Origin of the sequence: uncultured Corynebacterium sp. (assembly GCF_902489365.1) — a bacterium.
Lineage (GTDB): Bacteria > Actinomycetota > Actinomycetes > Mycobacteriales > Mycobacteriaceae > Corynebacterium.
Genome location: NZ_CABTZR010000003.1, coordinates 1 through 54,838, shown reverse-complemented (window position 1 = coordinate 54,838; position 54,838 = coordinate 1). Strand labels below are relative to the sequence as shown.

Here is a 54,838-nt window from a genome sequence, read left to right as displayed (position 1 = left end):
ACTGGCGTCATCGTCGGAATCGTCCACGCACTGCGCACCAGCCGCGATGGTTTGTCGATGTTCCTCGCAGCCGTTGCCGGCCTCGTGCTTACCTTCGGCCCGCTGCTCGTTGTGATGTAAGAACCAGCTCCACAGGGCACCTTCTCATAAGGCATCTGTCAGAAGGCGGTTTCAGAGCAGAAAACGCCTTCTGACAGATGCCTTTTGCATGCGTGAGGTCAGCGTGTGGACGACGCTGGTTCCTGGTGGCCGCATTCCAGCCTTTCTGGCACCCTGGGATGCATGACAAAAATTGCAGTACTTGGTGGAGGACAAATCGGCGAAGCCCTAGTTTCCGGGCTGGTGAACGCAGGCTACGAGGCCGCGGACATTGTGGTGACCAACCGCCGCTCCGAGCGCGGTGAGGAGCTGAAGAACGCTTACGGCGTAAGTGTTACCAGCGATAACGCCGCGGCGATCGACGGTGCCGACTATATCTTTGCGTGTGTGAAGCCCTATGCCATCGTCGAGCTTCTAGAGGGCCTTGACATCCCCAAGACAGCGGTGGTTACCTCCATGGCGGCTGGTCTGACCCTCGACACCCTGGAGAAGGCCGCAGGCGAGGGCGTCCCCGTCGTCCGCGTCATGCCGAACACTCCCATGCTGGTGGGCAAGGGCATGTGCACCTGTGCGGGTGGTTCCCACGTCACGAAGGAGCAGCTCCACGGCGTGGTCACACTGCTGGAGGCCGTCGGTGAGGTTGCCGTCATCGAAGAAAAGCACATTGATGCCGCTACCGCCCTGGCGGGCTCTGCGCCTGCCTACTACTTCCTGGTTACCGAAGCGCTCATTGATGCTGGCGTGCAACTCGGCCTCACCCGCGACGTTGCCGAGAAGCTGGCCACCCGCACTGCACAGGGCGCGGGTGAAATGTTGGCTGAATCCGGTAAGGATCCGGTCGCTTTGCGCGCAGGGGTAACCTCCCCGGGGGGAACCACTGCCGCTGCCCTTCGCGAGCTTGAGGAGTCCGGACTTCGAGGAGCCTTTTTCCGCGCCGCTGAGGCATGTTCCCAGCGTGCGCAGGAACTTGCCTAGAATTCTCCACCGCCCTGGGAGCGATGTGACACCTGTTGTCATTCGGGCTTGATGGGGAACAACGGTGCGAAAGAGGAAAAAATTAGAACTTGGGTCGCATTAGTCACAGGTTTCACGCTAAGCTGGCAGGAGCGCGTGCGTGATAGTCCTGTGGGAGGGGAAGCCTACAGCGCGTCACGTGCTGAAGGGTTAAATAAACTATGACGAATGAAGATAAGGGAGCTTTCCTGACCATCGCCGAAGTTGCGGAGATTATGCGTGTCTCCAAGATGACGGTGTACAGGTTGGTTCATGCAGGTGACATGCCGGCAGTGCGCGTGGGACGCTCGTTCCGCGTTCACGAATCCGCCGTCAAGGAATACCTTGAGGCGTCCGTGTACGGAGCCTAGCGCACACCTCTCTCTGGCAGCGCCCACCACTGCGGACCCTTGCGGTCCACGGCGGTGGGCGCTGCCGTTAGTTTTGGTGCTGGGCAGGCCACTAGGTAAGATGGTGAACATTCGTTTCGGCACTGGTATGCCTGTGTCTCCCCGTTTCGCGGGGCCGCCTCGAGTGCACCGTGGGTGGTTTTATTCCAGGCGTTGCCGGCCGGGTTACGTACGTACTGATACCGAAAGTGAGGAAACCTGCTATGGGTTCTGTCATCAAGAAGCGCCGCAAGCGCATGTCCAAGAAGAAGCACCGCAAGATGCTGCGCCGCACCCGCGTTCAGCGCCGTAAGCTGGGCAAGTAAAGCTTCGCCTGCAACTCCCCGCATGGTCCTTTTTGGGATCGTGGCGGGGAGTTTCTGTTATCTTTTCTCCTTCCCGTCATTTCAGATGACCGCGCCGTCGTTTCAGACGACGAAGCTGCTTAGAACGGAATGTCTTCCTGCGGGGAGGTCGGGGTGCGGGGGTCCTCGGCAGAGGCTTGTGCTTTCTCAGCTTCCTGCTGGGCGTGCTCGCGGGTAGCCGAAATCTTTTGGGCTACCGTCTGTGCCCAACGCTTGCTCTTCTTAGCCAGCGGACCGGTCGGCTCCGTCATGGCCCACGTTCCGTCCTCGTAGAGCCACACGATGTCCCCAGTATGTGGATCCATGATGTAGTGCGCGCGCCCATCAGTCTTCATGTTGTGATGGTGCTGGCACAGACTGGCCAAGTTGCGCGGATGTGTGGCACCGCCATCGGCGTAGTTAATGCGATGGTCCATTTGGCACAGGTACGCCGGCCGGTTGCATCCTGGAGCGCGGCAGGTGCCGTCCCGGCCCTCCACGTATGCGCGGATGAGCTCCGAACAAACGTAGCTGGCTGACTCCGGCGGCGGCGAGGAAAGGTTGCGCGTGCGTGTTGCGGGAATGTCTTGTGATGTCCAACCATGCCCTTGGACGAAGGTGGGGGCGTTGTCAATGTCGGTGGCCTGGTAGGTGTGCAGAATGACGGTCACGGGCGGAGAGATACTGCCGGCGATGAGCTTTTTCAGGGCATCAGCCTGTGAAAGGTCGTTTTCCTTTGCTGCCTGCTTGATGTAGCCATCCAGAATCATGCCCGTGGCGCTATCGGTATTGAGCTCGAGGATGCCGCGTGCGCCAGTATCGGTAAAAGTATATGAGTCCTTCTTCGGGGAATCGCGGAAGGAAAAAGACTTGTTGATGCTCTTGCAGATATCGCGCACCTTTCGCCCAATCTGCGCTGGGGTGGGAAAGACCTGGTTCGGGGAGGTAGGGGTGAAGAAGGTGACAAGAGCGTCGTCGATAAGCGCGAGTGTTTCCGCAGGCAGCGCGCCCAGCTTGGTCAAGGTGCGGTCGATGGTGATGAGCGCTTTCATATCGAGCAGGAACTGGCTGTCTTGTAGGGCCTTGACCTGCGGTAGCTCCGTGAGGCGGTGCACGGCTAGGCAGCATTCACTAACGGTGTAGTCCCCGACGCCAAGCTTGGCGACGAGCCTCTGGCACGCGATATCGAAATCCTCATCGAGGTCTGGCATGGCAGTTACCCACGAGCGGTAGTCTGCGCGGCGAGCGGCGCTGCGCTCCACGGCGAGGGCGCAGTCAGGGTTCATATGGGAAAAGTAGGCGGTTTGGGTGGCGGTGTTCACGGTATCCCCCGGGTTTGATGTGTCGATATTATGTTCTAAATGCACTATAAAACATGCCCCTGACATCTATTCTGACCTGGTATTATGGGGATATCTGGATGAAGGTTATAGAGCATGTATTTGCTGCTAAAACCGCGTGGGGAGTGTCATCCTTCTCACCCCACAGAGTTCATCGCGTACGTAAAATGGCGAACTATGTTGCCTCGACTCCTCACACTTAACAGCCTGGTTATTTCGCAGACCAAGTCCTTCATGCAGGATGAATTCCTGATCGCCGATGACGACGGCGTGCCCGTCGGGACGATTCTGCAGTCGACGAGCCTGAAGGATATGTTCTTCAACGCCTCCCGCAGCCTCCAAGTTGCCTTCACGGATGAGCAAGGAAACCCGCAACAGCCGCTCATGGTGATCAAGGATCCGCCCAACTTCGTGCGGGATACCTATGAGGTGTATCTGCCGGGCGTCGAGAAGCCCATGGCGATCGTGACCAAGCAATTTGCCATGTTTAAGACGCGCCTGAGCTTGGAGATGGAGGGCTTCCCGGAGATCGAGATTGAAGGCGATGTCTGGGATTGGAATATCACGATTACCAGCCAGGGCCAGCCGCTGGCAGAGGTGCGCAACGAGTGGGGAGGCGTGGGCAGATTCCTAACCGGGAAGAACACCTACCGCCTCAGCATCGCGCCCGGGCTCGACCCGCAACAGCATGCGGGGCTGATTGGTGCGGTCATGTGCATGGACATGCTGCGCACCAAGGCTCAAAGTAGCGACTAGCGGCGCACGAAGCGCCAGCTGCCATAGGAGAAGAGCGCGGTGGCGAGTGCTGGGAGGCCGTAGGTGCGCACGGCCTTGCGTACCGAGCGGTAGTCGCGGATGAGCCAGCCTTTTTCCTCAGCGATATCGCGCAACGTGGAATCCGGATTAATGGCCACTGGGGTCCCCACCATGGAAAGCATCGGGACATCGTTGGCGCTGTCGGAGTAGGCGGTACAGCGCTCAAGATCGAGGTTCTCCAATGTGGCGAGCGCCGCCACGGCGTGCTTCTTACCCGGCCCGTGGAGGATATCGCCCACGAGGCGGCCGGTGAAGCGGCCGTCTTTGACCTCCGCCACGGTGCCGAGCGCGCCGGTGAAACCGAAACGCTGCGCCAGAATCTGCGCCAGCTGCACGGGGGTGGCCGTGACCAGCCATACCTGCTGGCCAGCATCGAGGTGCATTTGCGCCAGCTGCTTCGTGCCCGGGTAGGCCTTGCGGGCCATGGATTGGTCCACGATGCTCTCGCACAAGGCCACCATCTCCTCCACTGAGCGGCCCTTGACAAACTCGAGCGCTTGCACGCGCCCCGCGGCCACGTCAGCGGCGTTCTCCGAACCGGAGATGCGGAACTTGAGCTGCTTCCAGGCGATGGACAGGATCTCTGAGAGCTTGAAGTAGCGACGCCGCGCGAGGCCCAAGGCAAAAGACACGAGCGAGGACCCTTGGACCAAGGTGTTGTCCACGTCGAAGAAGGCGGCAGCGCCGGCGTCCTGGGGGATGTCCGGGTCGGGCTCGGTTATGGAGCGTGACCCCGCCGATTCGAAGGACCCCTGGACGGAATCGATGCCGGAGGAGAAGGCGTCCAGATCGATGCCAAAGAGGTGCTCTACGGCGGCGGCTGCCGACGCCTCACCGGCCGCGCGCTGGTGCTCTTCGCCGAGTGGGGCGAAAGCCTGCTGCTCCAGGAAATTGCGCAAGTTTCCCCTGCTTGCGGTCCAATTGGCAAGGAACTCGCGGGGAGAATCGGGCATACCAGGCGGGAGCGGGAGGGGCACGCGTTCAGCTTTCATAGGGTGGGCGGACTAACGTGTCCATAGTAAACCGCGAAACGTTCTACGTCCTACCGAGGAGAGCTTTATGTCCCACGTCGTCGAGCTGATGGTGCGTACCACGTGCGGCTCCTGCGCGCGCGTTCTGGAGCAGATTACCCCGGTGGTCCGTCGCTCTGGGGCGGAGCTTAAGGTACGCAACGTCGATGAGGATGCGGAGCTGGCCATGGAATATGGTGATCGCGTTCCTGTTGTGGTTATTGATGGAGAGGAATTCTCCTGCTGGGAAGTGGACAATGAAGAGCTAGCACAGGCGTTGGCAGACTAGCTTTCTGTGGGCGCTTCCGTGAGTTTCGGAAACGAGATGAAAACTAGTAGTCTTTTGGATGATCTATGTCATCCAAAGGGATGATGCAAAACTGGAGGGTTGTGCATGAGTGTGCTCGTCGTGGGCATGTCGCATCAGTCGGCGCCGGTGGCGCTGCTGGAAAAGCTGAGCATGGACGAGACCGTGCAGAATGACACGTGCCGGGCCATGGTGTCGGCGGGCTCGTTGAGCGAGGCGATGATTATCTCCACCTGCAACCGCCTCGAGGTCTACACCGTCACCAACTCTTTCCACACTGGAGTTCAGGATGTCGTGCGCAACCTCGCTGACGTCTCCGGGGTGGAGGAGGAGAAGCTGCGCTCCTATCTCTATGTGCGCTATGCCGACGCCGCCGCCGAGCACCTCATGATGGTGGCCTCCGGCTTGGACTCGATGGTGGTGGGTGAGCAGCAAATCATCGGCCAGGTGCGCACCGCCTACCAGTTTGCTTCGGAGCAAGGAACCGTCGGCCCGCGCATCCACGCGCTGGCACAGTTCGCGCTGCGCACCGGCAAGCGGGTGCATTCCGAAACCGAGATCGATGAGGCGGGCTCCTCCATGGTCTCCTTTGCTTTTGATCAGGCGCTAAGCCGCATGGGCAGGGAAGATCTCGCGGGCAAGCGCGTGCTCATCTTGGGCGCAGGAGCGATGGCTTCGCTGGCGGCAACGCACGCAGGACGCCTGGGGGCGCAGCTGATTATCGCGAACCGCACCATTGCCCGTGCGGAGCGCGTGGCGCAGCATGCTCACGAGGCGGGCGTGTACGCGGACGTTATCGACTTCTCGGAGCGCGCCCAGGCCCTGCGGGATGTGGATGTGGCAATTTCCGCCACGGGAGCCCAAGGCTTCACTATTACGGCGGCCGACGTCGAGCGCTATCACGTGGCCGACCGCGAACTGATGCTCGTGGATCTCTCCCTGCCACGCGATATCGATGACGCCGTGGCAGAGGTCGAGGGAGTCGACCTGGTCAACATCGAGAGGTTGAGCAACTCTCTGCAAGCAGCCGACACCGACCTGGCAGCCGGCACCAGCCCGCACGCGCAGGCGCGGCGCATCGTTAGCGAAGAACTGGAAGCCTATGCTTCCGAACAGCGCGTCCGCGACGTCGTCCCGGCGGTATCAGCACTGCGCAAGCGGGCAGCAAACCTGGTCCAGTGCGAGGTGGCGCGGATGGAGCAGAAGCACCCCGAGCTGGACGAGCGCCAGATGGGAGATATCAATCGCGCGCTCAAGCGCGTTGCGGATAAGCTGCTCCACGAGCCTACGGTCCGCGCGAAGCAACTCGCGGCCAACTCTGGAACCGTGAGCCATGAGACCGCGCTCCAGGAACTCTTTGGACTCCATTTGGAGGGCAGCGGCGTAGCGGTAGACATGGCAGAACTGCCGGATGCCGCGCAGATGGAAGCCGCGGAAAGCACTAAGGAAGAAAAGGACGCATAGATGTTGAAGATCGGTACCCGAGGATCCCTCCTAGCCACGACTCAGTCGGGCCACGTGCAAGAGTGGCTGCAAGAGGAAGGCTATGAGGCCGAGCTGCACATCGTTACCACGCAGGGTGACGTCAACATGGCTCCTGTCGAGCGCATCGGCGTGGGTGTGTTTACGCAGGCCCTGCGTGAGGCCGTCGACCGCGGCGAGTGCGAGATCGCAGTGCACTCTTTTAAGGACCTGCCCACGGCTGCCGATGACCGTTTCGACCTCGTGGTGCCGCAGCGCCAGGACGTCCGTGAGGCGCTCATTGCCCGCGATGGTCTGACCCTCAAGGAGCTGCCGGAGGGCGCACGCGTGGGTACCTCCGCGCCGCGCCGCATCAGTCAGCTGCGGGCGATGCGCCCGGACCTGGACATCCGTCCGCTGCGCGGCAACATCGATACCCGCATGGGCAAGGTCACCAGCGGCGAGCTTGACGCCGTCCTCCTGGCCTACGCCGGCCTCGTGCGCGCGGGTTACGCGGATCGCGCCACCGAGGTCTTCGATTCGGAGGTCTTCATGCCTGCTCCTGCGCAGGGCGCGCTGGCCATCGAGGCTGTCAAGGGAACTGAGGCAGCGAAGGCCATTGCTCTGCTTGCCGACGCCCCCGCCACCGCCGCCACCCGCGCCGAGCGCACCGTACTTTCCCAACTGGAGGCCGGTTGCACCGCGCCGGTCGCCGCCACTTCCCACTGGGAGGGCGAGCAGCTGGTCGTTCGTGGCGGTGTCTTCGCCCTCGACGGCTCCCGCCAGCTCATCGCTCAGGCTCAAGGAGCAGCGGACGAGGCTGAAGAATTGGGGCGCGCGGTCTCCAAGGAGCTCTTCGCGCAGGGAGCCGCAGACGTACTGGCAGCGGAGTAATCGCACGTAATTTTTGCTTTGGGGCCTTTTCCTTTAGTGTGTATCTAGCACACGATCATTGAGAGCAATGATTTAGGCCCCCTTAACTCGCGAGTGAGGGGCTTTCTTGTCTCCATTTCCCGCGCCTGCCACAGCGGTGGCGCCGGGGCACTCGGAATCCACAAACTAGAAAAGAACCTTATGAGCAATGCCGTTCCGGATACCCAGCCTGAGCTGGGTAAGTCTGATCTGGGCAAAGTCGTCTTCGTCGGTGCCGGACCAGGTAATCCCGACCTGCTGACCGTCCGCGCCCGCGAGGTTCTGGAGACGACCGCCAACGTTGTCACCGACGCCGCTGTGTCACAGGGAGTGCGCGACATGGTAGCGCAGCAGGTGCCGGTTCCGCAGGAGCTTCTCGACGCCGCCGAGGAAGAGTACGAGCGCATCTGCGCCGCCGCCAAGGAAGCGGGCGCGCGCCGCAAGCCGCCGCGCCCGGCACCGCCGACGGCGGCGGTCTTTGAGGAGGTCGAGGGGGACGTCGTCAAGCAACTGCGTGACGCGCTCGAGCGCGCCGAGGGCCACGACGTGATCCGTCTGGTTACCGGTAACCCGCTCAACCGTGAGTCCATCAAGGCGGAGATCACCGCCGTAGCCGCCGCAGGCATGGAATTCCAGGTGGTCCCGGGCATGTCTCTGCCTTCGACGGTCCCCTCCTTCGCGGGCATTGCTCTCGGTGCGACCTATACCGAGGCCGACATCACGGAAGGCGCGGACTGGGATGCGCTGGCCACCGCGACGCAGCCGCTGGTTTTGCAGGCTACGGCAGATGACCTGCCGGTTATTTCCGCCGAGCTGGTGGAGCGCGGGATGCCCGCGGAGACGGAAGCATACGTCACCGTTCACGGCACCACGCGCCTGCAGCGCACCCACGAGACCACGCTGGGCACACTCGGCAAGCTCGATGCTGAGCTGCCGGGCGAACTCGTGGTGACGCTGGGCCGCAGCTTTGATGATCGCTCGAAGTATTCCTGGTGGGAGAACCGTTCGCTCTATGGTTGGCGCGTGCTGGTGCCGCGCACGAAGGAGCAAGCCGCGGCGATGAGCGCTCGCTTGGCCGGCCACGGCGCCATCCCGCAGTCGGTGCCCACCATCTCCGTGGAGCCGCCGCGCAACCCGGCGCAAATGGATCGCGCCATCAAGGGCATTGTCGAAGGCCGCTACAAGTGGGTCGTGTTCACTTCCGTGAATGCGGTGAGCGCGGTGTGGAAGAAGATCGCGGAGCTCGGCCTCGATGCCCGCGACTTCGCCGGCGTGCACCTCGCTGCGGTGGGGCAGAAGACCGCCGATGCGATTCGCGCCAAGGGTATGGTCCCGGAGCTTCTGCCACCGGCAACGAAGCAGAACGCCGAGGGGCTCGTTGAAGTGTTCCCCACCTACGTTGAAGACATCGACGCCGTGGGGCGTGTACTGCTGCCGCGCGCCGATATCGCCGGCGAGGCGCTGGTGACTGGCCTGCTGGACTTGGGTTGGGAGGTCGATGATGTCGTGGCCTACCGCACGGTGCGCGCGGCCCCGCCGGCCGCGGAGATCCGCGACATGATCAAGACCGGCGGCTTCGACGCCGTTGCCTTTACCTCGCCGTCGACGGTGCGCAACCTCGTCGGCATTGCGGGCAAGCCGCATGCTCGCACCATTATCGCCTGCATCGGCCCCTCCACCAAGGCCGCGGCCGAGGAGGTGGGCCTGCGCGTGGACGTGGTCCCAGAGGTCGCGGACGTGCCGATGCTTGTCGACGCCCTCGCTGACCACGTCGCGGCCCTGCGTGCTGCCGGCAACCTTCCTGCTCCGCGCAAGAAGCGCCGCTCGCGCAAGAAGACGGCGTAGGCCGCTTCGGGGCGGGCAGGTAAGGGGCGACTAGAGTCGAGAAGGTAGTTCAATTTTCTCGTAGCTCAAAGGAGAGTTTTTACTCATGAGCATTGCTCGCCGCCCCCGCCGCCTACGTCAGAACCCGGCTTTTCGGGATTTGGTTGCGGAAACGTCGCTGCGCCCCTCCGACCTCATCCTCCCGATGTTCGTGGTCGACGGTCTGAATGAACCCCGTGATATCCCCTCCATGCCGGGCGTGCAGCAGCACAGCCTGGATTCTCTCAAGCGTGCCGCGCACGAGGCCCTCGATGCGGGCGTGACTTGCGTTGATCTCTTCGGCGTGCCGCGCGAAGAGGATAAGGACGCGACCGGCTCCGTGGCTTGGGACCCGCAGGGCATCCTCAACGTGGCGATTGCGGAGTTGCGCCAGGAATTCGGCGATGACCTCATCGTCATGGCGGATACCTGCCTCGATGAATTCACCTCCCACGGCCACTGCGGCGTGGTCGATGACCAAGGCCGCGTGCTCAACGATGAAACCGTGGAGCTCTACCAGGACATGGCCCGCTCCCAGGCCCGCGCTGGTGCGCACATGGTCAGCCCCTCCGGCATGATGGACGGACAGATTGCCGCCATCCGCGAGGCGCTCGACGAGGCCGGCCACGAGGATGTGGCGATCATGGCCTACTCGGCCAAGTATGCCTCGGCCTTCTTCGGCCCCTTCCGCGATGCCGTGGGGTCCTCCCTGGAGGGGGACCGCCGTACCTACCAGCAGGACCCGCGCAACTTCCGCGAGTCCATGCTGGAAGTGGACCTGGACATCGAGGAAGGCGCGGACATCGTCATGGTTAAGCCTGGCCTGCCGTACCTCGATGTGCTGGCCGGTGCTGTCGAGCGCTCCTCCGTTCCGGTGGCTGTTTACCAGGTCTCCGGCGAGTACGCGATGATTCAGGCCGCCTCCCAGAACGGGTGGATCGATGGCGAGGCCGTTATGCTGGAGTCCTTGACCGCGTTCAAGCGCGCGGGCGCGGATCAGATCCTGACCTACTTCGCCACGGACGCCGCCCGCTTACTCAAGTAAAAGGAGAATCGTGACGTTCAGCCCGAACACTACGCCGTCGGCACAAAAGCCGGCGAAGCAGGATACGGAGCCGGATAAGGAGCAGGCCAAGCGCACCGAAGCCGTCTCTCTCATGCTCAAGGTGTGGACCGTTGCTTTGGTACTCGAGGTGGTGCACCTGGTCTTGAGTATCGTACTGACCTTGCTGAATAGGGAGGAGCTCTTTGCCCAGGCCCGCACTACGGCGGAGTCCGCAGCGGAGAAGTCCGGGCAGGACGTCAGCGATGCCTTCGTGCAGATCGTGGGCTATGGCTCGGTGGCCCTCAGTTCGCTGATTTCACTCGCCATCGTGGTGCTGTTGGGCATCATGCTGGGCTTTATCCACAAGAACTCCAAGGCAGCCGGTACTGGCCGGCGCCTGTGGTTCGCCTTTTCCCTCTACTTTGCTCTCCGCGTGCTCATCGTCTTCATCAGCAGCCCCGCCGGGGCGAACGTGCCGGACTGGCTCTTCCTACTCGATGGTGCCGTGCAGATCCTCGTCGGCGTGGCGGCCGTGATGGGCTTGATGTTCTCCACCAAGGAAGAGGTACTTGAGTACACCGGCGAGATGGAGCAGCTGCGCCAGATGCGCAAGGAGATGGAGGAGCAGCGCCGCCAGGAAAACCTGGAGGAGCGCGAGAAGAAGAACAAGGACAATAAAGAAAAGGACAGGGAGAAAGAAGACAACAAGGACGGCAAGCGATGAGTGAGCGCCCCGGCCCCGCGGACTATAACCGCCGCCCACGCCGCCCTAAGAAGCAGGGCGAGCAAGACTTTTCCACCTGGCCCTCGCAGCTGCGCATTGCCTACTGGGTCTGCGTGATTGCCGCAATTGTCATGCTCACCGCCGGAATGGTGGGGATCTTTGGTTCCTATACATCGGTGGCGAACACTCAGCTCAGCCCGGAGCAGGTGGACTATATCCGCTTCAACACGCGTTTTGCGGCCATCTCCAACGTGGTGGGTGCCGTCATCATCGCGGCCTGCTCCGCACAGCTAGCAAGCGGTTCGATATGGGCGCGCCGCATTATCACCGCGGTGTCTGCCTACACCATGTTTGTCAGCATTGCGGCGCTGATTGCGGGCGTGGGCGGGCTGCTCTTGTTGCTTATCCCGATGGCGCTCATGGTGGCCATCTACTTCCTCTTTCACCCGGATTCGACGGCGTTCATCAAGGCCCGTCGGGCACAAAATTCCTGATTGGCGCCCACTCCAACTTTTGATTCATAATGGACGGTATGTCTCGTCTGTCTGATGCGCCGCTGATTGCTGCCGCTACTGGTCATACGCCCTCCCGTCCGCCCGTCTGGTTCATGCGCCAGGCGGGGCGTTCTTTGCCGGAATACCGCAAGGTCCGTGAGGGAATCAGCATGCTGGATTCCTGCTTCATGCCGGAGCTGCTAGCGGAGATTACCCTGCAGCCGGTGCGCCGCCACGACGTCGACGCGGCCATCTTGTTCAGCGATATCGTCGTCCCGCTCAAGGCCGCGGGCGTCGGCGTGGAAATCGTCCCCGGGCGCGGCCCAGTCATGGATGCGCCCGTGCGCAGCAAGGAGGACGTGGCTAATTTGCCGGTTCTCGACGTCGACGTGCCCGAGGTACGCCAGGGCATCGAGATCATCCTGAACGAGCTCACCGACAAGCAGGCTCTCATCGGCTTTGTCGGCGCGCCTTTCACTTTGGCCAGCTATCTCATTGAGGGCGGCCCCTCCAAGAATCATGAGCGCACTAAGGCCCTGATGCATTCCGAGCCGGACACCTGGCACCACCTCATGGAGCGCCTGACCCCGACGATCATCTCCTTCCTTGAGCTTCAGCTGGATGCCGGTATCGACGCCATGCAGCTCTTCGATTCCTGGGCAGGCTACCTCAACGAGCGTGACTACCGCGAGTTTGTGCTGCCCTATTCAACGCAGATCCTTAAAGCCGCGGAGGGCCGCGTGCCGCGCATCCACTTTGGCGTGGGTACTGGCGAGCTGCTCGGCGCGATGTCGGAGGCCGGTTCTGAGGTCATGGGCGTGGACTACCGCGTGAGCATGGATGCCGCGGCGGCCCGCGTCAACGCCGATATCCTGCAGGGCAACCTGGATCCTGCCCTGCTTTTTGCTGGCGACGATGCCGTGCGCCAAGCCGTGCGTACCATCAAGTCTGAAGTCAACTCCGCACGCGCTCGCGGCGACGTGAAGGGACACATCTGGAACCTCGGCCACGGGGTTCTGCCGACTACCGACGCCGACGCCATCACCCGCGCCGTCGCCATCATCCACGAGGAGGGCTAAATGAAAATCGCGATCATCGGTGCTGGACTGGCGGGACTCACCGCGGCATGGGAGCTCAAGCAGAACACTGAGGGCTCCCATGAGGTTTATGTTTTCGAGGCGGCCGGCCGCATCGGCGGCAAGCTGCACACCGTGCCGTTTAATGGCGGGCCAACAGACATGGGCGCGGAGGCCTTCATCCGCCGCCGCCAAGATGCCGTGGATTTCTTCGCGGAGCTGGGCCTGGAGGATTCCTTCGTGGAACCCAACGCCGATCTGCGACCGCGCGTGTACACCGGCGGCGAGCTGCACTTCCTGCCGCAGGGTGGTGTCATGGGCATTCCGTCCCAGCCGCAGGACTTCTTCTCCGCTGCCACAAATGAGCGCATCACCAACGAGAAGCCCTTCGAGTGGGAAGTCGGCGGGGATGTCTCCGTCGGAAAGCTCGTGCGCCAGCAGTACGGCGATGACGTGGTGGATCACGTGGTGTCCGCGCTGCTCGGTGGCGTTTACTCCTGTACTGCCGACGACCTAGGCCTGCGCGCCACGGTTCCGCACCTAGCGGCCACGCTGGACTCACTGGCGAAGGAAGGCCCCGTCACGCTGTCGGCAGCAATCAAGCAGATTGAGTCCGGCCGCAGCCCGGCCGAAGGCTCCGTCTTTGGCACCTTCAAGGGCGGCTATGCCGAGCTCTACGAGGCCCTGGCGGAGAAGTCCGGCGCGCAGATTCACCTGGACACCTTTGTCTCCGGAGTGACGCGCAAGGGCGATGCCTTTGAGGTCAAGGGCGCGCCGGGGGATATCGGCCTCTTCGACCGCGTGCTCTTTGCCACCCCGGCACCTACGACCGCGCGCCTGCTCAAGGCCGTTGCCCCTGAGGCTGCCCAGGAACTGTCCACCGTCCAGCTGGCTTCCTCGGTGGTCGTCGGCTTCAACTTCGCCTCCGCCATGGATCCGGAGGGCAACTCCCTTCCGGAGGCCACCGGCATCCTCGTCGCCTCGGACGAGCCCGGCGTGCGCGCCAAGGCCTTCACGCTCTCCTCTAACAAGTGGCCGCACTTGGGCGAGCGCGAGGGCTTCCTCGTGCGCGCCTCCTTCGGCCGCTTCGGCGATGACGCCCTCGTGCGTGCGGAGGAGGATGACCTAGTGGACTACGCCCTCGATGATCTGCAGAAGATCACCGGCTTCGATGGCCGCGCCGCAGGCGTGGAAGAGATCTACACGCAGCGCTGGTTCGGCGGCATCCCCCGCTACGACGAGAAGCACCTGGCCACCGTTGCTGCTGTGCGTGCCGCGCTTGCCGACGTCCCCGGTATCGCCACCGCCGGCGCCTGGGCCGATGGCGTCGGGGTGCCCGCTGTTATTGCCGGTGCACGCGCTGCCGCGCAGGCACTCGTCAGCTAGCTAGTAGTGGTATCTGCACCCAGCAATCTCGATGGTCGCATCCTTCATGCGATAGATCAGTCGGTGCTCTTCGGTAATTCGCCGAGACCAGAACCCGGACAACTCGAATTTGAGAGATTCGGGTTTTCCTATTCCATCGTTGCCGTTTCGCGCAATGTCCTTAATGAGGTTATTGATTCTCTTGAGGATCTTCTTGTCGTGAGACTGCCACCAGAGGTAGTCCTCCCATGCTTCCTCTGTCCACGAAAGAGCCATGAAGCTTAGTCTTCCTCAATGAGCTCGTGCTCCGTTGCTTTCCCCGTATTGAGGCTCTCAATGGAGTCAAGTAGGCGCTGGGCATTGCGAGGGGAACGCAGAAGGTAAGCAGTTTCGCGAAGAGAGTTGTAGTCATCTAAGGAAACGATGACTGCAGACTCATGACCATTGCGAGTGATGATGACTTCCTCGCGGTCATCAACGACTGACTGTAGGACCTCGGCATATCTTGCTCGCGATTCCGAGTAGGACATGGTTTTCATAAGCTATCTCCCTCCTTGTACAAGAAACTGTACAACGAAAAGAGGGTGGGCGCTAGAGAGGTTTCAGTTTATGGGGGCCACGTGAACGGTGCGCGTTAGATCGAGCTGTTCGCACACGTGCTCGTCGTGGCTGACCAGGATGAATGCCCCGCGGTAGCTCGTGAGCACCTCAATCAGCCAATCGGTGGTGGGGATATCGAGGTTGTTCGTCGGTTCGTCGAGAAGCAAAAAGCGCGGGGCCGGATCGCTGAGCAGGACGCGGGCGATTTCGACGCGGAAGCGCTCGCCACCAGAAAGCTGGCCCACGGGCTGGTGGATCTTGTCGTTGATAAAGAGCATTTGCGCCAGCTGGTCGCGCAGGAACTGCGGGTCCGCGCCGGGGTTGGCCTCCCGCACGATGTCGAACACCGACTTCTCCTCGGGCAAGACGATGCGTTGGCGGATGTATCCGCAGGGCAGCGCGTACTCGACGTCGCCGCGAGCAACGCGGTTGAGGAAAGTGGTTTTGCCGCTGCCGTTGGGCCCGGCGAGGCGAACGCGCTCGGGGCCAGTAATGCTGAGCAGATCGCTCACGAGCACGCGGGTTCCCGTGGGCAGCTCTGTGCCGGGGAGGTCGATGTGGACATGGGTGTCGTCGCGAAGCGCGCGCTGCGCCTTGTCATGTGCCGACTGGGCGGCAACGACTGCATCGTTGGCCTGTTGAGAACGCCCAGCGGCGGAGCGCTCAGAGCGGTTCTTGTCCAAGCCCATGGCCATGCCGGGTTTGCGCTTCGAGGCTGCGAAATTCTTGCCGCGGCGGGCATCGCGGGCAAGCCGGGTCTGCATGGCGGCGCGCTCACGGATTTGCTTGCGGTGCTCGGCCTTGGTTTCCCGGACCTTGGCCTGCGCGGAATCCTGCTCGGCATCAATCGCTGCGCGGTAGGAGGAATAGTTTCCCTCGAACTCGCGCAGAGTTCCGTGGTAGAGCTCAGCGATGCTATCCGCGTGCTCGAGGAGTTCGCGGTCGTGCGAGACGACGAGAACCGGCATCGGTGCGGTGCGAATGAGCTCGAGTAAGCGCTGGCGAGATTCGGAGTCCAGGTTATTGGTGGGCTCGTCGAGGAACAGGAAATCCGGCTTGTGGAAGAAGGCTGCGGTCAGCGCCACGGTCACCGCCTCACCGCCAGACAAAGTCCCGATAGTGCGATCCAGCGGGAAGGGGATACCCGCGGCGTCGAGAGTCGCCTCGATGCGCTCTGCCAAGTCCCACTGCTCACCAACAGTGGTGGCGAGGTCGTCCGAGTATTCGCCAGCCTCAATGCGGGCAATGGCGTTGAGGACATCCGTTGCGCCAAAGACATCGGCGATGCTGTCAGACGTATGGAGGCCTAAATCCTGGTCGACATAGATGACTGAGCCCGCGGATACCGTTCCCGAAGTCGGAGAAATGAGGCCAGCAAGCACCTTGGCCAGCGTTGATTTCCCGGAGCCATTCGCACCAACCAAGCCCGTGAAGTGGGAGGAAAACGAGCCGGTGAGATCCGTGAAACAGGGGGTGCCGTCGGGCCAAACGACGGTGAGATGAGAAAAAGAAATAGGCATGAAGAAATCCACCTTCGAGTAAGTCGCGCAAAAAGAGTGACGTCGAATTAGGAAAAAATCTTCATGCCCGAAAGACTAGCCCGGCTAATACCCCAGCGCAAGGGCCGCCACGCCAAGGCCGAGAGCACCGCGGGCAATGTAGTGCAGTACCTCGGGGGAGAAGGAGACGCCGAAGCCGCCGCTATCCAGCATGGACATGCTGTCTACCTGTGCCGGGCGGGAACGCTTAAACGACGCCCAGCTAAGACCGGCGATGATGAGCGCCACTGCGATGGCGGAGAGTTTCCACACCAAGAGGAGGGCTCCGGCACCAAGGAGTGCCGTGCCCACAGAAGCTATAAGGGGAAGGCCCCAGTCGGGCCATGCATCGTCGTTGACGCGGCCAAAGGAGGCGGCGCGCCCAACCGCTGCGCCGACGATGCTCCACGCAGACATGAAGCCGACGATGGCCAGCGCCCCGAGCTGTGGGGCGAGCCCCAACGTCAGGCCGAGGGCCGCGAGCGCACCGACGCCGATGTACCACCGTCGTCCCAAACGACGGAAGAAGAGACTCACTAACGTCGATGGCGCATGGGCGCGACGAGGAATCCAGGCGGATTGGCTCGCAATGGCATCAGAGGTGACCTCCGAATCGAGAAGGCTTAGGCCAGAACCGCCGACCAGGCGCGTGCGCCCAGCGCTGAGTAGCGAAGCCAACGTGAACGACCGCCACCCCACGACGAAACGTAGGGCCGGGACTACCAGCGCGAACCACGGGGATAGCCCGGTGGACACGCAGATGCCGAGTCCCAAGACTCCGAACCCGATCAGCTGCGTCCATGTGATCCAGTCCGTGCCGCGGAGCCGGCCGCGCGGCCGGTCAACGTAGACCCAGCGTTCCCGCGACAGTGCGCGCAGGGGATAGAGAACTCCGGTGAGCACCATGAGCGCGAGCAGTCCCACGATGCCGGCAATCGGAGCGATACCAGTCAGCGTGATGCGCGCCGGGATGGCAGGCACGACGGCGCCGACTTCTTGCCAGACTGTATAACCGAAGCCGAAGACGATGCCGGCGAGGATGAGGTACCAAATGCCATCACCTAGCCGGGACAGCACGCGCATCACAGCTGTACCACCTCGTCGCAGGCCTGGGTGATGGTGTCGGAATGTGAGGCCACGACGATGCAGCGATTCTCCTCGTCGGCTAGGTAGCGCAATTCGCTGGCGAGGAACTCGGTCCAGGCGGCGTCGAGGTGGCGCTCGGGCTCGTCGATAAGCAAAGCGCGCGCCGGCTGGTACAGTTGCGCGGCCAGGAACACGCGCTGGCGTTGGCCCGAGGATAGGCGCGAGGCGGGGTGAGGAAGGAGAGACTCAAGTGCCCAGAGCTCGCAGAGCTTGGCGACGTCCACCCCTGTCGCCTTTCCCATCAAGTCCAAGTGCTCGCCCACGGTGAGGTCGGGGAGGAAAACCGGCTCGGCCACCGTAACCACTGCACCCGGCTGTTCCTTCGTGCCGATGGGATGACCGTCACACTTCACTGATCCATCAAGAGACGCAAGCTCCCCGCCGAGCGTTGCGAGCAACGTGGATTTACCTGAACCATTAGGTCCGGCAAGGCCATAAATGTGGCCGGGGACGAAGTCCTTCTCAAGGTGTCCAAGGGGCGTGGAATGCCCATAATCGGCGTCGATGGAAAGCATTACTGGGCGGCGAGCTCCTTAGATTGGGCGGCTAGAAAATAGTTAAAACTTATTGATTGAGTGTAGCAAAATGCACGCCCTGAACGTTCTTCTAGAGGCGGGAAACGCCCTTGGGATTGGTGTTATGAGCTGCTAAAATGAGAGAAAATGTAGTTGAAAACTCGGGAGGATGCCCACATGACAAGCGCAGTAGGAACAGGGAAGAGCGTTGAAGATAGTGTGACGTTCGCCAAGGGGGTTTCGCTGTTGGCTGGGCACGATATGGATGCGGAGCAGGAAGTGCTTGTCCGTGCCGTCGCTTCAGGAGAGATGACAGTCGACGAAGCTATCGCGAAGGCTAAGTCCCAGCTCAACTAAAATATGGGAGGAATCGGGGGATGAGACAAAAGAAATGGGATGACTACTACATCCCAGGTACGCGGACTCTACGAAATCTATTCTTAAGCGAGGAACACCCCTTTGGGGAGCCAGACTTTGAACGACTAAATTATCTTGAAACCGTTGCCGTCAACGCTCGGATTGCCCAGCTTTACATAGTGCCTGTGGAAGGTGCTTTTGACTACGCGCATTTCAAGGCGATACATCGACATCTTTTTCAGGATGTGTACGAGTGGGCGGGGGAAGAACGGACTGCGCCGGTAGGCCAGTTCATGATTAAGGCTGGGCATGCCTACTATCCGGCGGGGCCGGAAATGACGAAGGCAGCAGAGAAGCTGTTTGCGGGGCTGGCGAAGGATGACTTTCTGCGTGGCCTAGAGATTGATGAGTTTGTGGCCAAGCTGGCTGAGCTGTGGGGTGAGCTCAATGTGGTCCACAGTTTTAGAGAAGGCAACACCCGCACACAGACGGTGTTCTTTGACGCGTTGGTTACGGCGGCAGGATACCAACTTAATGTGGAGCGGCTAGCGAGTGATAGCCGCGTGCGCGCGGAGTTTATTGCCGCGCGCTTTCACAGTCAGGACACGGGAGATAACGCGCAGCTGGAGGAGGTGCTGTGCGGGCTCGTCGCCAAGCAGGGCGCCTAAACGCTCGGCCTATCCCTTGTTGCGGAAGACGAAGATGGAGGAGAAGTCCTGGTCGCCGTGGCCCATGGCCTGCTGCTCCTCAAAGCGCTCGATGGCGGCGGCCACCGCAGGCAGCGGCTTGTTGGCGGTCATCTCCATGAGCTTGGCGTCCTTGCACAGGGCATCCACGGTGAAGTCACCCGGAGTGGTGTTGCGCTCGCCGGTGATGAATGGCCCCTTCATGTTCTTCATGAAGGCCAGGCCGGTGATGTCGAGCATCTCGAGGATGACCTCGGAATCGAGGCCCTCAGACTCACCGAGGTGCAGTGCCTCCAGCACTCCCTCCGCAGTAACGGCGAGGGCTAGGTTGGCCAGGAGTTTGCCAATCGCCGCGGTGGCGGCGGATTCTACGCCGATGAGCTTGTTCTCGTCGGCCCAGGACTCGGCGATGGTCATGGCGAGCTCACGGCGGTCGTCGTCAGGCGTGCCCACATAGACACCGAGCTTGCCTTCGCGCGCCGGGCCCAGCGAGCCGACGACGGGTGCGTGGACATAAGAGTCGACCGCGGCGGCGAACTCGCGGGCGGCCTCAGGGGAAACGGTCGTGGTATCGATCCAGGTCACGCCCTTCGGGATGAGGTTGGCGTCAATGACCTGTTCACGGATGTCATCGGGCCCAAAGAGCGAGGTGATGATGATCTCTGCACCCTCCACGGCGGCGGTGGGGGAATCGGCGAGGGTAGCGCCGGCGTCGACCAGCGGCTGCGCGCGCTCGGCGGTGCGGTTCCACACGGTGAGCTCATGGTTCTTGAGGAGATGTCGGGCGAGCTCCGTGCCCATGCGGCCAGTACCAAGGAATGCAATCTTCATGCCGCCCAGTGTGCCATCATTGTGGGCAGGCTCGCCGCGATTCATGCGAGCCCCGGAGGAGGGAGGCTGAGAAATGGCGTGGTTCGTGTTGATTTTCTCCGGTGCCTTTGAGGCTGTGTGGGCAGCAGCGCTGGATAAGTCGGAGGGCTTTAGCCGCCTGTGGCCCTCGGTGATCTTTTTCGTTGCCTGCGCCATTTCCATGGGCGGGTTGGGCTGGGCCATGAAGTCCATCCCCGTGGGCACGGCCTACGCGGTGTGGGCCGGAGTGGGCGCGATGGTCACCGTCATCTACTCCTTCGCCGCTGGGCACGAGGCGGCAACCGTCTGGAAGGTTCTGTTCCTCGCCATGATCATTGGCGGAATCGTGGGCCTGAAGGTGGTGCATTAGGAGGCGTCGTCGTTTCACACGACGACGAGGAACCCCAAGAATGTCAGGTGAGTAAGGTGACTTTGAAAAAACTAGGTCTTTTCTGGCTAGCTGTATCGGCTGCGTGCACGGTTCTTGTGGGGTGTACGAGTGACGAGCATTCTTCTGATGACAGTGCGGCATGGGCTTCCCCTGGAAACTTCATCGTTTCCTATGGGCCCGTGATGGAGCCGTATTCTTCAGATATCCCGAACTCGTATTATGTGTACTCCCCGACTGGTCAGCTTTTGGCATCAACACAGGGACAAGGAAGCTGGACTCCAGTAGCTCTATCCGCCCATGGAAGGAGTTACGGCTATTTTTCTGATTCGTTAGATGATCTTGCAACAGGAGAAGAAAAAGCTTCTTTTCTGGAGCACAGTCCCGTTTCATTCTATGGCGGTTCTCCTGAAGGAAACTTATCCGTGGCTATCATCAACGAATCCGCTTCAGTGGAGTTCCATCACTCTGTTGTAGTGTTTTCCGGACAATCAACGTTTAAAGAACCAGTTCCAACCGTTCCCCACTCCCTTGCGGTGGGGGAGGAAGCAGCGCTTGTCGTTGGTGACTCCTTTGAAGGCGAACACCATAAGAAGGATCTTGTGTTGGTTAGCAGCGATGGCTCAGTTAAGACCATTGATTTTCCTCGTGGCTATGACACCGCTGTTCCAGATTTCAAGTACCCCCATGTCAATTACTTAGGTGATGGGTTATTTGAAGTTTTAGAGGGGAGGACTGAAGGGGAAGTCACTAACTTTAAGTCATTCGAGGTTCGGGTTAGCAATGATGAAGTAGTAACGCAGAAAGTTAGGCAGTTTTCAATGGAGCTCCCTAAAGACTTTGCTGTTGCACGTAGCTTGCCTTTTGGCGAGAATGGCTTTATCGATACAAGCGGAAATGTGTTTATCAATCATCGCGATGGTCAGTCGCCAGAACGAACTGGAACAATTCCAGATTTTCATGAGGACGGATTTATACCAGTTAGTTTTTCAGCAGAGCCATTCTTTGGCATCCTCCGCAGGAATTTCATTGAAATCCGCCGATGGGAAGCTCCGGAAAAAGTCGTAGCCCAACTTAGCTATGAAAAGAGTGCGTGCCGAGACGATGCATGTGGGATCTCCTCCATATCACGCACTTCATAAGATGGAGCGGAAGTAATTGCCAGACCGGAGGCTTAATGGCTTCTATATGAGTTTCAACAGTGCCTCTTACGGTGAAAGTACAGGAAAAGGGATCATTCGTAGCGCAGCGCCTCAATCGGGTCCAGCTTCGCGGCCTTCCCTGCGGGGTAGTAGCCAAAGAAGAGGCCAATAGCCAGCGAGAAGAGCAGCGAGAGGGTAACCGCCCACAGCGGCGGCGCCACGAGCGAGCCGATGGCGGCCGCACCCGCCATGCCGGCGGCGGTGCCGATGGCGATGCCGATGAGTCCACCGATGAGGCAGACCACGATGGCCTCCGTGATGAACTGGATGCGGATATCACGGCGGCGTGCGCCAAGCGCCTTGCGGATGCCAATCTCGCGGGTGCGCTCGGTGACGGTGATGAGCATAATGTTCATCACGCCGATGCCGCCGACGAGCAGTGAGATACCGCCGATGGCCGCGAGCACTAGGCTCATCGTGGTGAAGATCTGGTTCAAGGACGCGAGGTCATCGCTGAAGTCGGTCACTTTGACCATGTAGTCCGGGTTGTCCTTGTAATAGCTATCGAAGACACGCTGCAGGTTGCTGGCCACCGCGGACTTATCCAAGTCTGGGTTGCCGCGAACGGTGACCTCGCTGAAGGCGGTGCCGGCACCGGGGGAATCGGAAAGTTCGGCTTCCAGCGGGTAAGGAACGAAGGCGGATTGGCTGGGACCACCGCCCACAAGAGGGCCGGTTTGCGGTTCTTCAAAGACGCCGACGACGGCGAGCTCAATCGGGGAGGCCTCTTGGGTTTCGAAGCTTACGTATTGGCCAATGGCGTCTTCAGGAGCACCGAAAAGTTTGGTGGCGGTCTCCTTATCCAGCATGGCTACTGCCCGGCTGGAATCGATATCGTCTTCATTGAGGAAGCGACCGGCCACGATGGAATAGGAGGAGCCTGAGACATAGTCCGGGTTGGTCGGGCGGATGAGGAGGTTGGCGGTCTCCTCCCCGGATTCGCCCTCGACCACGAGGGCGCCGGAATAGGAGCTGTACTCGCCGATATTGATGCCGGCGATCTGGTCCCCCATGACCTCCTTGGCGCGGTCCAGCATGTCCGGGGTGAGCATCGAGGACTCGTCCTCGACATAGCCGCCGCCCATGAAGGGATCGTCGGCTTCTTCCTCTTCGCCCTCCTCAGGGCGCTCCTTGACCTGAACGGTGAAGTTATTGGCGCCGACCTTGTCCAAGTCTTTTTGAACCGAGGCCTGCAAGGAGTGGCCGAGTGTGACGATGGCGATCACCGCGGCGATGCCGATGATGACGCCTAAGAGTGTTAGCGCCGAGCGCATCTTGTTGGTGCGCAGGCTCGTCAGCGCCATCTTGGTGGATTCAGCGAAATTCATGACAGCACACCGTCCTTCATCGTGACGGTGCGGCTGCATTCATCAGCCAATTCCGGGTTGTGGGTAATGAACAAAATGGTCTTTCCATGCGTGCGGTGCAGTTCGTGGAATAAGTCCATGACCATGCGGCCGGTCTGCGAATCCAGCGCACCGGTGGGCTCGTCCGCCAACAGAATCTCCGGCTGATTGGCCAAGGCGCGGGCTACAGCCACGCGCTGCTTTTGGCCACCAGAAAGCTCGTTGGGCAAGTGGTTCATGCGGTCGCTCATGCCGACCATCTCCAAGAGATTTTCTGCACGCTGGGTGCGCTCGTGGGCAGAAACACCTGCATAAACCATGGGCATCTCCACGTTCTTCAGCGCGGACATACGGCCAATCAGGTTGAAATTCTGGAAGATGAAACCGATTTTTTGGCCGCGGAAGGAGGCCAGTTTGTCGTCGCCAAGCGCCAGCGCATCCACGCCAGCCAGCTGGTACTCGCCGGCGGTGGGGCGGTCGAGCAAGCCAATGATGTTCATGAGCGTGGACTTGCCGGAGCCGGACTGGCCCACGACTGCCACAAATTCGCCTTCGTCCACGCTGAAATCGAGGCCCGGGATGACGGTTAGCTCGCTGTCGAGGCCCTCGTTGAAACGTTTGACGATTCCCCGCATCTCAATGAGGCGGCTCATGCGTTCTCTTCCGCATCATCGGAGCCATCGACGGAGGCGGACATGCCGACCATGTCCTTGTGCGTATCCGCCTGGCTGATGACGGTTTCGCCCTCCTTGAGGCCGGAGGAGATGGCGGCAGAGAAATCAGATTCGCTGGCGACCTTCACTTCGCGCGCCTGGATCGTGCCGTTGTCGATGACGAGAACGTTCTTCTTGCCGCTGTCGTCATAGATGGCGGAGAGCGGCACGGTGATGACGTTCTTATCCTTCTTCGTAATGATCTTCACCTTCGTGGTGGAACCGAGGCGCAGGCCTTCGCGGTTGCCATCGACGCGGATGTGCACGGGGAATTCGGGCTTGGAGGAACCAGTTGGGTTGCCGGATCCGCCGCCTGCACCGGCCTCGACGTCGGGCTGTTCAGCGGTGGGGGAGATGAAGGCGACCTTGCCTTTGTACTCCTTGCCGGGGCTCGACGGCGAGGTGAAGGAGACTTCATCGCCGACCTTGATGCGGGCGATATCGCCCTCCTTGACCGTGGATTTCACCAACAGGGAGGAGTCATCCGCCACGGTGAGGATAGGGCCTTCGGCGGGCATGCCGGCTTTGCCATTGACGGCGGTGATGACTCCCGCCAGTGGGGAGCGCAGGTCGGCCTGGGAGAGCCGGTACTCCAGCGGCCCATTTTCCTTGGCGTTATTCGCGCTTGCCGACGCCGCCGATTCCACCGCATGGTTCACCGCTTGGGACTGGGAGGAAATCTGCTGCTCGATGGCGAGGTTGCTGGCTTGCAGTGCGCGTTCGGCATCGGCAACCGCTTGGTAGGAGGCGGCGGTCGCGCGCTGTTGTTCGCCCAGTTCGCGGTCGATACCGCGGAGGACGCGGCCATAGGATTCCTCGGACTGCTTGAGCTGACGCTCGGAGTCCTGCACTGCCTCATCGGAGTCCAGATAGCTCAAGAAAGCGCTGGCGGTGTTGAGGCCGGAGGGATCCTCGGTGGCGGTGCCGAGGGAGGCCAGTGCGGACTGGAAAGACTTGGACTCAGCATCGCGCACGCCGGAGCGTGCTTGTTCGACGGCGGCGCGTGCCTCTGCAATCTCGGGGCGGTCGCCCTTGGCGGCGAGGGCATCATCGAGCTTGCGCTGCGCCTCGGCGTACTCGGTCTGTGCCGAGTTCACGGCGGATTGGGCGCTGTTGACCTCGGGGTTGAGGCCTTGGTCGAGGGAATCCTGGAGCTGGCGCAGCTGCAGCTGGGCGTCCTCGATCTGATGGACGGCCTCGAGCTTGCCTGCCTCCTGGGAGGTGCGCTGGGCCTCGAGTTCACGCTCGGTTTCGGTGGTGTCCATGCGGCCGAGCAGCTGTTGGGCCTCGACGCGATCGCCCACCTTCGCGTCCAAGGACTGGATGGGGCCGGTCAGTGAGGTGGTCAGCGAGAGTTCGCGCTCGGCAGAAACCGTTCCGGAGGCGGAGACGGAGCTGATGAGGTCTTCTTTGGCGGTTTTCGTGACATCGGTTGCGGTGAGCTGAATATCGGAAGACCCACTGGTTAGTGCGTACATTCCACCGCCGCCTGCGAGGAGAACCGCAGCGATAGCGCCAGCAGTGATGCCGAGAGCTTTCTTATTCATGAATCCCTTACTGTCAGGTTAACGCCGTCATTGAAATCGGGTTCAGATTAACTCTCGGGCATGTGTCTTGTCATGCGCAGTGGGGGAATATAGGAGGTAGATCAGGGTCTACCCCTAGAGGACGTTGGGCTGTGCAGTCTGGTGACGTTTCGATCAAATAAGGGCCCCAAAATCGGCGATTTTCTGCCGCTATTTGATCGAAACGTACTTGGTAGCCCCATCTAGAAGGGCACATCGATGCGGATTTCTTCCGCCTTCGGCAAAGGCGGCAGTTTGGGTAGCTGATCGAGACCCTCCTGAACTTCCGGCGGGAGGGGGATCTGCGGGGGCTCGGGAAGCTCAAACTTGGGTTTGGGCCGCTGCGGTGGGGCCGGACGGGGCGCTGGTGCGGGCGCTGGCGCGCGGACGGTGACGGTTTCTACTTCGACGCGCGGCGTGGGTGTTTCGGCTACTGCGGGTGCGGGAGCTGGTGCTTCGGCTTCAGGTTCTGGTTCGACCGGGACTGGTGCGATGGAGGTGGTGTCGCCCAAGCGGTTGACCGGCTGAGGTAGGGCATTCGGCTCCCAGGACGTCGGTTGGGCCGAGGTGGTGGGACTGGGCTCGGCTCGCGGAGCGGGTTCAGCCTGCGTGGCAGCGCAGGCAGAAAGCGGAAGGCAAGCAAAAATGACAAGAATACGGCACGATGCCATGGGAGTCCCCCTTAAGTAGTGCCTCCCCACAGCGCACCCCAGCGCTTAATAAAGGAAGGCAGAATCAACGGTGTGCTGCCAGCATAGCGTTCCCATGGCGGGTGCGCAGCGCGAGCGCGCTGAGGGTACTCGCGAGGTGGTGGAGAGGAGGCTGCAAGACACGAGGGGACTCCAACTTTTGTATAGGGCTAAAACCGATACAATGTGGGCTATGCCTAACTCCAGCCAGCTAAACCAGCAGAACACGTCCCAGTCCGCCGAGTGGTTCGAGCGCGCCACCAAGGTCACCCCGGGCGGTGTGAATTCCCCGGTCCGCGCCTTCGGGTCCGTGGGCGGTCAAGCCCGCGTTATCGCTCGCGGTAAGGGCTCTCGCCTCTGGGATATCGACGGTAATGAGTACGTCGACCTGGTCAGCTCCTATGGCCCGATGATCCACGGCAATGCCCACCCGGCCATCGTGGAGGCGGTGCAGAAGGCGGCTGCCGACGGCCTCTCCTTCGGCGCCCCGACCGAGGGCGAGACGCTGCTGGCGGAGCACATCGTCAAGCGCACCGCCGTGGAGCAGGTGCGCCTGGTCAACTCCGGCACGGAGGCTACCATGTCCGCCGTGCGCCTGGCCCGCGGTTTTACCGGCCGCGCCAAGGTCCTGAAGTTTGAAGGCTGCTACCACGGCCACGTGGATGCGCTGTTGGCATCGGCTGGCTCCGGCGTGGCCACCTTCGCGCTCCCGGATTCCCCGGGCGTGACCGGCGCTTCGGCCGCAGATACCATCGTTGTCCCGTACAACGATCTCGACGCTGTCCGCGAGGCCTTTGCCGCGCACCCGGGAGAGATCGCCTGCATTATCGCGGAAGCAGCCGCCGGCAACATGGGCACCGTGGCCCCGGAGGAGGGCTTCAATGCGGCGCTCAAGGAGATCGCGCATGCCGACGGCGCCCTGCTCATCCTCGACGAGGTCATGACCGGTTTCCGTACCTCCTTCAAGGGCTGGTTCGGCGTCGATGGGGTAGCGGGTGACCTGGTGACCTTCGGCAAGGTGGTCTCTGGTGGCCTGCCGGCCGCTGCCTTCGGTGGTCGCGCCGACGTCATGGCTTCCCTCGCCCCGGCTGGCCCCGTCTACCAGGCGGGCACGCTGTCCGGAAACCCGGTGGCGATGGCCTCCGGCCTGGCTTCCCTGGAGCTGGCCAACGAAGAGCTGTACCCGCGCCTGCAGGCCAACGCGGACCGCCTGACCGGCCTCATTACGGCGGCACTTGATGCCGCCGGCGTGGCACACCACATTCAGCGCGCGGAGACGATGTTCTCCATCCGTTTCGCCGAGGGGCAAGGCCGCAACTTTGCCGATATGCAGGCCGCCGATACCTGGCGCTTCGCACCCTTCTTCCACGCTCTGCTGGAAGGCGGCGTCTACGTCCCGCCGTCAGCCTTCGAGACTTGGTTTGTGTCTGATGCGCTCACGGACAATGATTTTGAGGTAATCGAGGCAGCTCTCAAGCCTGCCGCCCAGGCCGCTGCCAGCGCGCAGCGCCCGCAGTAAACCAACCATTTGAGGGGATAGACACAGGTATATGTCCACTACCATCGTCCACTTTGTCCGCCACGGAGAGGTTTATAACCCGGATAAGATCCTCTACGGGCGCATCCCGGGCTATCACTTGTCCTCCCGTGGGCATTCCATGGCCGCACGCACGGCGAAAGCCTTCGAAGGCCATGACGTGACCTACTTGGCGGCCTCGCCGTTGCAGCGCGCGCAGGAAACCGCGATGCCGATTGCGAAGGTGACGGGCTTGGAGGTGGACGTCGATAAGGGCGTCATCGAGTCCGGTAACCGCTTCGAGGGCCTGCGCACCAAGGGCTGGAACTCGCAGCTGTGGAACCCGCAGCGCTGGCCGCTCATGGTCAACCCGCTCAAGCCCTCGTGGGGCGAGCCTTTCGAGGAGATCGCCGCGCGCATGATGGACGCCGCTGAGCGCGCCCGGGCTAAGGCCGAGGGGCACGAGGCCATCGTGGTGTCCCACCAGCTGCCCATCGTCATGGTGCAACGCACCGTGCTGGGCAAGCGCCTGGCCCACGCGCCGTGGAACCGCGAATGCGACTTGGCCTCGGTGACCTCGCTGGTCTACCGCGACCGCGAAATCATCGATATCTTCTACTCCGAACCGGCGCAGGACATCTAATGGGACGCAGAACTATCCGCGCCACGGTGGCCAGCGCTGTCGCTGTGTTGGCATTGGCTGGCTGTGCGCAAAGCGAGGAGAACGCGCAGAACGCCGTGGCTTCCGGCGGCACCTTCCAGTTCATCTCGCCCGGCGGGCAGACCACCATCCGCTATGCGGAGGAGGACCGCAAGCCGCTCAAGGATTTCTCCGGCGAGGACCTGCGGGATGAGTCCACGACGATCAAGCTCTCGGATTTTCAGGACCAGATCGTCGTCCTCAACTCTTGGGGCCAGTGGTGCGCGCCGTGCCGCTCCGAATCAGATGACCTCCAGGCCATCCACGCGGAGCTGCAAAAGCGCAAGGTCGGCACCGTGCTAGGCATCAACGTCAAGGACTTCAACCCGGAGATCTCCCGGGACTTTATGGCCGATAATGGCCTGGAGTACCCCTCCATCTACGATCCGCCCTTCAAGACGGCCGCGGCCCTCGGCGGCGTGCCCACCTCCGTGGTACCCACCACCATCGTGCTGGATAAGCAGCACCGCCCCGCCGCAGTCTTCCTGACCGAGATCACGGAGAAGGATGTCCTCGAGGTCGTCGACGAGCTGGAGAAAGAACAGTGATCCTTGCCGATGACGGCGTGGGACAAAGCTTTGCTGATGCCGCAGTGTCCGGCCCGCTCCTGATTGGAGTACTCGCCGCCGCTGTGGCCGGGTTAGTCTCCTTCGCCTCGCCATGTGTGGTTCCACTGGTTCCGGGTTATATCTCCTACCTCGCCTCCGTGGTGGGCGGTGAGGTGAGTTATGACGAGGAGCTGGGGGTGGGCGTCGGCAAGCGCCGGCGTTGGGCCGTCGTCGGTGCCGCAGCACTCTTCGTGCTGGGCTTTACCGTCGTCTTCGTCCTGGCCACCGTGTCGGTCTTCGGCGCCATTTCGGCGCTGACTCTCAACGCGGATACCCTCATGCGCGCCGGTGGCATCATCACCATCCTCATGGGTGTGGTGTTCATGGGCGTGGTGCCGGTGTTGCAGAAGGACACCCGCATGGCGCCGCGGCGCTGGACCACGTGGCTGGGCGCGCCCCTGCTCGGCGGGGTTTTCGCCCTGGGCTGGACCCCGTGCCTGGGCCCCACGCTGGCCGCCATCCTGTCCGTATCCGCCGGCACCGAAGGAACCACCGCGCTGCGCGGCACGATCCTGATCATCGGCTACTGCCTGGGCCTCGGCCTGCCCTTCCTGCTCGTGGCACTGGGCTCCGCCAAAGCGATGCGCACCGTGACCTGGATGCGCAAACACTCCCGCGCCATCCAGATCGTTGGCGGCATCGCCATGATCCTCGTCGGTCTGGCACTGCTGACCGGGCTCTGGGGAGATTTCATCAACGCCATCCGCCAGTGGACTGTGTCCTATGGCGCGACGCTGATTTAAAGGAGAATTTTCGTGAGATATATCCGCAAGGCCTGGCACTGGCTGACCAGCATGCGCACCGCACTGGCGCTGCTCTTCCTGCTGGCCATTGCCGCCATCCCCGGATCGCTTCTGCCCCAGCGCTCGCTCAATGAGTCCAACGTCAACGACTTCATTGAGACCAACGGTAAGGTTGCGGAGATCTACGACAAGCTGCAGCTTTTCGACGTTTTCTCCTCCGTCTGGTTCCAGGCCATCTACGTCCTGCTCATGATTTCCCTGGTGGGTTGCATCATCCCGCGCTCCTGGGATCACTACAAGGCCTACCGCACCCCGCCGACGCGCGCGCCGAAGTACCTGGAAAAGATGCCGCTGAACGCCACCGGGCACTCAGAGAAGTCCCCGGAGGAGATCGCCGCGGCCACCAAGACCATGCTGGAGAAGTGGCGAGTCTCCGAGGTCTCGCCCGAGAAGGACCGCGCGGGTGCGCAATCCTTCTCCGCGGAGCGCGGCTATGCCCGCGAGCTGTGCAACCTCATCTTCCACATCGCGCTCGTAGCCATCCTGCTGACCATGGCAGCTGGGCGCCTGATGCACTACGAGGGCCAGGTCATCGTGGTCACGGAGAAGAACTCTCAGGGGCAGACCCAAGAGCAGGCGCAATCCACGGAGTTCTGCAACACCTCCACCTCCGTCTATGACTCCTTCCGCGCCGGCCCGCTATTCGACGGCACCGGGCTGCACCCCTTCTGCTTCTTGGCCCACGATTTCACCGCGGACTACCTGCCCAATGGCCAGGCGGAGATGTTCACCTCGAACGTGTCCTATGCCGCCGGCGACGACATCTTCACGGACCCGGAGACCTGGGAGGACTACCAGCTGCAGGTCAACCACCCGCTGCGCATTGAGAATAACCGCGTTTACCTGCAGGGCCATGGTTTTGCGCCGACCATGACGGTGGAGTGGCCCAACGGCGAAAAGCGCACACAGACCATTCAGTTTCAGCCGACCGACACCACGTTCTTCCTCTCTTCGGGCGTTATGCGCTTCGACCCGCCTGCGGGCATGTACCCGGACCTGTTTGAGCGGCGTCAAAACCAGATTGCCATCCAGGGCCTCTTTGCACCGACCGCTGAGTGGGCCGGTGAGAACGGCAAGCTGCTGCAGTCTTCCTACCCAGCGATGCTGGATCCGGCCGTGGCTATCGATATCTACCGCGGCGATGCCGGCCTGGACACGGGTACCCCGCAGTCCCTCTTCTCCCTCGATTCCAACCTGGTCCACACGGGCCAGCTGCAGAAGATCGACCGCGTCAACCTGAACCAGGGTGAATCGGTCACGCTGGACGACGGCACGAAGATCACCTTCGACGGCGCCTCCGAATTCGCGAACTACCAGATTTCCTATGACCCCTTCCAGGGCTGGGTTCTCGTGTCCGCGCTGGTCATGCTGGTATCCCTGGTCGGTTCGCTGGTGATTAAGCGCCGCCGCGTGTGGGTACGTATCCGCCCGGGGGCCAATGGTGGCACCGACATTGAAATGGGCGGCCTCGCCCGCACCGACCGCGCGGGCTGGTCGGAGGAGTTCCATGAGCTGCACCGCGAGCTCCTAGAACTGCCGGATCCTGATGAGATAGAGGAGGACGAGCTCTACTCCGCCGACTAAAGGCGCGGAATATATCCTTCAAAAGTTGGATACTCCCGCTGAAGGGGGGTACTCTGATGAGCACCATAAATCTCTCCGTTCATGCAGCCTCGTGCGTGTCGCACGGTGTAGGCACGATTGTGAAGGCAAGGTTTCCCACTCATGCAGGTTGATCAGAATCTGTCCAACTTCTCAGACATCGCGGTGCAAACCGCGTTCGTCGTCTATGCGCTCGCCTTGGTGCTGTCCCTGGTGTACTACGGCCGGATGCAGAGCATCATTGAGGCCATGCGCGCCCGTACCGCAGCTGCAACGCAGCAGCGTGAGCTCGCCACCGTGGGGGCTTCGACAGATGGCGCCGCGCTTGGCGACGTCCCCCCGACGGTCAGCGCTGGCCCCGATGCTGAACTAGATGCGGATCTGGCCAAGAAGCAGGAGAACGCCGACAAACTCGGCGGCATGACGCAGATGCTGCTGTGGCTGGGCATCGCCCTGCACCTGGCGGCCATCGTGCTGCGCGGTCTGGCAACGGGACGCTTCCCGTTTGGCAACCTCTACGAGTACGTGCTTATGGTGACCGCCGGCGCCATGGTGGTGGCGGTCATCGCCATGCAGCGCAAAGAGTGGCGCACCCTGTGGCCGTGGCTGCTTACTCCGATCCTGGCGCTGATGTTCTATGGCTCCACCAAGCTCTATGCGGAATCCGCTCCGGTGGTTCCGGCACTGCAGTCCCACTGGCTGCCGATTCACGTCACCGTGGTCTCGTTGGGCGCGTCTATCGGCGTGGTTTCCGGTATTGCCTCTCTACTCAGCGTGCTGCGTGAATTCCAGCCGAAGGGCAATGAGTCTGGTTTCTTCGGTGCGCTTGCCCGCCCGCTTCCTTCGGCTAAGAAGCTCGACCGCTTGGCTTATCGCTTGGGCGTCGTGGCGCTGCCGACCTTGGGCCTAGGCATTGTGCTGGGTGCTATTTGGGCCGAGTCCGCGTGGGGCCGCTACTGGGGCTGGGACCCGAAGGAGACCGTGTCCTTCGCCACCTGGATCCTCTACGCCGCCTACCTACACGCCCGCGCCACGCCGGCCTTCCGCAAGGCCGCGCCGTACATCAACATCGCGGCGATGCTGCTCATGGTGTTCAACCTGTTCTTCATCAACATGGTTGTCTCCGGCCTGCACTCCTACGCGGGGCTGAACTAAATGGCAGATAACCCGAAACCGCGGCACAAGCCGGGCAAGCCGGCGGGCGATAACCCGCAGCTCATTGCCCTCGGCGAGGGTTTTGCGCAGCGCCGCCGAGAGCTCGGCATCGTGCAGCAGGAGCTGGCTGAGAAGGCCGGTATTTCGCGCTCCACGCTGCACACCATCGAGCACGGTGGCTCCGGTGTGCGCTGGGAGAAGGTGATTGCGGTGGCCGAGGCCCTCGGCCTCGAGATGACCTTCGAGCCGAAGGCTTAGGCTTCGTCGTCTTTGCCCTCAAAGTTTTTGTCTTCGGGAGCCTTGGGCTCCTGGAAACCTTGTGAGCCCTGTGAGCGCCGACGGCGCTCTTCCTCTTGACGCTCAGCCTCCCGCTCCCTGGCGCGGCGCTCCTTGAAGCGCTGCTTCTCTAGGTTCCACAGGAATTCCTCGTCATCATCGGGGCCCTTGATTGCCGGGCGCTGCGGCTGCTGCGCCTGCTGCACCTTCTTATTCCAACTCGACGGACCAAAAGCCTTCCAGACGAGGACTGCCGCGAGGACAAACAAGAGTAGTAGTATCAGTCGACCCATGCGTTGTATTCTACGGAATGCCCGCGAAGCAAAAGTGAGAATTATGAGCCAGACAGAAAACACCACCAACGCCTCCCAGACCCCCGAGCCGCCCCAGCCTGACCCGGCGCTCAAGCGCCGCTCGCGCCAAGCGCTGTGGAAGTATGGGGCCGCCCGCGTGGCGCTGTTCATTGTGCTGACCGCGGTGATTCAGCTGCTGGCCATGGCGGTACTCGGGACCTTTCCGCTGCTGGTCTCCGCGCTGCTGGCGCTGTTCGTTGCGCTGCCGCTATCCATGCTGATTTTCTCGAAGTGGCGCGTGGAAGCCACCCAGTCCTTGGCGGAGTACTCCGCGCAGCGCAAGGCCCACAAGGAGTGGGTCCAGAAGGAGCTGGCGGGCCGCTAAAACAGAGGCTAAACCAGGGCCAGCGCTACAGCGTTGAGAACCGCCCACACCAGCATCGCGCGGCCGGCCATACCAAGCACTGGGATGAGCTTCGGGCCGCGCGCACCGCGATTGACGGTGCGGATAGCACCCAGCGCGAGGGGGAAGTAGAGCAGGGAGGCCAACGCCGCCCAGGAATCGAAAGCTAGGCCCACGGTGAGCAGTACCGGCAGCAGCAACAGGCTCATAAATAGCGTGCGGGACTTCTTATCACCCAGGCGCACCGCCAGGGTGATCTTGCCGGTGGCCTTATCGGAGGGGATGTCCCGGATGTTGTTGGCCAGGTTTACCGCGGAGCTCATGCCGCCGATACCCACAGCTAGGGCCAGGCCCGTCCATGTGATGCGGCCGGCCTGCGTGTACTCGGTGCCCAGGACGGCGACGAGTCCGAAGAAGATGAACACGGCGATTTCTCCGAACCCGCGGTAGCCGTAGGGGTTCTTGCCACCGGTATAGAACCAGGCGCCGGCGATACACACGGCGCCGACGAGGATGAACCAGGCCGCGTTGGCAGCCAGGGAGAGCGAAATTCCCGCGATGGCGGCCACGCCGAAGCAAGCGAAGGCGGCGAACTTGACGTGCTGTGGTTTGGCCAGCCCGCCGCCGGTGAGGCGCTGGGGGCCGGTGCGGTCATCATCGGTGCCGCGGATGCCATCGGAGTAGTCGTTGGCGTAGTTCACGCCGATGATAAGAGCCCAGGCCACGGTGAGTGCCAGCAACGCCCGGCCCCAGTGCAAACCATGCGCCGCGGCGGCAGCGCCGGTACCAGCGATAACGGGAGCAAAGGCATTGGCCCAGGTATGCGGGCGAGCACCTTGGAGCCAATCGGCAGGAGTGGCGGAAAAGGCAGACATGCTCACTATTGTGCCACTGGTGTGGTTCGCTGCGGCAATGAGCTGGTGCGTTGGCGAAGGCGGTAGATAATGAGCACCGCGACGAAAACGACGGCATTGGTGACTGTCATTGCGGCAGAGGTAGCTGCGTCGAGGACATAGGCAACCCAAAATCCAACGACTGCGCTGATCGCGGCAACGCCACAGGCAGTCAACACCAGCGTGGGCACGCGCTGAGTAAGCAGTCGCGCGGTCATCGTCGGGAATACCATGAGCGCGATGACCAGCATGGCACCGGCAGCGTGAAAAGCGGCGGTGGCAGTGCAGGCAACCACGGTCATAAAAATGACGTGAAGAACGCGCGTGGGTACCCCGCGTGCGGCACAAAAATCGGCGTCAAAAGTCGTGGCGGATAAACGCGGCAGTGTAAGGGCGAGGAAGAGAGCATTGATACCCAGCACTGCGGCCATGATGTAGCAATAGTTAGGGTTGGAGAAGGCCGCGAGGTTGAGATCGCCGACGAGAACCGCGTGGACATCAAGGTGCACGTGGCTCATGTGCGTGGAGATCAAGATGACTCCGGCGGCAAACAGGGCGGGAAAGACCAACCCGAGGGCGGAATCAGCAGTCACCAGTGGGCTTCGCTGGAGCGCGTCGGTCCCCAACGCTACTACCAAGGCGCCGGCAGCCGCGGTAGCGAGCAGCACGGGCGAATCCAGATCGGAGGTAAAGAGGTAACCGATGGCAATCCCGGGAAGGACGGCATGGCCGATGCCGTCGATAAGCATGGCCTGGCCTTTGAGGACAACAAAGGTGCCGGGGATAGCACAGGCCACAGCGGTCAGGACGGCAAGGAGACAAGCGGTGGCGGCGAGGGTCATGAGGCGAGCTTTCTGCTGAGGAGGCTGATGGTGACGAGCGCCGCCTGAGCCAGGACGATGACCGGACCGGTGGGCAGCGGGCCATGCGCAATGGAGACATAGCAGCCGAGAGCAGCGGTCGCCGCGCCGAGGAACCCGGAGAGCGCGATGAAAGGTAGCAAGCGCGTGGTCCAGGGGCGGGCAGCGGCGGCAGGGCTGATGACTACGGCGACCATGAGTACCACGCCGACGACTTTGACACCGAGCACCGTGATGGCGGTGAGGGCGAAGAAACTAGCCGCGTTGAGGAACGAGGCGCGAATGCCGGCTACCTGGGCAAAACTTGAGTCAAAGGTGACCGCGGCCTGCCGGGTGTGAATGAGGAAAAGAAAAAGCAGCACGCAGCCACCGATGATGAGTGTGGAGCGCACATCCGCGCGAGTGAGCGTGGAGGCATTTCCCAGCAAATAATCCTGGATTCCGGCCTTGCCAGGCAATGGTCGGCGGGAAATATACTGCATGAGCAGCATGCCTACCGAGAAAAACGTGGTCAGCGTGGCCGCCATCGCAGTGGTTTGCCCCAGGGGAGTCAACCGCGGGATGAGGTGAATACACACCACCGCAAGCGTTCCGGTGAGCAGGGCTCCACAAGCAAGGAGCCAGACGTTTCGCCCGTCCCAGCCAATGGCGGTGGCCACGAGGAAGGCGGTGAGCAGGCCGGGCAGGGAAGAATGCGAGATGGCATCGGCCAGCAGGCTGGTGCGGCGAACATATACCAATGGGCCGAGCGCGCCGGCGCAGCCACCGATCAGCACGGTACCCAGGAGTGCCTGGGTATAGGTGTAGTTCTGAAGAAGCTCGAGTGGGTTCATGATGGCAGGGAAAACATATCGGCAATGGCGGACTCTGTGAGCACCTGTTCGGTGGGGCCAGCAGCAATGAGCCGGCCGTGGCCGACCATGAGGACCTCATCGCAAAAGTCGGCGACTTCCGCAAGGTTGTGGTGCACCAGCAGGATGGTCACGCCGTTGTCGCGCAGTTCCTTGAGTACATCCATGATGGCGCGCTGACTTGCGGCATCAACACCAGCGAAGGGCTCATCCAGGATGATGAGCTCCGGAGCGCTCACGAGCGTGCGCGCCAGCAACACGCGCTGGCGCTGCCCACCAGATAGCGCGGAGATCGGCAGCTGCGCGTGTGCCTGCATCCCGGTCCGCGCAAGTGCTGCGTGGGCGGCGTCTTTGTCAGCGCGGCTGGGCCACTGCCACCAGCGCAGCCCGGCGGTGCGGCCCATCAGGGCGACGTCGAAGGCGGTGGCAGGGTAACTCCAGTCGATATTCGCATGTTGTGGCATATATCCGAGCCGCTGCCGAAAATGCGCAAGATCGACGCCATCGAAAGTCATCGACCCACAGGTTAGTGGAGGAAGGAGCCCCACCAGCGTGCGGACCAGAGTGGACTTTCCCGACCCATTCGCGCCCACCAGTCCGGTGATGGACGCGGGGGTGAGGGTAAAGGAGGCGTCGTGAAGCACCGGCGTGCGGGGATAGCCGGCGGTGAGGTTTCTTACGCTGAGCACTAGCTCAGTGCTTTCGCTACGGCGCTAGCGTTGTGCTCAAAAGCTCCGAGGTAGGTATCGGTGGGGGCTTCCGGGCCGAGGGTATCGGCAAAGAGCTCCTCATCCGAGATGGTGACGGTCCAGTTGCGGGATTCTACGGCTTCCTTGAGAGAAGTGATGGCCTGTGGGTTCGCCTGGTTATCTTGGAAGATAACGGGGACCTTCTTCTCCGCGATGGTATCCGCGAGCTCGGAGATCTCAGTGGCGGACTTGGTGGCTTCGGTGGTGACGAAGTCGGTGGCTTGGACTTCAAAGTCGAAGGTCTTGCCGAAGTAGTTGAAGGCGTCATGGCCGGTGATAAGAACGCGCGGGGAGGCGCTTTCGAGTTCCTTAGCGGCCTTGTCGTGCGCGGCTGCAATCTTGTCTTCATAAGCATCGGCGGCCGCGGCATAGTCTTCGGCATTGTCAGAGTCGATTTCGCCGAGTTTGGTGCCGATATGATCGACGACCTGGCTCCACAGCTCGGGGCTATTCCAGATGTGCGGGTCGTAGAGTTTTTCGCCCTTGTCACCTTGCTCGGGCCACGGCAGAAGGTCAGCAGTATCGAGCTGTTCGCCGACAGCTAGCTGCTTTTCACCGAGGGAGGAGAGCTGGTCCACCATTTGCGCCTCGAGGTGAAGGCCATTCCAGAGGACGAGGTCGGCATCCTGCATCTTTTCAATATCGCGCGTGGTGGGCTGGTAGGTGTGTGGATCGCCGCCGGGGCCGACCATGGTGGTGATGTCGGCGTCCGGGGCGATATTGGCGGCCGCATCAGCCAAGTAACCGGTCGTGGCGAAGATCGTCAGGTTATCGTTCTGGGCTTCGGTGGAGTCGCTGCTGGTGCAGGCGCTCAGCGTGCTTGCGACCACGAGGGAAGCGAGGGGAAGGGCAATAATTTTCTTCACGGGAAACCTCTCTTATTAAAAGTGAATGTCGATGTTCAACAGATTGAACTTGAAAGAGCATAAGTGCTGAAACCGTTGGAAGCAATAGGCTGAACTACGATGGGGGTATGCACATCAGCGAGCTGCCCGAACGTACCCAGGATTACCTCAAGATCCTCTGGACCTATGAGGAGAAAGAGGGCGCTAATACCGCGATGCCGCTGGGGGACCTAGCTAAAGCGGCGGGGCAGAAACTGCCCACTACTTCGGAGGCGGTCAAGCGCCTGGCCGCGAAGGGGCTGGTGGAACACGAACGCTACTTTGGTGTTCGGCTTGTTGAGGAAGGCCGGCGGCTGGCTGTGGCAATGGTGCGCCGGCATCGACTCCTGGAAACCTTCCTCGTGCGCACTCTGGGCTATACCTGGGATGAGGTGCACGATGAGGCGGAAATGCTAGAGCACGCGACGTCCGACAGGCTCGTTGAACGCCTCGATTCTTTCCTGGGCAACCCCGCCCGCGATCCGCATGGTGATCCCATACCTGCCCCGGATGGCACTGCCGAGCCGGTCTCGCGCATTACGCTTATCGACGTCCCCGCGCAGACCCCCGTCACCGTGGAGCAGGTCACTGACGCTGATGGCGAATTTTTGCGCTACCTGGATAAATATGGAGTGCGGCCGGGGGTGGAAGTGACCGTCGTTGCCCCCTCGGTCGCGGGTGTGCTCGAGGTTGCCGTAGACGGCGGTTCGAGTTTCCCGATCGGGGAATCCGCTGCGCGCGGTATCGCCGTACGCAGCATCAGCGAAGCGGAGGTTTAGGCGCTCCACAGCCGGGTGACGGCGAGGCGGTCAACCTTGCCGGGGCCGGTGGTGGGGAGCTCGGCTAGGCGCTTGAAGTCCTTGGGGATTTGCCACCGGGGAAGGCCACTATCGTCGAGAGCCACAAGGATATCGCCGACATCCGCCCATCCGGTATAGGCAGCGACGATCATCTGTCCCAAGCGTGGGTGGGGGATGCCGACCACGCACACGCCGTCCACTCCCGGCACGTGCAGGATGTGCTGCTCGAGCTGCTCTGGGTGGAGCTTGAGCCCGCCGGTGTTCAGGATGTTGTCGAGGCGCCCGGTGACGGTGAGGTGGCCGTCGTGAAGCGCGCCGGCGTCGGAGGTAGCAAACCACGAGGTGCCGGACTCATCGACCACGAAGGCATCTGAGTCCACGTTTCGGTAGCCCTGCGCAATCATGGGCCCGCCAAGGTAAATGCGCCCCTCGTCGCCGAGGCGAACACGAGCGCTATCCAGTGGCTGTCCGTTGTAGACGCAGCCACCGGAAGTCTCCGAGGAACCGTAGGTGGTGACGATGGTGATGCGCAGCTTCTTCGCTGACTCCAACAACTGTGGGTGGGTGGCAGCACCTCCGACGAGGATGGCGTCAAAGGTGCGCAGGGCCTCGATTCCCTCTAGCGAATCCATGGCCTTGGCCAGCTGCATGGGGGTCAGTCCCGTGTATGAGCGATCCCCGGTGGCGGCCAGCTCGTGCGCAGCGCAGGCGAAGTCGGGGATAGAAAAACCTTCCGACAGGTCAAGACAGAGCGGCTCTACACCCGCGACGAGCGAGCGGATTAATACCTGGATTCCCGCGATATGGGCGGCGGGCATGGCTAGCAGCCACTGACCGGTGCCGCCGAGAGCGCGGTGCGTGGCATCGGCGCTGGAGACCAAGTTGGCGGCCGTGAGTTGCGCGCCTTTCGGCGTGCCCGTGGACCCGGAGGTGGCCACGACCAGCGCGATGGAGGAATCAATAGGTTCTCCTGCGCGCATGTGGTTGCGCAGGAGCTGCGCGCGGGTGCGGTCCTCCGCCGGGACGGGCAGGAAGGCGGCTTGTCCTGCGATGGCCGCCTCCAGATCAGGGAGGATGGCGGCGGGGTCATGTGGATTGACAGGCAGAGGAGAGAGGATGGTCACGGTTAGCTAGGTTACCGCCCGCGGTGCTCGTAAGGGTTGATGAGCGCATCCTCCTGATCGAAGGGGCGCTCGCCGTCCCTCTGAGCCTGCTGGATGCGGCGCAACATCCACACTCGCGATGCAATGACGGCAATGAGCGCGATGGCCGCGAGGGCAATGGCGAAATACAGCACTTCAGGCTCTCCCTGGGTGAAGGTGATTGGTGGTAATTAGGATAGCTGGCAGGTCCCTACCTGCCCTCCCTACTGGCTTAAACCTTAAGAAGTGGCCTCGTGTGTCTCGGGGGTGTCTTCTTCCGTGGAGAAGCAACCTAGGACAAAAATCAGCACCAGCATGGCGGCGATGGTTGCGCCAACGGCGACGCCCGCCCGTAGCAGCCATGACCATTCGGTAAAGTGCCGCAGGGAAACCAAAAGGATTAGGCAGAGGACAAGTCCGATTGGGCGGGTTATCTGATTGATTTTCTCCGTGGTCAAGGTTGCCTCCGTGGGAGCTATAGTTACTGGCGTTAACTGTCCCGGATATTACCCGTTTTTTATCTTTCGGGTGGAAGAGAAGGCACGAGCCCTCGATGGAGGCCTAGTAGTAGTACGGGAAGTCATCCCAGTTGGGCTCGCGCTTTTCCAGGAAGGACTCCTTGCCCTCGACGGCCTCGTCTGTCATGTAAGCCAGGCGGGTGGCTTCGCCGGCGAAGACCTGCTGGCCCATGAGGCCGTCATCGGTGAGGTTGAAGGCGAACTTGAGCATGCGCTGGGCGGTGGGGGACTTCATGTTGATTTCACGCCCCATCTGGATGGCGGCGTCTTCCAGCTCGGCGTGGTCAACTACCTCGTTGACCGCACCCATCTCGTACATGCGCTGCGCGTCGTAGGTGCGGCCCAGGAAGAAAATCTCGCGGGCGTATTTCTGGCCCACCATCTTGGCCAGGTAGGCCGAGCCATAGCCGGCGTCGAAGGAGCCGACGTCGGCGTCAGTCTGTTTGAAGCGGGCCTCCTGGCGGGAGGCAATGGTCATATCGCACACCACGTGCAGGGAATGCCCGCCGCCGGCGGCCCAGCCGTTGACCACGGCGATGACCACCTTGGGCATGGTGCGGATGAGGCGCTGGACCTCCAAGATGTGTAGGCGGCCGCCCTCAACCTTCTCGCGGGCGGTGTCCACGGTGGATTCATCGGCAGTCGCGTCATCATGCGCATGCTCCGTGGCATAGCGATACCCGGAGCGGCCGCGGATGCGCTGGTCACCGCCGGAGCAGAAGGCCCAGCCGCCGTCCTTTTGGGATGGCCCGTTGCCGGTTAGCAACACCGTGCCGACATCCGGGGTGCGGCGCGCGTGGTCCAGCGCGCGATAAAGCTCATCCACCGTGTGCGGACGAAACGCATTGCGCACCTCGGGGCGGTCGAAGGCGATGCGGACGATGCCGTCCTTGCGCTGGGGCTTCGGACCGTCACTGATGAGCCGGTGATAGGTGATGTCCGTCAGGTCTTCAAAGCCCTCGACAGGACGCCAGAGCTCCGGCTTGAAAGGATTATCTGTGCTGTAGTTTTTCTGCTCGCTCATGGCACACCAGCTTAATTGGAAAGCGGTGCGCCGGAAGTATAGTCCCCATTCCCAAACCCTCACCCACACTCTCCGCCCAGCGCGGCGGTGATAAACAATAAACAATACTGCGGGATTATCCCCGTCAATGTGCACGTGTACTCCGTACCAGCGCGGTACACCATACAGTGGGACGGAATCGAACCTCCCTGCCTTCTTGCGCTACGAAGGCGCCTGAGAAGCACTGGACTTTTCCCTGCCCAGAAAGGGTTGCGCTCGCTGCGAAGAGTGTGGGCTACCGTCGTGTGCGGCTCAGCGCACACGACATGACTAAATGTCGAACGACATGACGTGCCGCACGAGTGCGGCACAAGAAGCGGCAGTCGCTATTTAGTTATCAGTTCCGTATTCCAGTTCAGCTGCTGGATGCGGGTATCCAGCTCGCGGTACTGGCGGGCCAGATCATCTGCGCGCTCGCGCAGCTTTGGCACGGGCACGGTGGCCACGAACTTGATCTCCGAGCGGGAGTAACGGTCGTGGCGCGCACCCGCACGCTCTGCCAATCCCTGGTAGATGCGTCGCTTGCGCAGCAGACCATCACGCAGCGCCAGCGCTTCCATGAGCGTGATCTCATCGTCGAACGCGGTGGCCGTGTTCGTGGCGTTGATCGCGATGACGAGCTCATCGATGCGCTTGGTCACGCCCTCGAGTTCTCGGAGGAGATCCGTGGGGTTCTCATCCGGTTCATCGCCTTCCTGAATGCGGACCGTCGCCGCGAGGCGGTCACTCAGCGAGTTGAGGCGCTCCTGCGCCTGGGCGCGCTCGGCCAAGGCTTCAGCAAGTAGCATGGTTGCTCCTTCACCCTTGATGGGATTCATTGTCTAAGCAATTGTACGGCAGTCAGTAGGCTCCGCCTTAGAGCCGTGACGGTTCTAACAAATAGGGCCCCAAAACTTCGATGATCTGGGGCCTTATTTGATCGTTGTGTACGTTGCGCACGGTTGGTTGGTACGTTTTCGTAAATATGCCCGCAGTTTTTTCGGATTTGGGGGACCGTATTTACCAAAACGTACCGCGGGCTCAGCGAGCACCGGTGAGCCTGGGCGGAAACCGCTACCCAATAAACATGAACGCAAACAGCGTATTGAGCACCGTCGCCACAATCATGGGTACGGAGGTGCGCTTGACCAGCTGGATGGGGTTGACCTTGATGGCGCCGGAGACAATGAGTACCGCGGCGTTGACCGGGGAGACCTGGCGCATGAGGTTGGACGTACCCCAAATGGCGGTGAGCATCTGCGGTGCGTGGATGGAGGTCTGCGAGGCCAGGTTGGGCACCACTTCAGAGAAGGCGAAGTAAGGCGCGGTACCGGAGCCGGTGAGTGCGGCCATCGCGGCGGTGGCAGCGACGAAGACGAGGACGATAAGGACGGCGGCACCGGAGGAGCCTTCGGCGGCGTCGATAAGCATGTCGATGACACCCATCTGCGTAATACCTTCCACGAGGACGGCGGCGGCGACCAGCAAGGCCACGACGCCCGCGGCACCCTCGCCCATGCCCTTGAAGAAGCTAGAGATGGAATCCACAGCACCGGTGACGGTGCGCTTGCGGATGGACTCAATGATCATCGCGATGAACAAGGAGACCACCGTCACCGGGAGGATGCCGCCCTCAAAGGGGATGACACCCAAACGGTTAAGAATGGCGGAGATAATGATGAGCAGCAGCGGCATGAGTGGGAGCACGGCGTAGTAGCCCGGCAGGGAAGCAGCGCGGGCGATGGCTTCCTCGGTGGCGTCATCGTGCATCGAGTCGGCGGTGACCTCACCGGAGGCCAAGGCCTTGCGGGCATCTGCCTTATCGCAGCGGTGCTGCCACCACATGTGGACGAAGGCCGTGATGAGGAGCGTGGGAACCGTGGCGTAGGCGACGGCACCGTAGACGAATTCCGTCGGCGTCATGTTGGTGAGGTCGGCGCCCTGAATGAGGCCTGCCTCCAGCGGAGTGGGAACGATGGTGGAGGAGGTCACCACGATGGCGCCCACGGTCAGCGGTGTCAGGCCCGCGGCGATGAGCGCTGGCAGGAGAGTGGCCACGAGCAATAGGGAAAGCGCTGCGGCCGAAGGAATCACCAACGACAGGAGCGTACCCAAAATGAAGCCCACCGGAACCAGCCAGTAGGAACCTTTGAAGCGCTTGAGCGGTGAGGAGAGCACCACGACCGTCTTGGCGTCGGCACCGATGTGCCGCATGTAGGACACGAAGCCGAAGAGCACCATGATTGCCATGCCGATGCCGGAGAAGCGTGCCTTGAACAGTGCGTCGACGACAAGCAGCTGGTCGTAGAAGGCATTGCCGCTGGCTTCGATTTCGGTGGTGCGGAAGTCCGCGCGCCCGGTGAGAGCGGCGAGCATGAGTAGGATTACGCCAACAGCAAAGATGGAGGCCGCGGCGTGGACTTTCTTATAGATGAGGTAGACAACTGCGGCGATGGCCAGCAGTGCGATGAGAAGGTAAAGCATCTGAGGATCCTTCTTCTGGTTATATCCACTTACCGTTATAACCTAACACCGGCTATGACAGGTGTCGCACCCAACCCCCACACGTACGATGAAACCCATGCATATTGATGACGTCCTCGACCGCGCCCACGTGGTATCCCTGCCCCTCGCCGTGAAGTTCCGCGGCATTACCACCCGGGAAGCACTGCTTATCGACGGCCCCGCGGGCTGGGGTGAGTTCGCCCCCTTCTTGGAGTACGGGGCAGAGGAATCCGCGCGCTGGCTGGCCGCCGGACTGGAGGCGGCCTACGAGGGCTTCCCGGAGCCCGTGCGCGAGTGGGTAGAGGTCAACGGCACAATCCCCGCGGTCCCCGCCGAGCAGGTGCCCGAGGTCATGGAGCGCTACCCCGGTTGCCGCACCTTCAAGATCAAGGTGGCGGAGAAGGGGCAGAGCCTGGAGGATGACATCGCGCGCGTTCACGCCGTCCGCGCCCACATCGAAGCCAAAGGCCGTGTGCCGGTGCTGCGCGTCGACGCCAACTGTGGCTGGAGCGTGGAAGAGGCCGTTGTTGCGGCAAAGGAAATGATGCCGCTGGATTACATGGAGCAGCCGTGCAAGACCGTCGAGGAACTCAAGGAGGTGCGCACCCAGCTCATGCACGCCGGGATTTTCGTGCGCGTGGCGGCCGACGAGTCCATCCGCAAGGCCAGTGACCCTTACCGGGTGGCGGAGTTGCAGGCTGCAGACGTCGCCGTGGTCAAGCCCGCGCCACTGGGCGGTGTGCGCAAGGTTCTCGAGGTAGCCGCCCACCTGCGCGAGCGCCACATGGACATCACGGTGGCCTCCGCACTGGACACCTCTGTGGGAATCTCTATGGGCTTGGCTGCGGTGGCCGCCTTGCCGCAGATCTATGACGACGAAGACATCGACGTCACCCCGGCTGCCGCGGGCCTGGCCACCGGATCGCTGTTCCTTGAGGATGTGACAGCACCGCGCGAGCTTGTCGACGGCTCCCTGCGCGCCGAAGCCCTTGCCCCCGACCCGGATCGCCTCAGCGCGCTCGCCGCGCCGGGCGAGCGGCGCGACTGGTGGTTCGAGCGCGTGCGTCAGTGCTGGCCGCACCTTTAAAATCACAGCTCACGGCCCATGTCCGGAGGTCAGCGTAGGCTGGCGGGCATGACGATTTCCGTGAGAGACGCGCACCTGCACAACCTTCGCAACGTGGATGTGGACCTCCCACGCGGCCAGCTCGTGGCCGTGACGGGGGTGTCCGGCTCCGGCAAGTCTTCGCTGGCCTTCGGCACTATTCATGGCGAAGGCCAGCGCCGCTACCTGGAGTCCGTCGCACCCTTTGCCCGCCGTCTTATTGCCTCCGCGGTGGACCCGCAGGTCGGCCGTATCGAAGGGCTGCCGCCGACGGTCGCGCTGCAGCAGTCGGCGGCCGCAAGCAGCGCGCGCTCCACCGTGGGGACGATCTCCGCCATGTCGAACTCCGTGCGCCTGCTCTACTCGCGCTGCGGTGACAATCCGGAGGGGCTGTACTCCGATTCCTTCTCCCCGAATACCCCGGAGGGCATGTGCCCGGAGTGTCAGGGCACCGGCGTAGTCCACGAGCCCACGGAAGCCTCGATGGTGCCGGACCCTAGCCTGAGCATCGAGGATGGCGCAATCGCTGCGTGGCCCGGAGCCTGGGCAGGCAAGAACTTCCACGACATTCTGCAAGAACTGGGCTATGACCTGGATTCGCCGTGGGAAGACTTGCCGAAGAAAGACCGCGAGTGGATCCTCTTCACCGAGGAACGCCCAGTGGTGACCGTCAAGCCGCGCCGCGGGGCGGATCAGATCCAGCGCAATTACGAGGGTACGTGGCGCTCCGTGGCCAGCTACCTGACCAAGACCTATGCGGAGACGAAGTCGGACACACTTCGTGCACGCGTCTTGAGTTTCATGGAAACCCGCCGGTGCGATACCTGCCAGGGGCGCCGGCTGACGGCGAAGGCCCTCAAGGTCACCTACGCCGGGCTGCCTATCGACGAATTCAATGCCCTCCCGCTCAGCGAGGCCTACGAGCTGCTTAACGGCCAAAGCCCACAGCCGAATGATGCCGAAGACCTGCTCCTCAAGGCCCTCCTTCCGGCCCTTGAATCCGCACTGGAACTCGGCCTGGGGCACCTCAGCCTGGATAGGCCTACGGACACGCTCTCGGGTGGTGAGATCCAACGCCTGCGCCTAGCCGCGCAGCTGCGCTCAGGGCTCTATGGCGTGACCTATGTCCTGGATGAGCCATCGGCCGGCCTGCATCCGGTGGAGCGGGGTGCGGTGCTCGATATGTGCCGTCGCTTCATCGCGGAGGGGAACTCGGTGCTGCTGGTGGAGCATGACATGGAACTGGTCAAGCAGGCCGATTGGATCGTGGATGTCGGCCCGCTCGCCGGTGAGCGCGGCGGCCAGGTGGTGTACTCGGGTCCCGTCGCCGACTATATTGCGGCGGCGGACTCCGCTGATACCCCTACCGCGCGTGCCTTGGCCCGCCCTCGCCCCACGCCCAAGGCCGATGCGCGCCCGGCGCACGGGGACATCGCGCTGCGTCAGGTGCGCTCGCACACCATCGATGGCCTCGACGTGGACTTTGGGCTGGGCCAGTTCACGGCTATCACTGGGCTCTCGGGTTCCGGTAAATCCACGTTGCTGGCCGCGCTTCATGACACGCTCACGGGGCCAAAGTGTCCGGAGCAGGTCAAGCGTGTGGTCTCCATTACCCAAAAGCCAATCGGCCGAACCCCGCGCTCCACGGTGGCGACGTACACCAACCTCTTCGACAATGTGCGCAAGCTCTTCGCCGCCACGCCGGAGGCCAAGAAGAAGAAATGGACGGTCTCGCGCTTTTCCTACAACGTCAAACAGGGCCAGTGCCATACCTGCGGCGGTGCCGGCCAGATCGAGGTCGAGCTGGTCTTCCTGCCCGGCTCCTATACCCAATGCCCGGACTGCCAGGGACAGCGCTATAACGATGACACCTTGTCCATCCGTTGGCAGGGCAGGACCATCGCGGACATCCTCGACCTCACGGTGGAAGAAGCTCTGGAGGTCTTTGCTGATGAAGCGCCGATCCTCCACGCGTTGCAAACCTTGGAAGCGGTGGGGCTAGGTTACCTGCGCCTGGGCCAGGGCGCCCCGGAGCTCTCCGGCGGTGAGGCCCAGCGCATCAAGCTCGCCACGGAACTTCAGCGCTCCCGCAACTCGCGCCGGGGCCATACTGTCTACCTGCTGGATGAGCCCACCGTGGGCCTGCATCCGGCCGATATTGACCTGCTCATTACTGAGCTGCACTCGCTGGTGGATGCCTCGCATACCGTCGTGGTGGCAGACCACGACCGTCACCTCATCGCTGGTGCTGACCGGGTCATTGAGATGGGCCCGGGCTCCGGCGCGGAGGGCGGACAGATCGTGGCGGATGGCACACCGGCTCAGGTCGCGGCGGGTGAGACGCCCACCGGCCGGGTGCTAAGTGGCGCGGGTGCACGATAAGGTAAATCCCATGACCAACAACAACGGCGACAACGAGACGCGGCAGTTCGGCCGCGTCAACGGTGAGAACGAAACCCGCCAGTTCGGCGCGCCCCAGCAGCAGCCGCCACAGCGTCCCCAACAGCACTTCCCAGAGCCTGGCTCCCAGAACACGCAAGCTTTCGGCCAGCCCTATCAGCAGGGCTATGACCAGAATTATCAGCAACCGCAGTATGACCCGGTTCCGTCGAGCTACCAGGTGGAGGAGCCGAAGAAGGGTGGGGGAGCCTTGGCCTATGTCTTCGCTGCTATTGCCGCCATCGCCGTCGTTTTCGCCGGCGTGCTGTTCTTCCTCTGGCGCGGTGCGGCCGCGGATGCCAATAAACCGGCCCCAGAGCCGGTCACCGAGACCGTGACCACCGAAGTCCCTACTACGGTGACTACCACGAAGGAATCTCCGCGGGATCGCCTCCCCACTGAGATTCCTACTGAGCTGCCACCGGAGGTCCCGACGGAGCTGCCGCCGAGCATCCAAGATCAGCTGGATCAGGGCGGATCTGACCTAGAGAGCCTGCTCAATGATCTCTTCGGCGAATTAGAGTCGGGCAACGGTGAGCCCGGTGCGGGCGGTGCAGAGAATGCCTAGCACACCTAATACACAGCCCGTGGAGTCCTCGCAGCCGGAGTCGATGCAGCTGGCTGAAGCACTCGCTGCTCAGCTCTCGCGGCACCTCACTGACGTCGTACTTTGCCCCGGCTCGCGCAACGCGCCGCTGTCTCTGGCGTTTCTCGCGCGCAGCGATATTCGCGTGCATACTCGCCTGGATGAGCGCTCCGCCGCCTTCGCTGCCCTCGGTCTCGCCCGCGTCCAGCGCCGGCACGTCGGCATCGTCATGACCTCCGGCACCGCGGTAGCCAATACGCTGCCCGCGATGGTGGAGGCGCATTACTCGCACACCCCGCTGGCGGTTATCAGCGCGGACCGCCCGGGCCGCTTGGTGGGCACGGGAGCTTCCCAGACCATTGAGCAGCCTGGCATCTTCGGTGTGTATGCAGAGACCACCCAGGTGGAGACCACGAGTGATATCCCGCTTATCGCGGAGCGCTTTTTGAATGATCGCCAGGTGCACATCAACGTGGCCCTCGACGCCCCGCTGGTAGGCGAAGAGCTGCCCGGTACCCCGACGGATTACACGCAGCACCGCGCGCGCACCCCGCGCTGGTCCAATCACGGCGAGGTGGCCGTCGATCTCAGTCGCAACACGCTCGTCATCGCGGGCGATGAAGCCTGGGAGGTAGAGGGGCTGGAGGATGTCCCCACCATTGCGGAGCCCACGGCACCCGCGCCCTATCGCCCGGTGCACCCGGCCGCGGCCCACCTGTTCCGCCGCGCTCAGGTGTCCGCCAATGACTACGTGGTCAACACCAAGGCGGACCAGGTCATCGTCGTGGGCCACCCCACCCTGCACCGTGGAGTTCTGGCGCTGCTCAGTGATCCTGATATCGACCTCATCTGCCTGTCCCGCACGGAAGACTTCACCAACCCGCGCGGCGAGGCCGCGCAGCTAGGAACCACCGTCAAGACCAGCGGCGAGCCCACGCGCGAGTGGATGAAAATCTGCGAAGGTGCGGCCCAGATGGCGGCCGACGGTGTTCGTGAGGTTCTGGCGGAGACCACCGGTGAGGACGCCACCAAGCCCGAGATCGGCTTTACCGGCCTCCACGTCGCCGCCGCGGTGGGCGATACCCTCGCTGTCGGCGATACCCTCGTCCTGGGCGCCTCCAACGCGGTGCGGGATGCGTCCTTCATCGGCCTGCCCTTCGACGGTGTGGAGACCTACTCGCCGCGCGGGGCTGCTGGCATCGACGGCACCGTCGCGCAGGCCATCGGTATTGCGCTGGCCACTCAGTCCCGCGAGGCCGACGCACCCCGCGCCCCGCGCACCGTGGCGCTCATGGGGGATGTCACCTTCCTCCACGACGCCACCTCCCTCATCCTCCCCGAAGACAACCCGCGTCCGGAGAATCTCACCATCGTCGTTTCAAACGACGACGGCGGCGGCATCTTCGAGGTGCTCGAGCAAGGCCGCGAGCCCCTCCGCCCCTCCTTCGAGAAGGCGTTTGGGACGCCGCATGGGGTGGGCGTCGCCAAGCTGGCGGAGGCTTGCGGTGCTGAGCACCGCGAGGTGAGCTCGGCGCAGGAGCTGCTCGATGTTCTCGCAGAGCTCAAGGAATACTCCACCGGCATCACCGTCGTGGAGGCGCATACCACCCGGTCCTCGCGCCGCGCGCTGCAGGAGGCGCTGAACGCCAAGGTAGGCCAGTAAATGCCGCGGCGCCGGGTACGCCAGCTGATCCTGGTGCTGTATGCCGCGGCATTAGTGGGTATGGCGGGAATGGTCATCGGCCCTTTCTTGAACGACCGCACCATCAACGCCAACCCCGGGCGCGCGCTGGCCACGGTGACGGACGTCGGCAGCCTGCGCACCTTCGTGGATTTCCAGGATGCCGAAGGTATCTATCACACCCCACCCACCGGGCTGCTTTATCCCACCGGGCTAGGAGAGGGCCAGCAGGTCTGGGTGCTCTACGCCAAGAACAACCCGGACCTAGTCAAGGTGGAGGGCCGCGAATGGACCCTGTCGCTCATCCCGGCGCTGTCTTCAGCAGCCGTCGCTACCCTGTTAGCGGGTGCCTTGTGGTGGGCAAGCGGGAAAGTTAACCGGAATTTAGCACGTGCTTTACCAGCCGAGCACTCAGGAAAGGAATGATGGGACGCATGCGTGTTGCCATCGTCGCGGAATCCTTCTTGCCTAACGTCAATGGAGTGACCAACTCCGTGTTGCGTGTCCTCGAGCACCTCCACGAGCACGGTCACGAAGCCATCGTCATCGCGCCCGGTGCCCGCAAGGGCCAAGAGGAAATCCCCGATTACCTCGGGTTCACCATCGTGCGCGTGCCCACCGTGCGCGTGCCGTTAGTGGATTCGCTCCCAGTCGGCGTTCCCACCTCCGCTGTGGACGAGGCGCTGCGTGAGTTCAAGCCGGACATCATCCACCTGGCCAGCCCCTTCGTCTTGGGAGCGGCGGGAGCATTTTCTGCACGTCAGCTACGCATTCCGGCCGTGGCGCTGTACCAGACCGATGTGGCCGGTTTCGCCACCAAGTACCACGCTTCCGCGCTGGCCTATGGGGTGTGGGAGTGGCTGCGCACCATCCACAATGCGTGCCAAATGACTCTCGCTCCGTCCTCGCTCACCATTGCTGACTTGGAGAAGCACAACATCAAGAACGTGCGCCACTGGGGTCGCGGCGTGGACTCGGAGCGCTTCCACCCCTCGAAGCGCTCGGAGGCGCTGCGCCGCGAGTGGGAGCCCACGGGGAAGAAAAAGATCGTCGGCTTCGTCGGCCGCCTGGCCGCGGAGAAGGGCGTACACCGCCTGTCCGCGCTTAACGGTCGCGAGGACATCCAGCTCGTCATTGTCGGCGATGGCCCCGAGCGCCCACTGCTGGAGGCGCAGCTGCCGGAGGCGGTCTTTACCGGCGCGTTGGGCGGCGAGGAGCTCGCAGCCGCATATGCAAGCCTCGACATCTTCGTGCACGCCGGCGAGTTCGAGACTTTCTGCCAGGCCATCCAGGAGGCGCAGGCCTCAGGCGTGCCCACCATCGGCCCGCGCGCGGGCGGCCCGGTGGATCTCATCGAGGAGGGCTATAACGGGCTGCTTCTCGATGTCCCCACCTTCGTCGAGGACCTCCCCAACGCCGTCGATGCGCTGCTCAACCCGGAGATCCACGAGGAGCTGCGGGAGAACGCCCGGAAGTCGATTGCCTCCAAGACCTGGCCGGCCCTGTGCGAGCAGCTGCTGGGCTATTACGAGGAAGTTCTGGAGAATGTCCGCGAGGTGCCGCTGACCATTTTGGGCCAGCGTCCGGAGCTGCCGCGTTGGGCCGCTCGCGCTCTGGGAGCGCGCGTCGCCTAGACTAGGCGCTTGTGTCTAAGGCAGATCTGGAGAAGAAGCCCTTCGATGTCGCGCGCATGTTTGACGCGGTGGGCAAGAAATACGACATCACCAACACGGTGCTGTCCTTTGGTCAGGACGCACGCTGGCGCCGCCTGACCCGCGAGCGGCTGAACCTGCAGCCGGGGGAGAAGGTCCTTGACTTGGCTGCCGGAACGGCCGTCTCTACCGAGGAGCTGTCCAAGTCCGGCGCGTGGTGTGTGGCCTGTGACTTTTCCCTCGGCATGCTCGCGGCTGGCGAGGAGCGCGATGTGCCCAAGGTGGCCGGCGATGGAATGCGCCTGCCTTTTGCGGATAACACCTTCGATGCGGTGACCATTTCCTATGGTCTGCGCAATATCCACGACTTCGAGCTGGGCCTGCGGGAGATGGCGCGCGTGACCAAACCCGGCGGGCGCCTGGCAGTAGCGGAGTTTTCCAAGCCGGTCATCCCGTTCTTCGGCACCGTGTACAAGGAGTACCTGACCCGCCTGCTGCCGCCGATTGCCAAGGTGGTCTCCTCCAACCCGGAGGCCTATATCTACCTCGCAGAGTCCATCCGCGCGTGGCCGGAGCAGCACGAACTGGCCGCTGCCATTAACCGCAACGGCTGGGAACAAGCAGGCTGGCGCAACCTGACCTTCGGCATCGTGGCGCTGCACTCCGCCGTTAAGCCCGCTTAGGGGCCCTAAGGCCAAAGTGCTCAGGACCAAAGGGGAGTATCGCGCCGCAGCGTGGAGACCGCCCCGCCGGCCAGCCGCCAGGCTCGGGCAAGCAGATCCTTGTCCTCGTCGGTGATGAGGTTTCCCATAAGCCGTGCCGCGGCCGGCATGAGCATGCGGCCCACCGGCCCGCGCATGGCCACAGGCCCGGCCAGCGGTAGGAACTGTGGGTACGTCAGCAGGCGCGCGGCGGTGCGGGCGAGCAGGAAGGCCTCGCCATACTCGGCGCGCAGCCGGTCTGGCCACGCCAAGGTGAGGTCCTTGGTGCCGAGCATCTCCACGGCGAGTGCCGCCGTTTCCAAGCCATAGTCGATGCCCTCGCCGTTGAGCGGATTAACGCAGGCTGCAGCGTCACCGATGAGCATCCAGTTCGCGCCGGCAACTCCAGATACCGCACCACCCATGGGCAGCATCGCCGAGGTGACGTTGCGCAGCTCGCCCAGACCCCATTTCGAACGCTGCTGCTCAGCGTAGAAATCCAGCGCCTTCTTCGTGTTGAGGCGGGCCGGGCGGGCGGCCGTGGAGAGCGCGCCCAAGCCGATATTGACCCCCTGGCCTAGCGGGAAGATCCAGCCATAGCCCGGCTGTACGACGCCCTCTGGATCCTTGAGCTCAACGTGGGAGTGCATCCACTCCTCGCCGTCGTTGGGTGAATCGGCATAAGCGCGTGCAGCAATGCCATAGACCTCCTCGCGGTGCCACGTGCGGCCCAGCTGCTTGCCAAACGTCGAGCGCACGCCGTCAGCCACGATGACCCACCGGGCGCGCACGCGGCGCTTGCCGACGGAGAACTCGACCAGCCGGTTGCCGTCCAGTTCCGGCTGTGTTGCCGTGCCGGTTAAAAGCTGCGCGCCGGCTGCCTGCGCAGCCTCAACCAGCAGCGCGTCGAATTCATAGCGTGGCAGCGCCGTGCCTTCGTGCGAGGGGTAGGTCTCAGGCCACGGGGCGGTCACGGTGCCGCCGAAGCCGTGTAGCTTGAGCCCGCGGTTGCGGTAGGAGGCGTTGACCTCGATGCCGAGGAGCTCCAACTGGTGCATGGCGCGCGGGGTCAGACCATCGCCGCAGGTCTTGTCGCGGGGGAAAGGGGAGGCGTCGACAAGCAGCGTCTCATGGCCGGCGCGTGCGGCGTGGATAGCGGCGGCAGCGCCAGCGGGCCCGGCGCCTACGATGGCGACGTCAACAAGGGTGGAATCGATCTGCTCCGACATGGGGACTATCATTGCACGGGATAGTGGCCACAAGTGTGTTGAGGGCCGTGCCATGGGCTACGGTAAGTAAACACTAGGATTTTTGAGCTTAAAGGAACACGTTTAATGTCACACGGCCAAACTCACGCCAAGCACGTGGACTTGGGGGATGCGCAGCTCACCGAGCGTATCAACGCCGGGATGGCTGCTGTAGAGGACCTGCTGAATACGGAGCTCGACCGCGGGCAGGACTTCATTAAAGACAAGGTGCGTCATCTTTCCCTTGCTGGTGGCAAGCGCTTCCGTCCAATGATGGCGTTGTTGGCCTCCGAGTTCGGTGAACGCTCGCAATCCCCTGAGGTGGTGAAGGCGGCAACCGTGGTGGAAATGGTCCACGTGGCTACGCTCTACCATGACGATGTCATGGATGAGGCGGACCGCCGCCGCGGCGTGGATTCCGCGAACTTCCGGTGGACCAACTCGGTGGCCATTCTGGCGGGCGATGCACTGCTCGCGCACGCTTCGCGGCTGATGAGCCAGCTGGATACCCACACGGTGGAGCATTTCGCGGAGACGTTCGAGGAGCTCGTCACCGGCCAGATGCGGGAAACCATCGGTGCTGGCGAAGCCAATGCCGTGGAGCACTACACGGCGGTCATCCGGGAAAAGACCGCGGTGCTCATTGCCTCCGCCGGCTACCTGGGCGCTTATCACGCGGGTGCGGGTCCGGAGCAGTGCGAAGCGCTGCGCCAAATCGGTGCGGCCGTAGGCATGATCTTCCAGATCGTCGACGATGTCATCGACATCTTCTCCGACTCCGAAGAATCCGGGAAGACCCCGGGCACGGACTTGCGCGAGGGTGTGTTCACCCTGCCGGTGCTCTATGCCCTGGAGGAGGAAGGCGAGGTTGGCGATGAGCTGCGCGCGCTGCTGACGGGCCCGCTTGAGGACGACGCCTCCGTACAGCGCGCCATCGAGCTGCTGTGGCAGTCGGGCGGCCGCGACAAGGCGCTGGCCGACGTTAACGCGTATCTGCGCGTGGTCGAGGACCAGCTCTCCCTGCTTCCGGAGTGCACGGCTAGTGAAGCACTGCGCCAGTTGGCGGACTATACCGTTCAGCGCGTGGGTTAAAAGGCCCTTCTGCCTGGCGATTTGCATGTTGGGCGGGAGTTCATAGTAAAGTACATAACCGCACTCAAGAGTGCATGCCAGGTTGCCCGAGCGGCCAAAGGGAGCGGACTGTAAATCCGCCGGCATTGCCTTCAGAAGTTCGAATCTTCTACCTGGCACAAAACAAATCCCGCAGACACATCACATGGGTCTGCGGGATTTTTCGATCCCCGGCCTGGCCCCGGCTTAGGGGGCTTAAGGGGGTTAAGGGTGGGGTAAGGGTCATTTCGATCAAATAAGGGGTCCGGGCCCCGAGAAACTGGGACGCTATTTGATCGAAATGTCGCCTCCGCCTATTGAAGGGGCGCGTACCAGGCTTAGGTGTCGTCTACTCGGCACAGTGGTTGCTTCGGGGTGTTCTTGGAGTGCTTAAAGGCCCTAAAAATGCCTCCCATGCTGGCGATTTGTGTTGTTTAAGCGTTTCGGGTTAATCTTTTCAAGGCTTCAACGAGAGCACAGCGGAGAAATTCCGTGACTCAAAGAGGCTGTGCCCCCTTAGCTCAGTCGGCAGAGCGTTTCCATGGTAAGGAAAAGGTCGACAGTTCGATTCTGTCAGGGGGCTCCATTCATGTTTCTGGAAGCTTTCAGAAGGTGAATATGGCGGTGTAGCTCAGTGGTAGAGCAAGCGACTCATAATCGCTGTGTCGCGAGTTCAATTCTCGCCATCGCTACCGGGAAAGAAAAGCGCCCGCATACGGGCGCTTTTTCACTACCGACTCCCAGCCTTATACGGCACGTGGTTTCCATGGGGAATCACCGTTCTGGTAGGGTTGTGCGTTGTCCCAAAAGGGCACGCAGAGGGGCGTGGCGCAATTGGTAGCGCAACGGTCTCCAAAACCGTAGGTTGCAGGTTCGAGTCCTGTC

General features: G+C 62.3%; 60 protein-coding genes and 4 tRNA genes (1 of these 64 cut by a window edge). 39 read left to right on the top strand and 25 right to left on the bottom strand.

The annotated features are described in order from the left end of the window. From RDN59_RS01030 to RDN59_RS01015, 4 genes are all read left to right on the top strand, one after another. Positions 1–120, top strand: partial view of a hypothetical protein gene (locus RDN59_RS01030; RefSeq protein WP_308606178.1) — the 3' end only. Its footprint begins 750 nt before the window's first position; only the last 120 of its 870 coding nucleotides appear in the window; its start codon lies beyond the left edge, outside the window; its stop codon occupies positions 118–120. 162 nt (positions 121–282) lie between these two features. After that, a complete protein-coding gene (gene proC, locus RDN59_RS01025) occupies positions 283–1,074 on the top strand; it encodes a pyrroline-5-carboxylate reductase (RefSeq protein ID WP_308606177.1) in 792 nt (263 codons plus the stop codon). Positions 1,075–1,274: 200 nt separating this feature from the next. Further along, positions 1,275–1,463: a helix-turn-helix domain-containing protein gene (locus RDN59_RS01020; protein WP_308606176.1), complete on the top strand. Its 189-nt coding sequence runs from the start codon at positions 1,275–1,277 to the stop codon at positions 1,461–1,463. Between the two features lie 242 nt (positions 1,464–1,705). Then, positions 1,706–1,807, top strand: coding sequence for a 30S ribosomal protein bS22 (locus RDN59_RS01015; RefSeq protein ID WP_003855542.1), 102 nt, complete (start codon positions 1,706–1,708; stop codon positions 1,805–1,807). 119 nt (positions 1,808–1,926) lie between these two features. Here RDN59_RS01015 and RDN59_RS01010 read toward each other — a convergent pair whose 3' ends face one another. Next, positions 1,927–3,192: an HNH endonuclease signature motif containing protein gene (locus RDN59_RS01010; protein ID WP_308606175.1), complete on the bottom strand. Its 1,266-nt coding sequence runs from the start codon at positions 3,190–3,192 to the stop codon at positions 1,927–1,929. A 150-nt stretch (positions 3,193–3,342) separates the two neighbouring features. On the opposite strand from RDN59_RS01010, the gene RDN59_RS01005 reads away from it, so the two are divergent. Continuing rightward, positions 3,343–3,921, top strand: coding sequence for an LURP-one-related family protein (locus RDN59_RS01005; protein WP_308606174.1), 579 nt, complete (start codon positions 3,343–3,345; stop codon positions 3,919–3,921). Here RDN59_RS01005 and RDN59_RS01000 read toward each other — a convergent pair. Continuing rightward, positions 3,918–4,934 (bottom strand): HAD-IB family hydrolase, encoded by a 1,017-nt coding sequence (locus tag RDN59_RS01000; RefSeq protein WP_308606190.1) that lies wholly within the window; start codon positions 4,932–4,934, stop codon positions 3,918–3,920. The two genes, RDN59_RS01005 and RDN59_RS01000, sit on opposite strands and share 4 nt — an antisense overlap. Positions 4,935–5,040: 106 nt before the next feature. Here RDN59_RS01000 and RDN59_RS00995 point away from each other — a divergent pair, with 106 nt between their 5' ends. The 9 genes from RDN59_RS00995 to RDN59_RS00955 all read left to right on the top strand — a co-directional run bounded on the left by RDN59_RS00995 (position 5,041) and on the right by RDN59_RS00955 (position 14,259). After that, positions 5,041–5,280 (top strand): glutaredoxin family protein, encoded by a 240-nt coding sequence (locus RDN59_RS00995; protein WP_308606173.1) that lies wholly within the window; start codon positions 5,041–5,043, stop codon positions 5,278–5,280. 105 nt (positions 5,281–5,385) lie between these two features. Next, entirely contained in the window at positions 5,386–6,762 is a 1,377-nt protein-coding gene (locus RDN59_RS00990) for a glutamyl-tRNA reductase (RefSeq protein WP_308606172.1), read from the top strand. Next, positions 6,763–7,653, top strand: coding sequence for a hydroxymethylbilane synthase (hemC, locus tag RDN59_RS00985; protein ID WP_308606171.1), 891 nt, complete (start codon positions 6,763–6,765; stop codon positions 7,651–7,653). It begins immediately after the preceding gene. Positions 7,654–7,833: 180 nt separating this feature from the next. Continuing rightward, entirely contained in the window at positions 7,834–9,516 is a 1,683-nt protein-coding gene (locus RDN59_RS00980; protein ID WP_308606170.1) for a uroporphyrinogen-III synthase, read from the top strand. 85 nt (positions 9,517–9,601) lie between these two features. Then, a complete protein-coding gene (gene hemB / locus RDN59_RS00975; protein ID WP_049154862.1) occupies positions 9,602–10,579 on the top strand; it encodes a porphobilinogen synthase in 978 nt (325 codons plus the stop codon). A 10-nt stretch (positions 10,580–10,589) separates the two neighbouring features. Further along, positions 10,590–11,303 (top strand): hypothetical protein, encoded by a 714-nt coding sequence (locus RDN59_RS00970; RefSeq protein ID WP_308606169.1) that lies wholly within the window; start codon positions 10,590–10,592, stop codon positions 11,301–11,303. Continuing rightward, the gene (locus tag RDN59_RS00965; RefSeq protein ID WP_308606168.1) at positions 11,300–11,797 is read left to right on the top strand and encodes a tellurium resistance protein TerC; all 498 of its coding nucleotides are present in this window, start codon (positions 11,300–11,302) and stop codon (positions 11,795–11,797) included. The genes RDN59_RS00970 and RDN59_RS00965 overlap by 4 nt, the downstream gene beginning before the upstream one ends. A 38-nt stretch (positions 11,798–11,835) precedes the next feature. After that, entirely contained in the window at positions 11,836–12,876 is a 1,041-nt protein-coding gene (gene hemE, locus RDN59_RS00960; protein ID WP_308606167.1) for a uroporphyrinogen decarboxylase, read from the top strand. Then, positions 12,877–14,259: a protoporphyrinogen oxidase gene (locus RDN59_RS00955; RefSeq protein ID WP_308606166.1), complete on the top strand. Its 1,383-nt coding sequence runs from the start codon at positions 12,877–12,879 to the stop codon at positions 14,257–14,259. Here RDN59_RS00955 and RDN59_RS00950 read toward each other — a convergent pair whose 3' ends face one another. The 5 genes from RDN59_RS00950 to RDN59_RS00930 form a co-directional block, all read right to left on the bottom strand. Then, positions 14,260–14,514 (bottom strand): Txe/YoeB family addiction module toxin, encoded by a 255-nt coding sequence (locus RDN59_RS00950; protein ID WP_308606164.1) that lies wholly within the window; start codon positions 14,512–14,514, stop codon positions 14,260–14,262. Between the two features lie 5 nt (positions 14,515–14,519). Next, complete coding sequence (locus tag RDN59_RS00945; protein WP_070447928.1) at positions 14,520–14,777, bottom strand: type II toxin-antitoxin system Phd/YefM family antitoxin; 258 nt, start codon at positions 14,775–14,777, stop codon at positions 14,520–14,522. A gap of 63 nt (positions 14,778–14,840) precedes the next feature. Beyond that, positions 14,841–16,358: an ABC-F family ATP-binding cassette domain-containing protein gene (locus RDN59_RS00940; RefSeq protein WP_308606163.1), complete on the bottom strand. Its 1,518-nt coding sequence runs from the start codon at positions 16,356–16,358 to the stop codon at positions 14,841–14,843. An 84-nt stretch (positions 16,359–16,442) separates the two neighbouring features. Continuing rightward, on the bottom strand, positions 16,443–17,459 hold the full coding sequence (locus RDN59_RS00935) for an ABC transporter permease (RefSeq protein WP_308606189.1): 1,017 nt from the start codon (positions 17,457–17,459) through the stop codon (positions 16,443–16,445). Next, a complete protein-coding gene (locus RDN59_RS00930) occupies positions 17,459–18,037 on the bottom strand; it encodes an ATP-binding cassette domain-containing protein (RefSeq protein ID WP_308606162.1) in 579 nt (192 codons plus the stop codon). The genes RDN59_RS00935 and RDN59_RS00930 overlap by 1 nt, the downstream gene beginning before the upstream one ends. Positions 18,038–18,214: 177 nt before the next feature. Between RDN59_RS00930 and RDN59_RS00925 the strand changes: the two genes are divergently transcribed. Both RDN59_RS00925 and RDN59_RS00920 read left to right on the top strand, forming a co-directional pair. Continuing rightward, positions 18,215–18,394, top strand: a complete 180-nt coding sequence (locus tag RDN59_RS00925; RefSeq protein ID WP_308606160.1) for an antitoxin VbhA family protein — start codon at positions 18,215–18,217, stop codon at positions 18,392–18,394. 20 nt (positions 18,395–18,414) lie between these two features. After that, a complete protein-coding gene (locus RDN59_RS00920) occupies positions 18,415–19,062 on the top strand; it encodes a Fic family protein (protein WP_308606159.1) in 648 nt (215 codons plus the stop codon). A gap of 9 nt (positions 19,063–19,071) precedes the next feature. Here RDN59_RS00920 and RDN59_RS00915 read toward each other — a convergent pair whose 3' ends face one another. After that, positions 19,072–19,911 (bottom strand): NAD(P)-dependent oxidoreductase, encoded by an 840-nt coding sequence (locus RDN59_RS00915; protein WP_308606158.1) that lies wholly within the window; start codon positions 19,909–19,911, stop codon positions 19,072–19,074. 73 nt (positions 19,912–19,984) lie between these two features. Between RDN59_RS00915 and RDN59_RS00910 the strand changes: the two genes are divergently transcribed. Continuing rightward, positions 19,985–20,299 carry a multidrug efflux SMR transporter gene (locus RDN59_RS00910; RefSeq protein ID WP_308606157.1) on the top strand — a complete coding sequence of 105 codons (315 nt, stop codon included), beginning with the start codon at positions 19,985–19,987 and terminating at the stop codon, positions 20,297–20,299. A 47-nt stretch (positions 20,300–20,346) separates the two neighbouring features. Next, entirely contained in the window at positions 20,347–21,459 is a 1,113-nt protein-coding gene (locus RDN59_RS00905; RefSeq protein WP_308606156.1) for a hypothetical protein, read from the top strand. Between the two features lie 92 nt (positions 21,460–21,551). Here RDN59_RS00905 and RDN59_RS00900 read toward each other — a convergent pair whose 3' ends face one another. From RDN59_RS00900 to RDN59_RS00885, 4 genes are all read right to left on the bottom strand, one after another. Further along, complete coding sequence (locus RDN59_RS00900) at positions 21,552–22,847, bottom strand: ABC transporter permease (RefSeq protein WP_308606155.1); 1,296 nt, start codon at positions 22,845–22,847, stop codon at positions 21,552–21,554. Next, positions 22,844–23,518: an ABC transporter ATP-binding protein gene (locus tag RDN59_RS00895; RefSeq protein ID WP_308606154.1), complete on the bottom strand. Its 675-nt coding sequence runs from the start codon at positions 23,516–23,518 to the stop codon at positions 22,844–22,846. Before RDN59_RS00895 ends, RDN59_RS00900 begins: the two co-directional genes overlap by 4 nt. Continuing rightward, positions 23,515–25,125 carry an efflux RND transporter periplasmic adaptor subunit gene (locus tag RDN59_RS00890; RefSeq protein WP_308606153.1) on the bottom strand — a complete coding sequence of 537 codons (1,611 nt, stop codon included), beginning with the start codon at positions 25,123–25,125 and terminating at the stop codon, positions 23,515–23,517. The genes RDN59_RS00895 and RDN59_RS00890 overlap by 4 nt, the downstream gene beginning before the upstream one ends. Before the next feature lie 221 nt (positions 25,126–25,346). Beyond that, the gene (locus tag RDN59_RS00885) at positions 25,347–25,814 is read right to left on the bottom strand and encodes a hypothetical protein (protein ID WP_308606152.1); all 468 of its coding nucleotides are present in this window, start codon (positions 25,812–25,814) and stop codon (positions 25,347–25,349) included. A gap of 202 nt (positions 25,815–26,016) precedes the next feature. Here RDN59_RS00885 and hemL point away from each other — a divergent pair, with 202 nt between their 5' ends. The 7 genes from hemL to RDN59_RS00850 all read left to right on the top strand — a co-directional run bounded on the left by hemL (position 26,017) and on the right by RDN59_RS00850 (position 32,474). After that, entirely contained in the window at positions 26,017–27,351 is a 1,335-nt protein-coding gene (hemL, locus tag RDN59_RS00880) for a glutamate-1-semialdehyde 2,1-aminomutase (RefSeq protein WP_308606151.1), read from the top strand. 31 nt (positions 27,352–27,382) lie between these two features. After that, positions 27,383–27,991, top strand: coding sequence for a histidine phosphatase family protein (locus tag RDN59_RS00875; protein ID WP_308606150.1), 609 nt, complete (start codon positions 27,383–27,385; stop codon positions 27,989–27,991). Continuing rightward, positions 27,991–28,596, top strand: a complete 606-nt coding sequence (locus tag RDN59_RS00870) for a TlpA disulfide reductase family protein (RefSeq protein WP_308606149.1) — start codon at positions 27,991–27,993, stop codon at positions 28,594–28,596. The genes RDN59_RS00875 and RDN59_RS00870 overlap by 1 nt, the downstream gene beginning before the upstream one ends. Beyond that, a complete protein-coding gene (locus RDN59_RS00865; RefSeq protein ID WP_308606148.1) occupies positions 28,593–29,399 on the top strand; it encodes a cytochrome c biogenesis CcdA family protein in 807 nt (268 codons plus the stop codon). Before RDN59_RS00870 ends, RDN59_RS00865 begins: the two co-directional genes overlap by 4 nt. Before the next feature lie 12 nt (positions 29,400–29,411). Beyond that, positions 29,412–31,043: a cytochrome c biogenesis protein ResB gene (locus RDN59_RS00860; protein ID WP_308606147.1), complete on the top strand. Its 1,632-nt coding sequence runs from the start codon at positions 29,412–29,414 to the stop codon at positions 31,041–31,043. Between the two features lie 141 nt (positions 31,044–31,184). Next, positions 31,185–32,216, top strand: a complete 1,032-nt coding sequence (gene ccsB, locus RDN59_RS00855; RefSeq protein WP_308606146.1) for a c-type cytochrome biogenesis protein CcsB — start codon at positions 31,185–31,187, stop codon at positions 32,214–32,216. Then, the gene (locus RDN59_RS00850) at positions 32,217–32,474 is read left to right on the top strand and encodes a helix-turn-helix transcriptional regulator (protein WP_308606145.1); all 258 of its coding nucleotides are present in this window, start codon (positions 32,217–32,219) and stop codon (positions 32,472–32,474) included. Here RDN59_RS00850 and RDN59_RS00845 read toward each other — a convergent pair. After that, positions 32,471–32,785, bottom strand: coding sequence for a hypothetical protein (locus tag RDN59_RS00845; RefSeq protein WP_308606144.1), 315 nt, complete (start codon positions 32,783–32,785; stop codon positions 32,471–32,473). The two genes, RDN59_RS00850 and RDN59_RS00845, sit on opposite strands and share 4 nt — an antisense overlap. 43 nt (positions 32,786–32,828) lie before the next feature. On the opposite strand from RDN59_RS00845, the gene RDN59_RS00840 reads away from it, so the two are divergent. Further along, the gene (locus RDN59_RS00840) at positions 32,829–33,170 is read left to right on the top strand and encodes a DUF4229 domain-containing protein (protein WP_308606143.1); all 342 of its coding nucleotides are present in this window, start codon (positions 32,829–32,831) and stop codon (positions 33,168–33,170) included. Positions 33,171–33,178: 8 nt separating this feature from the next. Here RDN59_RS00840 and RDN59_RS00835 read toward each other — a convergent pair whose 3' ends face one another. From RDN59_RS00835 to RDN59_RS00815, 5 genes are read right to left on the bottom strand one after another with little or no spacing between them, the layout of a single operon-like run. Next, a complete protein-coding gene (locus RDN59_RS00835) occupies positions 33,179–34,063 on the bottom strand; it encodes a 1,4-dihydroxy-2-naphthoate polyprenyltransferase (protein ID WP_308606142.1) in 885 nt (294 codons plus the stop codon). A 5-nt stretch (positions 34,064–34,068) separates the two neighbouring features. Beyond that, positions 34,069–34,923, bottom strand: a complete 855-nt coding sequence (locus RDN59_RS00830; RefSeq protein ID WP_308606141.1) for a metal ABC transporter permease — start codon at positions 34,921–34,923, stop codon at positions 34,069–34,071. Next, positions 34,920–35,774, bottom strand: a complete 855-nt coding sequence (locus tag RDN59_RS00825) for a metal ABC transporter permease (RefSeq protein WP_070447970.1) — start codon at positions 35,772–35,774, stop codon at positions 34,920–34,922. Before RDN59_RS00825 ends, RDN59_RS00830 begins: the two co-directional genes overlap by 4 nt. Beyond that, positions 35,771–36,481, bottom strand: coding sequence for a metal ABC transporter ATP-binding protein (locus RDN59_RS00820; RefSeq protein WP_308606140.1), 711 nt, complete (start codon positions 36,479–36,481; stop codon positions 35,771–35,773). The genes RDN59_RS00825 and RDN59_RS00820 overlap by 4 nt, the downstream gene beginning before the upstream one ends. Further along, on the bottom strand, positions 36,481–37,407 hold the full coding sequence (locus RDN59_RS00815) for a metal ABC transporter solute-binding protein, Zn/Mn family (RefSeq protein WP_308606139.1): 927 nt from the start codon (positions 37,405–37,407) through the stop codon (positions 36,481–36,483). Before RDN59_RS00815 ends, RDN59_RS00820 begins: the two co-directional genes overlap by 1 nt. 107 nt (positions 37,408–37,514) lie before the next feature. On the opposite strand from RDN59_RS00815, the gene RDN59_RS00810 reads away from it, so the two are divergent. Then, positions 37,515–38,204: a metal-dependent transcriptional regulator gene (locus RDN59_RS00810; protein WP_070447976.1), complete on the top strand. Its 690-nt coding sequence runs from the start codon at positions 37,515–37,517 to the stop codon at positions 38,202–38,204. Here RDN59_RS00810 and menE read toward each other — a convergent pair. The 6 genes from menE to dcuC form a co-directional block, all read right to left on the bottom strand. Next, complete coding sequence (gene menE / locus RDN59_RS00805) at positions 38,201–39,349, bottom strand: o-succinylbenzoate--CoA ligase (RefSeq protein WP_308606138.1); 1,149 nt, start codon at positions 39,347–39,349, stop codon at positions 38,201–38,203. The genes RDN59_RS00810 and menE overlap by 4 nt on opposite strands. Positions 39,350–39,360: 11 nt before the next feature. After that, positions 39,361–39,522: a hypothetical protein gene (locus tag RDN59_RS00800; protein ID WP_308606137.1), complete on the bottom strand. Its 162-nt coding sequence runs from the start codon at positions 39,520–39,522 to the stop codon at positions 39,361–39,363. Positions 39,523–39,606: 84 nt separating this feature from the next. After that, entirely contained in the window at positions 39,607–39,825 is a 219-nt protein-coding gene (locus tag RDN59_RS00795) for a hypothetical protein (protein WP_039673551.1), read from the bottom strand. A gap of 103 nt (positions 39,826–39,928) precedes the next feature. Continuing rightward, positions 39,929–40,909: a 1,4-dihydroxy-2-naphthoyl-CoA synthase gene (locus RDN59_RS00790; RefSeq protein ID WP_070526045.1), complete on the bottom strand. Its 981-nt coding sequence runs from the start codon at positions 40,907–40,909 to the stop codon at positions 39,929–39,931. A gap of 365 nt (positions 40,910–41,274) precedes the next feature. After that, positions 41,275–41,736 carry a DIP1984 family protein gene (locus tag RDN59_RS00785; protein WP_010189741.1) on the bottom strand — a complete coding sequence of 154 codons (462 nt, stop codon included), beginning with the start codon at positions 41,734–41,736 and terminating at the stop codon, positions 41,275–41,277. Positions 41,737–42,001: 265 nt separating this feature from the next. Continuing rightward, complete coding sequence (gene dcuC / locus RDN59_RS00780; protein WP_308606133.1) at positions 42,002–43,411, bottom strand: C4-dicarboxylate transporter DcuC; 1,410 nt, start codon at positions 43,409–43,411, stop codon at positions 42,002–42,004. Positions 43,412–43,508: 97 nt separating this feature from the next. On the opposite strand from dcuC, the gene RDN59_RS00775 reads away from it, so the two are divergent. The 7 genes from RDN59_RS00775 to RDN59_RS00745 are packed head-to-tail and all read left to right on the top strand — an operon-like array spanning position 43,509 to position 51,578. Beyond that, positions 43,509–44,519 carry an o-succinylbenzoate synthase gene (locus RDN59_RS00775; RefSeq protein ID WP_308606132.1) on the top strand — a complete coding sequence of 337 codons (1,011 nt, stop codon included), beginning with the start codon at positions 43,509–43,511 and terminating at the stop codon, positions 44,517–44,519. 48 nt (positions 44,520–44,567) lie between these two features. Then, complete coding sequence (locus RDN59_RS00770; RefSeq protein ID WP_308606131.1) at positions 44,568–46,919, top strand: excinuclease ABC subunit UvrA; 2,352 nt, start codon at positions 44,568–44,570, stop codon at positions 46,917–46,919. Between the two features lie 10 nt (positions 46,920–46,929). Then, positions 46,930–47,544 (top strand): hypothetical protein, encoded by a 615-nt coding sequence (locus RDN59_RS00765; protein ID WP_308606130.1) that lies wholly within the window; start codon positions 46,930–46,932, stop codon positions 47,542–47,544. Beyond that, the gene (gene menD, locus RDN59_RS00760) at positions 47,537–49,225 is read left to right on the top strand and encodes a 2-succinyl-5-enolpyruvyl-6-hydroxy-3-cyclohexene-1-carboxylic-acid synthase (RefSeq protein WP_308606129.1); all 1,689 of its coding nucleotides are present in this window, start codon (positions 47,537–47,539) and stop codon (positions 49,223–49,225) included. The genes RDN59_RS00765 and menD overlap by 8 nt, the downstream gene beginning before the upstream one ends. Continuing rightward, positions 49,226–49,669, top strand: coding sequence for a DUF3592 domain-containing protein (locus RDN59_RS00755; protein ID WP_308606128.1), 444 nt, complete (start codon positions 49,226–49,228; stop codon positions 49,667–49,669). A gap of 8 nt (positions 49,670–49,677) precedes the next feature. After that, positions 49,678–50,877, top strand: a complete 1,200-nt coding sequence (locus tag RDN59_RS00750; RefSeq protein ID WP_308606127.1) for a glycosyltransferase family 1 protein — start codon at positions 49,678–49,680, stop codon at positions 50,875–50,877. Between the two features lie 11 nt (positions 50,878–50,888). Beyond that, the gene (locus RDN59_RS00745; protein ID WP_308606126.1) at positions 50,889–51,578 is read left to right on the top strand and encodes a demethylmenaquinone methyltransferase; all 690 of its coding nucleotides are present in this window, start codon (positions 50,889–50,891) and stop codon (positions 51,576–51,578) included. A gap of 20 nt (positions 51,579–51,598) precedes the next feature. On the opposite strand, the gene RDN59_RS00740 is transcribed toward RDN59_RS00745, so the two are convergent. Continuing rightward, positions 51,599–52,837 carry a geranylgeranyl reductase family protein gene (locus RDN59_RS00740; protein WP_308606125.1) on the bottom strand — a complete coding sequence of 413 codons (1,239 nt, stop codon included), beginning with the start codon at positions 52,835–52,837 and terminating at the stop codon, positions 51,599–51,601. A gap of 93 nt (positions 52,838–52,930) precedes the next feature. On the opposite strand from RDN59_RS00740, the gene RDN59_RS00735 reads away from it, so the two are divergent. The 5 genes from RDN59_RS00735 (at position 52,931) to RDN59_RS00715 (ending at position 54,838) form a co-directional block, all read left to right on the top strand. Continuing rightward, entirely contained in the window at positions 52,931–53,935 is a 1,005-nt protein-coding gene (locus RDN59_RS00735; protein WP_070744480.1) for a polyprenyl synthetase family protein, read from the top strand. A 76-nt stretch (positions 53,936–54,011) separates the two neighbouring features. After that, a tRNA-Tyr gene (locus RDN59_RS00730) sits at positions 54,012–54,093 on the top strand. Positions 54,094–54,463: 370 nt separating this feature from the next. Then, positions 54,464–54,539 (top strand) — tRNA-Thr (locus tag RDN59_RS00725). A 34-nt stretch (positions 54,540–54,573) separates the two neighbouring features. Next, a tRNA-Met gene (locus tag RDN59_RS00720) sits at positions 54,574–54,645 on the top strand. Between the two features lie 135 nt (positions 54,646–54,780). Beyond that, a tRNA-Trp gene (locus RDN59_RS00715) sits at positions 54,781–54,838 on the top strand.

Bases quoted from the DNA above. Each gene is read 5' to 3' on its own strand.
- proC (WP_308606177.1), top strand. From the start codon at position 283: ATGACAAAAATTGCAGTACTTGGTGGAGGACAAATCGGCGAAGCCCTA.
- RDN59_RS01020 (WP_308606176.1), top strand. From the start codon at position 1,275: ATGACGAATGAAGATAAGGGAGCTTTCCTGACCATCGCCGAAGTTGCG.
- RDN59_RS01015 (WP_003855542.1), top strand. From the start codon at position 1,706: ATGGGTTCTGTCATCAAGAAGCGCCGCAAGCGCATGTCCAAGAAGAAG.
- RDN59_RS01005 (WP_308606174.1), top strand. From the start codon at position 3,343: ATGTTGCCTCGACTCCTCACACTTAACAGCCTGGTTATTTCGCAGACC.
- RDN59_RS01000 (WP_308606190.1), bottom strand. From the start codon at position 4,934: ATGCCCGATTCTCCCCGCGAGTTCCTTGCCAATTGGACCGCAAGCAGG.
- RDN59_RS00995 (WP_308606173.1), top strand. From the start codon at position 5,041: ATGTCCCACGTCGTCGAGCTGATGGTGCGTACCACGTGCGGCTCCTGC.
- RDN59_RS00990 (WP_308606172.1), top strand. From the start codon at position 5,386: ATGAGTGTGCTCGTCGTGGGCATGTCGCATCAGTCGGCGCCGGTGGCG.
- hemC (WP_308606171.1), top strand. From the start codon at position 6,763: ATGTTGAAGATCGGTACCCGAGGATCCCTCCTAGCCACGACTCAGTCG.
- RDN59_RS00980 (WP_308606170.1), top strand. From the start codon at position 7,834: ATGAGCAATGCCGTTCCGGATACCCAGCCTGAGCTGGGTAAGTCTGAT.
- hemB (WP_049154862.1), top strand. From the start codon at position 9,602: ATGAGCATTGCTCGCCGCCCCCGCCGCCTACGTCAGAACCCGGCTTTT.
- RDN59_RS00965 (WP_308606168.1), top strand. From the start codon at position 11,300: ATGAGTGAGCGCCCCGGCCCCGCGGACTATAACCGCCGCCCACGCCGC.
- hemE (WP_308606167.1), top strand. From the start codon at position 11,836: ATGTCTCGTCTGTCTGATGCGCCGCTGATTGCTGCCGCTACTGGTCAT.
- RDN59_RS00955 (WP_308606166.1), top strand. From the start codon at position 12,877: ATGAAAATCGCGATCATCGGTGCTGGACTGGCGGGACTCACCGCGGCA.
- RDN59_RS00950 (WP_308606164.1), bottom strand. From the start codon at position 14,514: ATGGCTCTTTCGTGGACAGAGGAAGCATGGGAGGACTACCTCTGGTGG.
- RDN59_RS00945 (WP_070447928.1), bottom strand. From the start codon at position 14,777: ATGAAAACCATGTCCTACTCGGAATCGCGAGCAAGATATGCCGAGGTC.
- RDN59_RS00940 (WP_308606163.1), bottom strand. From the start codon at position 16,358: ATGCCTATTTCTTTTTCTCATCTCACCGTCGTTTGGCCCGACGGCACC.
- RDN59_RS00935 (WP_308606189.1), bottom strand. From the start codon at position 17,459: ATGCGCGTGCTGTCCCGGCTAGGTGATGGCATTTGGTACCTCATCCTC.
- RDN59_RS00930 (WP_308606162.1), bottom strand. From the start codon at position 18,037: ATGCTTTCCATCGACGCCGATTATGGGCATTCCACGCCCCTTGGACAC.
- RDN59_RS00925 (WP_308606160.1), top strand. From the start codon at position 18,215: ATGACAAGCGCAGTAGGAACAGGGAAGAGCGTTGAAGATAGTGTGACG.
- RDN59_RS00920 (WP_308606159.1), top strand. From the start codon at position 18,415: ATGAGACAAAAGAAATGGGATGACTACTACATCCCAGGTACGCGGACT.
- RDN59_RS00915 (WP_308606158.1), bottom strand. From the start codon at position 19,911: ATGAAGATTGCATTCCTTGGTACTGGCCGCATGGGCACGGAGCTCGCC.
- RDN59_RS00910 (WP_308606157.1), top strand. From the start codon at position 19,985: ATGGCGTGGTTCGTGTTGATTTTCTCCGGTGCCTTTGAGGCTGTGTGG.
- RDN59_RS00900 (WP_308606155.1), bottom strand. From the start codon at position 22,847: ATGAATTTCGCTGAATCCACCAAGATGGCGCTGACGAGCCTGCGCACC.
- RDN59_RS00895 (WP_308606154.1), bottom strand. From the start codon at position 23,518: ATGAGCCGCCTCATTGAGATGCGGGGAATCGTCAAACGTTTCAACGAG.
- RDN59_RS00890 (WP_308606153.1), bottom strand. From the start codon at position 25,125: ATGAATAAGAAAGCTCTCGGCATCACTGCTGGCGCTATCGCTGCGGTT.
- RDN59_RS00885 (WP_308606152.1), bottom strand. From the start codon at position 25,814: ATGGCATCGTGCCGTATTCTTGTCATTTTTGCTTGCCTTCCGCTTTCT.
- hemL (WP_308606151.1), top strand. From the start codon at position 26,017: ATGTGGGCTATGCCTAACTCCAGCCAGCTAAACCAGCAGAACACGTCC.
- RDN59_RS00875 (WP_308606150.1), top strand. From the start codon at position 27,383: ATGTCCACTACCATCGTCCACTTTGTCCGCCACGGAGAGGTTTATAAC.
- RDN59_RS00870 (WP_308606149.1), top strand. From the start codon at position 27,991: ATGGGACGCAGAACTATCCGCGCCACGGTGGCCAGCGCTGTCGCTGTG.
- ccsB (WP_308606146.1), top strand. From the start codon at position 31,185: ATGCAGGTTGATCAGAATCTGTCCAACTTCTCAGACATCGCGGTGCAA.
- RDN59_RS00850 (WP_308606145.1), top strand. From the start codon at position 32,217: ATGGCAGATAACCCGAAACCGCGGCACAAGCCGGGCAAGCCGGCGGGC.
- RDN59_RS00845 (WP_308606144.1), bottom strand. From the start codon at position 32,785: ATGGGTCGACTGATACTACTACTCTTGTTTGTCCTCGCGGCAGTCCTC.
- RDN59_RS00840 (WP_308606143.1), top strand. From the start codon at position 32,829: ATGAGCCAGACAGAAAACACCACCAACGCCTCCCAGACCCCCGAGCCG.
- RDN59_RS00835 (WP_308606142.1), bottom strand. From the start codon at position 34,063: ATGTCTGCCTTTTCCGCCACTCCTGCCGATTGGCTCCAAGGTGCTCGC.
- RDN59_RS00830 (WP_308606141.1), bottom strand. From the start codon at position 34,923: ATGACCCTCGCCGCCACCGCTTGTCTCCTTGCCGTCCTGACCGCTGTG.
- RDN59_RS00825 (WP_070447970.1), bottom strand. From the start codon at position 35,774: ATGAACCCACTCGAGCTTCTTCAGAACTACACCTATACCCAGGCACTC.
- RDN59_RS00810 (WP_070447976.1), top strand. From the start codon at position 37,515: ATGCACATCAGCGAGCTGCCCGAACGTACCCAGGATTACCTCAAGATC.
- RDN59_RS00790 (WP_070526045.1), bottom strand. From the start codon at position 40,909: ATGAGCGAGCAGAAAAACTACAGCACAGATAATCCTTTCAAGCCGGAG.
- RDN59_RS00785 (WP_010189741.1), bottom strand. From the start codon at position 41,736: ATGCTACTTGCTGAAGCCTTGGCCGAGCGCGCCCAGGCGCAGGAGCGC.
- dcuC (WP_308606133.1), bottom strand. From the start codon at position 43,411: ATGCTTTACCTTCTCATCGCACTGCTGGCCATCGCCGCAGTTGTCTAC.
- RDN59_RS00775 (WP_308606132.1), top strand. From the start codon at position 43,509: ATGCATATTGATGACGTCCTCGACCGCGCCCACGTGGTATCCCTGCCC.
- RDN59_RS00770 (WP_308606131.1), top strand. From the start codon at position 44,568: ATGACGATTTCCGTGAGAGACGCGCACCTGCACAACCTTCGCAACGTG.
- RDN59_RS00765 (WP_308606130.1), top strand. From the start codon at position 46,930: ATGACCAACAACAACGGCGACAACGAGACGCGGCAGTTCGGCCGCGTC.
- menD (WP_308606129.1), top strand. From the start codon at position 47,537: ATGCCTAGCACACCTAATACACAGCCCGTGGAGTCCTCGCAGCCGGAG.
- RDN59_RS00755 (WP_308606128.1), top strand. From the start codon at position 49,226: ATGCCGCGGCGCCGGGTACGCCAGCTGATCCTGGTGCTGTATGCCGCG.
- RDN59_RS00750 (WP_308606127.1), top strand. From the start codon at position 49,678: ATGCGTGTTGCCATCGTCGCGGAATCCTTCTTGCCTAACGTCAATGGA.
- RDN59_RS00740 (WP_308606125.1), bottom strand. From the start codon at position 52,837: ATGATAGTCCCCATGTCGGAGCAGATCGATTCCACCCTTGTTGACGTC.
- RDN59_RS00735 (WP_070744480.1), top strand. From the start codon at position 52,931: ATGTCACACGGCCAAACTCACGCCAAGCACGTGGACTTGGGGGATGCG.